This is a genomic window from Rhodococcus sp. MEB041 (assembly GCF_030208955.1).
Taxonomy (GTDB): domain Bacteria; phylum Actinomycetota; class Actinomycetes; order Mycobacteriales; family Mycobacteriaceae; genus Rhodococcoides.
In genome coordinates this window covers 1-40,915 of record NZ_JARVSZ010000012.1, presented here as the reverse complement: position 1 = coordinate 40,915, position 40,915 = coordinate 1, and the positions used below count along the sequence as shown (strand labels likewise).

General features: G+C 67.0%; 64 protein-coding genes. 8 read left to right on the top strand and 56 right to left on the bottom strand.

All coding sequences use genetic code 11. The features are described from left to right. The first annotated feature begins 207 nt into the window (after positions 1–207). Positions 208–606 carry a hypothetical protein gene (locus QRN16_RS21730; protein ID WP_285189986.1) on the top strand — a complete coding sequence of 133 codons (399 nt, stop codon included), beginning with the start codon at positions 208–210 and terminating at the stop codon, positions 604–606. 109 nt (positions 607–715) lie between these two features. On the opposite strand, the gene QRN16_RS21725 is transcribed toward QRN16_RS21730, so the two are convergent. Next, the gene (locus tag QRN16_RS21725; RefSeq protein WP_285189984.1) at positions 716–961 is read right to left on the bottom strand and encodes a hypothetical protein; all 246 of its coding nucleotides are present in this window, start codon (positions 959–961) and stop codon (positions 716–718) included. Positions 962–1,097: 136 nt separating this feature from the next. Here QRN16_RS21725 and QRN16_RS21720 point away from each other — a divergent pair, with 136 nt between their 5' ends. Further along, positions 1,098–1,295 (top strand): MerR family transcriptional regulator, encoded by a 198-nt coding sequence (locus QRN16_RS21720; RefSeq protein ID WP_285189982.1) that lies wholly within the window; start codon positions 1,098–1,100, stop codon positions 1,293–1,295. A 137-nt stretch (positions 1,296–1,432) separates the two neighbouring features. Here the strand turns inward: QRN16_RS21720 and QRN16_RS21715 are convergent, their stop codons facing one another. Further along, positions 1,433–1,654 (bottom strand): hypothetical protein, encoded by a 222-nt coding sequence (locus tag QRN16_RS21715; RefSeq protein WP_285189979.1) that lies wholly within the window; start codon positions 1,652–1,654, stop codon positions 1,433–1,435. Positions 1,655–1,744: 90 nt separating this feature from the next. On the opposite strand from QRN16_RS21715, the gene QRN16_RS21710 reads away from it, so the two are divergent. Next, positions 1,745–1,936, top strand: coding sequence for a hypothetical protein (locus tag QRN16_RS21710; protein WP_285189977.1), 192 nt, complete (start codon positions 1,745–1,747; stop codon positions 1,934–1,936). A 48-nt stretch (positions 1,937–1,984) separates the two neighbouring features. After that, entirely contained in the window at positions 1,985–3,232 is a 1,248-nt protein-coding gene (locus tag QRN16_RS21705; RefSeq protein WP_285189975.1) for an O-antigen ligase family protein, read from the top strand. On the opposite strand, the gene QRN16_RS21700 is transcribed toward QRN16_RS21705, so the two are convergent. From QRN16_RS21700 to QRN16_RS21435, 54 genes are all read right to left on the bottom strand, one after another. Next, positions 3,182–4,981, bottom strand: a complete 1,800-nt coding sequence (locus QRN16_RS21700) for a BNR repeat-containing protein (protein WP_285189974.1) — start codon at positions 4,979–4,981, stop codon at positions 3,182–3,184. The genes QRN16_RS21705 and QRN16_RS21700 overlap by 51 nt on opposite strands. Continuing rightward, complete coding sequence (locus tag QRN16_RS21695; RefSeq protein WP_285189971.1) at positions 4,981–5,565, bottom strand: hypothetical protein; 585 nt, start codon at positions 5,563–5,565, stop codon at positions 4,981–4,983. Before QRN16_RS21695 ends, QRN16_RS21700 begins: the two co-directional genes overlap by 1 nt. Next, a complete protein-coding gene (locus tag QRN16_RS21690) occupies positions 5,562–5,909 on the bottom strand; it encodes a hypothetical protein (protein ID WP_285189969.1) in 348 nt (115 codons plus the stop codon). Before QRN16_RS21690 ends, QRN16_RS21695 begins: the two co-directional genes overlap by 4 nt. Beyond that, positions 5,902–6,168, bottom strand: coding sequence for a hypothetical protein (locus QRN16_RS21685; protein ID WP_285189966.1), 267 nt, complete (start codon positions 6,166–6,168; stop codon positions 5,902–5,904). Before QRN16_RS21685 ends, QRN16_RS21690 begins: the two co-directional genes overlap by 8 nt. A 9-nt stretch (positions 6,169–6,177) precedes the next feature. Further along, on the bottom strand, positions 6,178–7,209 hold the full coding sequence (locus tag QRN16_RS21680; RefSeq protein WP_285189964.1) for a glycine-rich domain-containing protein: 1,032 nt from the start codon (positions 7,207–7,209) through the stop codon (positions 6,178–6,180). Beyond that, the gene (locus tag QRN16_RS21675; RefSeq protein ID WP_285189962.1) at positions 7,206–7,625 is read right to left on the bottom strand and encodes a hypothetical protein; all 420 of its coding nucleotides are present in this window, start codon (positions 7,623–7,625) and stop codon (positions 7,206–7,208) included. The genes QRN16_RS21680 and QRN16_RS21675 overlap by 4 nt, the downstream gene beginning before the upstream one ends. Continuing rightward, the gene (locus tag QRN16_RS21670) at positions 7,609–8,046 is read right to left on the bottom strand and encodes a hypothetical protein (protein ID WP_285189959.1); all 438 of its coding nucleotides are present in this window, start codon (positions 8,044–8,046) and stop codon (positions 7,609–7,611) included. The genes QRN16_RS21675 and QRN16_RS21670 overlap by 17 nt, the downstream gene beginning before the upstream one ends. Continuing rightward, positions 8,043–8,324: a hypothetical protein gene (locus QRN16_RS21665; protein WP_285189957.1), complete on the bottom strand. Its 282-nt coding sequence runs from the start codon at positions 8,322–8,324 to the stop codon at positions 8,043–8,045. The genes QRN16_RS21670 and QRN16_RS21665 overlap by 4 nt, the downstream gene beginning before the upstream one ends. 18 nt (positions 8,325–8,342) lie before the next feature. Next, entirely contained in the window at positions 8,343–9,869 is a 1,527-nt protein-coding gene (locus tag QRN16_RS21660; protein WP_285189956.1) for a hypothetical protein, read from the bottom strand. Next, positions 9,866–10,477 (bottom strand): translation initiation factor IF-2 N-terminal domain-containing protein, encoded by a 612-nt coding sequence (locus QRN16_RS21655; RefSeq protein WP_285189955.1) that lies wholly within the window; start codon positions 10,475–10,477, stop codon positions 9,866–9,868. Before QRN16_RS21655 ends, QRN16_RS21660 begins: the two co-directional genes overlap by 4 nt. A 19-nt stretch (positions 10,478–10,496) precedes the next feature. Beyond that, the gene (locus QRN16_RS21650) at positions 10,497–12,182 is read right to left on the bottom strand and encodes a Gp37-like protein (RefSeq protein ID WP_285189953.1); all 1,686 of its coding nucleotides are present in this window, start codon (positions 12,180–12,182) and stop codon (positions 10,497–10,499) included. Continuing rightward, entirely contained in the window at positions 12,179–13,150 is a 972-nt protein-coding gene (locus QRN16_RS21645) for a hypothetical protein (protein WP_285189951.1), read from the bottom strand. Before QRN16_RS21645 ends, QRN16_RS21650 begins: the two co-directional genes overlap by 4 nt. After that, the gene (locus QRN16_RS21640; RefSeq protein WP_285189949.1) at positions 13,150–17,313 is read right to left on the bottom strand and encodes a hypothetical protein; all 4,164 of its coding nucleotides are present in this window, start codon (positions 17,311–17,313) and stop codon (positions 13,150–13,152) included. Before QRN16_RS21640 ends, QRN16_RS21645 begins: the two co-directional genes overlap by 1 nt. A 9-nt stretch (positions 17,314–17,322) precedes the next feature. Beyond that, positions 17,323–17,667, bottom strand: a complete 345-nt coding sequence (locus QRN16_RS21635) for a hypothetical protein (RefSeq protein ID WP_502944037.1) — start codon at positions 17,665–17,667, stop codon at positions 17,323–17,325. Between the two features lie 137 nt (positions 17,668–17,804). Next, positions 17,805–18,299 carry a hypothetical protein gene (locus tag QRN16_RS21630; RefSeq protein WP_285189947.1) on the bottom strand — a complete coding sequence of 165 codons (495 nt, stop codon included), beginning with the start codon at positions 18,297–18,299 and terminating at the stop codon, positions 17,805–17,807. 96 nt (positions 18,300–18,395) lie between these two features. Next, positions 18,396–18,977: a phage tail tube protein gene (locus QRN16_RS21625; RefSeq protein ID WP_285189946.1), complete on the bottom strand. Its 582-nt coding sequence runs from the start codon at positions 18,975–18,977 to the stop codon at positions 18,396–18,398. Between the two features lie 78 nt (positions 18,978–19,055). Beyond that, positions 19,056–19,472, bottom strand: a complete 417-nt coding sequence (locus QRN16_RS21620; RefSeq protein WP_285189943.1) for a hypothetical protein — start codon at positions 19,470–19,472, stop codon at positions 19,056–19,058. After that, on the bottom strand, positions 19,469–19,717 hold the full coding sequence (locus tag QRN16_RS21615) for a hypothetical protein (protein ID WP_285189942.1): 249 nt from the start codon (positions 19,715–19,717) through the stop codon (positions 19,469–19,471). Before QRN16_RS21615 ends, QRN16_RS21620 begins: the two co-directional genes overlap by 4 nt. Then, positions 19,717–19,929 carry a hypothetical protein gene (locus tag QRN16_RS21610; protein WP_285189941.1) on the bottom strand — a complete coding sequence of 71 codons (213 nt, stop codon included), beginning with the start codon at positions 19,927–19,929 and terminating at the stop codon, positions 19,717–19,719. Before QRN16_RS21610 ends, QRN16_RS21615 begins: the two co-directional genes overlap by 1 nt. Further along, the gene (locus tag QRN16_RS21605) at positions 19,926–20,264 is read right to left on the bottom strand and encodes a hypothetical protein (RefSeq protein WP_285189940.1); all 339 of its coding nucleotides are present in this window, start codon (positions 20,262–20,264) and stop codon (positions 19,926–19,928) included. Before QRN16_RS21605 ends, QRN16_RS21610 begins: the two co-directional genes overlap by 4 nt. Then, on the bottom strand, positions 20,261–20,836 hold the full coding sequence (locus QRN16_RS21600; RefSeq protein ID WP_285189939.1) for a hypothetical protein: 576 nt from the start codon (positions 20,834–20,836) through the stop codon (positions 20,261–20,263). Before QRN16_RS21600 ends, QRN16_RS21605 begins: the two co-directional genes overlap by 4 nt. Continuing rightward, on the bottom strand, positions 20,837–21,004 hold the full coding sequence (locus QRN16_RS21595) for a hypothetical protein (protein WP_285189938.1): 168 nt from the start codon (positions 21,002–21,004) through the stop codon (positions 20,837–20,839). It lies immediately after the preceding gene. A gap of 72 nt (positions 21,005–21,076) precedes the next feature. Further along, positions 21,077–22,318, bottom strand: coding sequence for a phage major capsid protein (locus tag QRN16_RS21590; RefSeq protein ID WP_285189937.1), 1,242 nt, complete (start codon positions 22,316–22,318; stop codon positions 21,077–21,079). Further along, on the bottom strand, positions 22,315–23,112 hold the full coding sequence (locus tag QRN16_RS21585; RefSeq protein WP_285189936.1) for an HK97 family phage prohead protease: 798 nt from the start codon (positions 23,110–23,112) through the stop codon (positions 22,315–22,317). Before QRN16_RS21585 ends, QRN16_RS21590 begins: the two co-directional genes overlap by 4 nt. A gap of 18 nt (positions 23,113–23,130) precedes the next feature. Continuing rightward, positions 23,131–25,056, bottom strand: coding sequence for a phage portal protein (locus QRN16_RS21580; RefSeq protein WP_285189935.1), 1,926 nt, complete (start codon positions 25,054–25,056; stop codon positions 23,131–23,133). 13 nt (positions 25,057–25,069) lie between these two features. After that, positions 25,070–26,698: a terminase large subunit domain-containing protein gene (locus tag QRN16_RS21575; RefSeq protein WP_285189934.1), complete on the bottom strand. Its 1,629-nt coding sequence runs from the start codon at positions 26,696–26,698 to the stop codon at positions 25,070–25,072. 207 nt (positions 26,699–26,905) lie between these two features. Then, positions 26,906–27,343, bottom strand: coding sequence for a hypothetical protein (locus QRN16_RS21570; RefSeq protein ID WP_285189933.1), 438 nt, complete (start codon positions 27,341–27,343; stop codon positions 26,906–26,908). A gap of 121 nt (positions 27,344–27,464) precedes the next feature. Beyond that, complete coding sequence (locus tag QRN16_RS21565; protein WP_285189932.1) at positions 27,465–27,707, bottom strand: hypothetical protein; 243 nt, start codon at positions 27,705–27,707, stop codon at positions 27,465–27,467. Between the two features lie 2 nt (positions 27,708–27,709). Next, positions 27,710–27,979 carry an HNH endonuclease gene (locus QRN16_RS21560; protein WP_285189931.1) on the bottom strand — a complete coding sequence of 90 codons (270 nt, stop codon included), beginning with the start codon at positions 27,977–27,979 and terminating at the stop codon, positions 27,710–27,712. Between the two features lie 51 nt (positions 27,980–28,030). Then, on the bottom strand, positions 28,031–29,035 hold the full coding sequence (locus QRN16_RS21555) for a hypothetical protein (protein ID WP_285189930.1): 1,005 nt from the start codon (positions 29,033–29,035) through the stop codon (positions 28,031–28,033). Beyond that, complete coding sequence (locus QRN16_RS21550; protein WP_285189929.1) at positions 29,032–29,346, bottom strand: zinc finger domain-containing protein; 315 nt, start codon at positions 29,344–29,346, stop codon at positions 29,032–29,034. The genes QRN16_RS21555 and QRN16_RS21550 overlap by 4 nt, the downstream gene beginning before the upstream one ends. Before the next feature lie 193 nt (positions 29,347–29,539). Beyond that, on the bottom strand, positions 29,540–29,785 hold the full coding sequence (locus QRN16_RS21545; RefSeq protein WP_285189928.1) for a hypothetical protein: 246 nt from the start codon (positions 29,783–29,785) through the stop codon (positions 29,540–29,542). 107 nt (positions 29,786–29,892) lie between these two features. Beyond that, a complete protein-coding gene (locus QRN16_RS21540) occupies positions 29,893–30,039 on the bottom strand; it encodes a hypothetical protein (protein WP_285189925.1) in 147 nt (48 codons plus the stop codon). After that, positions 30,036–30,311, bottom strand: a complete 276-nt coding sequence (locus QRN16_RS21535; RefSeq protein ID WP_285189923.1) for a hypothetical protein — start codon at positions 30,309–30,311, stop codon at positions 30,036–30,038. Before QRN16_RS21535 ends, QRN16_RS21540 begins: the two co-directional genes overlap by 4 nt. Beyond that, positions 30,308–30,760, bottom strand: coding sequence for a hypothetical protein (locus QRN16_RS21530; RefSeq protein WP_285189921.1), 453 nt, complete (start codon positions 30,758–30,760; stop codon positions 30,308–30,310). The genes QRN16_RS21535 and QRN16_RS21530 overlap by 4 nt, the downstream gene beginning before the upstream one ends. Continuing rightward, complete coding sequence (locus tag QRN16_RS21525; RefSeq protein WP_285189919.1) at positions 30,757–31,032, bottom strand: hypothetical protein; 276 nt, start codon at positions 31,030–31,032, stop codon at positions 30,757–30,759. The genes QRN16_RS21530 and QRN16_RS21525 overlap by 4 nt, the downstream gene beginning before the upstream one ends. Beyond that, positions 31,029–31,325, bottom strand: coding sequence for a hypothetical protein (locus QRN16_RS21520; protein WP_285189918.1), 297 nt, complete (start codon positions 31,323–31,325; stop codon positions 31,029–31,031). Before QRN16_RS21520 ends, QRN16_RS21525 begins: the two co-directional genes overlap by 4 nt. Next, positions 31,322–32,101, bottom strand: coding sequence for an alpha/beta hydrolase family protein (locus QRN16_RS21515; protein ID WP_285189917.1), 780 nt, complete (start codon positions 32,099–32,101; stop codon positions 31,322–31,324). Before QRN16_RS21515 ends, QRN16_RS21520 begins: the two co-directional genes overlap by 4 nt. Further along, complete coding sequence (locus QRN16_RS21510) at positions 32,098–32,469, bottom strand: hypothetical protein (RefSeq protein ID WP_285189915.1); 372 nt, start codon at positions 32,467–32,469, stop codon at positions 32,098–32,100. Before QRN16_RS21510 ends, QRN16_RS21515 begins: the two co-directional genes overlap by 4 nt. Further along, positions 32,466–32,690, bottom strand: coding sequence for a hypothetical protein (locus tag QRN16_RS21505; RefSeq protein ID WP_285189913.1), 225 nt, complete (start codon positions 32,688–32,690; stop codon positions 32,466–32,468). Before QRN16_RS21505 ends, QRN16_RS21510 begins: the two co-directional genes overlap by 4 nt. Then, complete coding sequence (locus tag QRN16_RS21500; RefSeq protein WP_285189911.1) at positions 32,687–32,890, bottom strand: hypothetical protein; 204 nt, start codon at positions 32,888–32,890, stop codon at positions 32,687–32,689. The genes QRN16_RS21505 and QRN16_RS21500 overlap by 4 nt, the downstream gene beginning before the upstream one ends. Next, a complete protein-coding gene (locus tag QRN16_RS21495; RefSeq protein ID WP_285189909.1) occupies positions 32,887–33,441 on the bottom strand; it encodes a RuvC family protein in 555 nt (184 codons plus the stop codon). Before QRN16_RS21495 ends, QRN16_RS21500 begins: the two co-directional genes overlap by 4 nt. 5 nt (positions 33,442–33,446) lie before the next feature. Next, positions 33,447–33,755 carry a hypothetical protein gene (locus tag QRN16_RS21490; protein WP_285189906.1) on the bottom strand — a complete coding sequence of 103 codons (309 nt, stop codon included), beginning with the start codon at positions 33,753–33,755 and terminating at the stop codon, positions 33,447–33,449. Continuing rightward, a complete protein-coding gene (locus QRN16_RS21485) occupies positions 33,755–34,159 on the bottom strand; it encodes a WhiB family transcriptional regulator (RefSeq protein ID WP_285189902.1) in 405 nt (134 codons plus the stop codon). Before QRN16_RS21485 ends, QRN16_RS21490 begins: the two co-directional genes overlap by 1 nt. A gap of 3 nt (positions 34,160–34,162) precedes the next feature. After that, a complete protein-coding gene (locus QRN16_RS21480) occupies positions 34,163–34,606 on the bottom strand; it encodes a hypothetical protein (RefSeq protein ID WP_285189899.1) in 444 nt (147 codons plus the stop codon). 106 nt (positions 34,607–34,712) lie between these two features. Next, positions 34,713–35,000, bottom strand: coding sequence for a hypothetical protein (locus QRN16_RS21475; protein ID WP_285189897.1), 288 nt, complete (start codon positions 34,998–35,000; stop codon positions 34,713–34,715). Then, on the bottom strand, positions 34,997–35,623 hold the full coding sequence (locus QRN16_RS21470) for a hypothetical protein (protein WP_285189896.1): 627 nt from the start codon (positions 35,621–35,623) through the stop codon (positions 34,997–34,999). Before QRN16_RS21470 ends, QRN16_RS21475 begins: the two co-directional genes overlap by 4 nt. Before the next feature lies 1 nt (position 35,624). Beyond that, positions 35,625–36,314, bottom strand: a complete 690-nt coding sequence (locus tag QRN16_RS21465; RefSeq protein ID WP_285189894.1) for a lambda exonuclease family protein — start codon at positions 36,312–36,314, stop codon at positions 35,625–35,627. Next, positions 36,311–36,667: a hypothetical protein gene (locus QRN16_RS21460; protein ID WP_285189891.1), complete on the bottom strand. Its 357-nt coding sequence runs from the start codon at positions 36,665–36,667 to the stop codon at positions 36,311–36,313. The genes QRN16_RS21465 and QRN16_RS21460 overlap by 4 nt, the downstream gene beginning before the upstream one ends. Continuing rightward, positions 36,664–36,972, bottom strand: a complete 309-nt coding sequence (locus QRN16_RS21455) for a hypothetical protein (RefSeq protein WP_285189889.1) — start codon at positions 36,970–36,972, stop codon at positions 36,664–36,666. Before QRN16_RS21455 ends, QRN16_RS21460 begins: the two co-directional genes overlap by 4 nt. Then, on the bottom strand, positions 36,972–37,283 hold the full coding sequence (locus QRN16_RS21450) for a hypothetical protein (RefSeq protein WP_285189887.1): 312 nt from the start codon (positions 37,281–37,283) through the stop codon (positions 36,972–36,974). Before QRN16_RS21450 ends, QRN16_RS21455 begins: the two co-directional genes overlap by 1 nt. Before the next feature lie 63 nt (positions 37,284–37,346). Continuing rightward, on the bottom strand, positions 37,347–37,526 hold the full coding sequence (locus tag QRN16_RS21445; RefSeq protein WP_285189886.1) for a hypothetical protein: 180 nt from the start codon (positions 37,524–37,526) through the stop codon (positions 37,347–37,349). Between the two features lie 61 nt (positions 37,527–37,587). Beyond that, positions 37,588–37,824 carry a helix-turn-helix domain-containing protein gene (locus QRN16_RS21440; protein ID WP_285189883.1) on the bottom strand — a complete coding sequence of 79 codons (237 nt, stop codon included), beginning with the start codon at positions 37,822–37,824 and terminating at the stop codon, positions 37,588–37,590. After that, on the bottom strand, positions 37,821–38,129 hold the full coding sequence (locus tag QRN16_RS21435; protein WP_285189881.1) for a helix-turn-helix domain-containing protein: 309 nt from the start codon (positions 38,127–38,129) through the stop codon (positions 37,821–37,823). Before QRN16_RS21435 ends, QRN16_RS21440 begins: the two co-directional genes overlap by 4 nt. 167 nt (positions 38,130–38,296) lie before the next feature. Between QRN16_RS21435 and QRN16_RS21430 the strand changes: the two genes are divergently transcribed. From QRN16_RS21430 to QRN16_RS21415, 4 genes are all read left to right on the top strand, one after another. Further along, positions 38,297–38,962 carry a helix-turn-helix domain-containing protein gene (locus QRN16_RS21430; protein WP_285189879.1) on the top strand — a complete coding sequence of 222 codons (666 nt, stop codon included), beginning with the start codon at positions 38,297–38,299 and terminating at the stop codon, positions 38,960–38,962. 71 nt (positions 38,963–39,033) lie between these two features. Then, positions 39,034–39,462, top strand: a complete 429-nt coding sequence (locus tag QRN16_RS21425; protein ID WP_285189878.1) for a M78 family metallopeptidase domain-containing protein — start codon at positions 39,034–39,036, stop codon at positions 39,460–39,462. Further along, positions 39,459–39,695 carry a DUF3263 domain-containing protein gene (locus QRN16_RS21420; RefSeq protein ID WP_502944036.1) on the top strand — a complete coding sequence of 79 codons (237 nt, stop codon included), beginning with the start codon at positions 39,459–39,461 and terminating at the stop codon, positions 39,693–39,695. The genes QRN16_RS21425 and QRN16_RS21420 overlap by 4 nt, the downstream gene beginning before the upstream one ends. Continuing rightward, entirely contained in the window at positions 39,695–40,831 is a 1,137-nt protein-coding gene (locus QRN16_RS21415) for a tyrosine-type recombinase/integrase (RefSeq protein WP_285189876.1), read from the top strand. Before QRN16_RS21420 ends, QRN16_RS21415 begins: the two co-directional genes overlap by 1 nt. Positions 40,832–40,915 lie beyond the last annotated feature (84 nt).

The window sequence follows — 40,915 nt, the reverse complement described above, 5'->3', positions numbered from 1 at the left end:
GCGGAGGATAGGGGATTTGAACCCGAGTGCGGGCGCTGGTCCTTGTGATATTCCGGGGTTGAGCTGGTCATATACCGCTGACTGTTGCCGAGTATTGATGGGTATCGGTGGGTGGGTGTGGGCAGAATGTGGGCACGCCGGGCGTAGTGGCTCGCGCCCAACCGTTACGCCTGCTGAGCAGCCCACTGACGTGCTACACATCGAGGCATGAAACGGACAGTCATGACGGTCATTGCGGTGTCGGCCATGCTCGTTGGGTGTGGTGGCAGCGACGAGCCGGAGGTGTTCACGATCGCTGGCACGTTCTCGATCGACGAGTCGTCGGTGACCACATCGCAGACGAAGTGCGAGGGGCGCCGAGGGTACGACGACATACAAGAGGGCGCCGCCGTGACCGTGAAGAACCAGGACGGCACGACCGTCGGGACGGGCCGTCTCGGCGAAGGGAAGCGGGCCTCATCGACGAGCAGAGTGTGCGCGTTCCCGTTCACAGTCGAGAGTGTCCCGGCCGGCAATAAGTTCTACGAGGTCGAGGTGTCTCGCCGAGGCGGGCTGACCTACTCGGAGGAAGAGGCGCGGCAGCCGTTGACGCTGACACTTGGCTGATAAATGAATGAATTAGTGGGTTCGGTGAGAAACACGAAGCCTGGTTACCTATAGACGATACCCTATTGGGTGCAATACCGCAAGCCCAGAAGGGGAACTCCCCATCCCCTCAGGCTGCCAGGTGGAGGAGGTCGGGGGCGCCCTCCCGGTGGGCTGCCTCGTTCAGCCACTCCCAGACCGTCCCGGCGTCCGGGAGGCTGACCGGAGCGCCCTCCTGAGCCTCTCCCATCTCGATACTGTCCTGGTGGCTGGTGGTGATCCGGCTCGCGGTGGCTGCCAGGCTGTAGTCGTGGTAGTCGTAGCCGGCCTCGGTGATCGTCTCGATCAGGTGGCTGATGATCTCTGCTCTGTTCATATCTAAAGTGTAGCACCCAGTTGGGTGCAATGCAAGCCATAATCTATATTTTTTTTCTGCCCTACCGCTTGCACGTTTGCACCCTATCGGGTATCGTCTATAGGTAACCGGACCCGAACTTCTCACAGGAGCCCACGTGATCACCTACCTCTCGATCAGCGACATAGCCGACCGCACCGGCTACAACATCAACACGGTGAAGGGGTACGCCCGGCGCGGACAGTTGCCCGAGCCGGACGCGCAGATCGGGCTCGAGGGCCGCGTGTGGAACGGGTGGCTGCCCGAGACCATCGACCAGTGGGCGCCCAGCACGCGGGCGACCGCCGAGGCCTGAACGCACGAAAGCGCCCCCACCCGCGGAGGGTGGGGGCGTTCGTGTCGGTGGGTCGATCTATCGTCTGCGCGGTGCGGGGCTGATTGGCGTCACGGTTCCCCGGAGGCGCGGGAAGCTCTCAGCCCCGCACGTCTAGCTCAGGTTCGATTACGCACGTCGACAGTCGCGTAGACCGGAATCTCGATGCGGAGTTCCTGACCGTTGATGAGCACCCACACGGCGGTCTCGACTTCGCTGCTGACGAGGCCGTGCTGAACGGTCGTGATCGGAGCGGTGAAGCTCGCACCCTGCAGTCCCTCGACATGCAGGAGCTTCCCTATGTGCTCGTGGCCGAGTTCTTTCGCGTTGATGTTTGCCATGGTGACGACGGTAGCGAATCCGTGCATTCCTCGCGTTATGCGCGGCTGCTCGACACGCGCCGAGACTGCTCGGTACGGCAAGATGTCGGGATGACCGACGCGACTCTGTTGTTCATCGTTGTGTGCATCACCCTTGCCGCCATGGTGGCGATCTCACTCCACGAGCACCTGACGTCGCTGAACCGCTGTCATCTCTGCAATACCCCGCTTGGCGAGACCGCACAGCACGGCTTCTGCTCACCCGAGTGCCACGACGAGCACATCGAATCGAACCTCTACTGACCTTCTCGACACGCGCCGAGACCGACCGGTACGGCAAGATGCACTTCCATGAACCCACGCGGTAGCGCGCCGCTCACTCGCCGCGCAGGAATCCTGCTGGTCCTGATCCTCACCTGCGTACCGGTTCTTCGACTCGAACCGGCGGATGCGCGGTACCGCCTGGCCGTGCTCGCCGTCGTCGCCGTCACCACGCTCGCAGTGTTTCTGAAGGACGGGGGCCTTGCGCTGCAGCCGCGCATCCTCCCCCTCGGGGTCTCGCTGGTCGCCGTCGGAACCGCGGCGAATCTCCGCGCCAACGACGCCTATCAGTGGTTGGCGTTCGGAGCACTGGTCGGTATCGCGGGGGCCGGGTTCGTCGTCGGGTCGTCGATGGCGCGCCACGACGTCGTCCGTCCGGTGTTCCGGTGGCTGATTGCCATTGTCACCGCGCAGGCGGCCTACGCGGTGTACGAAGCTCGCGAGGGTATCGACCCTCTGTGGCGCGGCGCGACCGTCGACTCGGCCACCGGCAGATCGACACCGCTGCGCTCCGAGTTGATCGAGGGGTACTTCCGCGCCCAGGCCACCTACGGGCACCCTCTGGTGCTGGCGTCGGCGTGCCTGATGGCGGTCGTTCTCGTCGTCACCACCGACGCCGTCTTGAAGAACTCGCACCGGTTCCTTCTGGTGGGAGTGCTCAGCGCCGGGATCGTCGCCTCGGGAAGTCGGAATGCCGTCATCATCCTGGCCGGGGTCCTGCTGTTCGTGTGGGGCGCCCGCAACTGGCGGGTCACGGCCGCACGAGCGCTGTTCTTCGGAACACCGCTGGCCTTCATCGCCGTGATCCTGCTGTGGGACCGCATCCAGGAGTTCATCGGGACCGGGTCGTTCTACCACCGGGCGGGCGCCTTCGACGTCGTCACGAAACTGTTCGAGCGACGCGACCTCGTGCCCCTCATGGTCGGTGACGGCAGCGCCTCGACCCCGCGACTACAGCGGCAGGGGGTCTTGCAGTCCGCGACCTTCGTCGCCATCGACAATCAATTCATCCTGCTGTTCATCCAGTACGGACTGCTCGGGCTCGGCCTGGTCGCCGCGCTTATCCTCCTCGGGTTCCGATCCAAGGACCGAGGGCTCCGTCTGGTGATGGCGGTGTGGCTGGTGCAGTTCTTCGTCTTCGACGTGCTGGCGTGGCCGAGTGCCGCGATGCTGCTCTGGCTGGCGGTCGGCATCGGCGCGTACACCGCGCCGACCGCCGTGCCCGAGTCAGTAGAAGACCGGCCCGTCGAGCGCCCCTATGCGCAGCGACGACGCTGACACTGTCCCCACCGCACCACCGGTGATTTTCGCGAGCTGGTCGACGAAGATGTCGGCATTCGCTCCCGTCGCGAGCTGACTGATCGGCATCCACGGCGTCTGCGCGATGGACGTCGACGCGCCCGTGAAGGTGAGCGTCCCGAAGTTCCGAGACGACCCACCCTGCTTGACCTCGCGGACCATCACCACCAATGCGCGACCGGAACCGGCGGTGTCGATGCGAGCGCGCATCGACACCTGGGCGAACAGCCGCCTGCCGCGCGCATCCCGTGCTGTCACGAATGCCGGCGCGGACGTCGAGATGAGCGCGTCGGCGGTCTGCGTCGACGGAACCGAAAGGTTCTCCGGGAGCGACACCGTGCCGATGATCTCCAACGCCGGCAGCCGAACCTTGCGCTGGGCCAGTTCGCTGACCAGGTCGAGGTCGACGGACAGGACCGCAGCGAACTGCGTGTTCCAGTTGTTGATGTCGTTGTACTCGGGACCGACCGCCGTCACCTCACCGTTCGCCGCGGTGACGATCGTGCGGTAGATGTTCTTCTCCCGCAGGGCCCGTTCGTCGATGGACAGCTCGGCATCACGGCCGTCGAGCAGAGCGATCGGGAAGTCGACCGGTACCGACTCGGTGACGTCGATCATCCGGAACGTGCCGATGGTCGAGCCCCAGCGCGGCGACGAGTACGCGATGAGCGCGCGCCCGTTGTCCGAGCAGATCATCACCGGACGCGTGGGGATCTCGTTGTAGCCCATCCCATTGCCGAGGTTCGTGACCTGGTCGTTGACCCACGCCGCGCCGTTCCACCAGAGGTGGTGGACGTTGCGGTCCGGTGTCGTACCGTCCGCGAGGGTGAGTGCCATGTGCGGGCGGCCCTGGGTGTCGACGTCGAGTCCGAACTGGTTGATGATGCCCGAGTTCGTGGCCGCCGTGGCCAGGGCGCGGGCGCTGCTGTTGGCGTGCAGCAGGGGCAGTGCGACCGCTGTGCCGTTGACCGACTTCCACGTCGCGCCCTTGTCGTCCGAGCGGATGAAGTGGACGTCGGCGTTGGTGTTGTGGTCGCCGCCGTTCGGCCGCCAGGTGATGCCGATGTTCAGCCGGCCGAAACGGTCGACGACGAACCGGGTCTCGTACGGGTTCTCGCTCGTGGTCTTGCCGTCCGCGATCTTCCCGAGCTGAGTCCACGCCCCGCCGACGTTCTTCCGGTTCAGGTACAGGTCGCCCATTCCGGACGCGCCGTCGCGGTAGAGCAGGAACAGGGTGCCGTCCGGGTGCATCGCGAAGCGCGGGTAGGTGACCTGCGTTTCGACGCTGCCGGTGACGCCGGGTGCCGTCCACGCGGTGATGTCGCGGGGGTTGGTCGAGCGGACGTAGCGCATGACGTCGCCGTGCATGTTCGCCGCGACGTGGATGTAGCCCTGCGCGTCGACGAAGATCGACACCGTGTTGTGGGAGTCGGTGTCGACCGGCAGCACCAGTGGGTTCCCGGAGATCGTGCCGAGGTCGAACGTCGACCACGACCCGAGCGGGAGGGTTCGCTTGTGGATGATCAGAGCGCCGGTCGTGGAGTAGATCGCGAAGTACAGGTCGTTACCGTCCGATGCGACGGGCTGGCCGTACGAGGTGGCGTTGTACCGGGTCTGCCCGGACACCAGTGTCGGCGGGACGTCGAGGCGCACCGCGTGCGCCTTTTTGCCGAGCGTGAACTTCGCAGCAGCGTCGGCCGCCGCTTCGTCGATCGCGAGAATGTCCATCAGACTGCCGCCGTTCCCCAGGACGCGACCCGGCCGGCGGCGTCGCGTGCGTACGTGGTCTTGAGCCCGTTCTTCGTCTCGGACTCGATGCGCCCCTGCGCGTCACGGGTGTAGGTCACCGTGACGCCGTTCTCGACGGCCGAGGTGATGCGACCCGCGCCGTCACGGGTGAGCACGGCGTCCTTCACCTGCGGGGCATATGTCTGGTCAGCGACCGCTTTCGTCAGATCGCCGCCACCCTCGATCGGGTTCTCCTGCAGGTACAGCTCGACGGCCGTCTGCAGCAGCTCGACGGGCGAGTCGGGCGGGATCAGCAGCGCCGCGGTGATGAGCGACCGCAGCGTAACGGGCCCGCTCGCCGGGACGGTGATGCGAAGATCGCCAGCCAGCGAGCCGGCGAAGCGCACCTTGGCGGGGCCGGGGGTCAGGTCGGCGGTGATGTTGCCCTGCGCGTCTGGGCGAGCCTCGAACTGCTTCGACTCGACGATGCCTGTGGCAGTCGTGCGGAGGTCGGTCGAGAACCACACGGACGAGCCCGATGGCACCTGCGCGATGTTCTTGATGTTGTCGGATATGACCGTCACTTCGTAGCTCCTGTCCTGAGGCGGCGACGTCCTGGGAGTGCAGCGGCCACACGCTGGCTGAGGTAGGCCGCGAGGTTCTGGGTCGAGCCGCCGACGATCAGCGAGTCGATGATCTGGTTGACGAACGTCAGGGCGGGCACGTAGCCCTGGCCGAGGACGATGTTGTCGATGGAGCCGGACCGGGCGAGATATTTCGGCCATGTCGCTGGATTCTGGAACTCCTCGATGGGCTGGTCCGGTACGACAGTGATCGACCCGTCCTGCTCGAGCACCCAGATATCGGTCGGTCCGTCGTGCGCGAGGATCTCCTGCAGCTGCGCGACGGTGAGGTGGTAGTCAGACACCCTGCACCTCGTAGCCCAGCTCGGCGAGAGCCTGCGAGTGCTCGATGGGCGGATACCAGGTTCGGTGCGCCATGAGGCCGAAGCCGTTCGGGTCGGCGACGCTCGCGCCCGTCTCGGTGGCCGGGATGACCGAGGTGCCCGTGGGCACCTTCGTGATCGCGATGTGGTCATGGCCGTTGAACGGCTCGGACAGTGCGTAGAGGTTCGTGCCTGGTGCCCACCAGGACATGGATTCCTGGACGAGTGCAGCGGTAGCCATGCGTGCTCCTTAGTTGAAGTAGACGCGGACCCACGCGGCGCCGGGCGCCCCGTTGCCGCCGTTGCCGATCGTCCCCGCGAGGTTGTAGTTCGCTCCCGCGCCGCCGCCGCCGCCCGGGTATCCGCCACTGCCGCCGTTGCCGGACGCGCCGCCGACGAAGGCGCCGCCGCCGCCGCCCGATCCGGGCCCGACGAGATCGGCACCGGGAGAGACGCCGTTCTGGCCGTCCTTGCTGTTGCTCGAGCCTGGCGCACCACCCGCGGAGAACGGTCCGTTGCCGCCCGCCTGGCCGGGTGTGGTCGCATTCAGCGCGCCGTTGCCGCCGGAACCGTCGTAGTACAGCTCGGTCCCGTAGCCCGGCTGCGGTCCCGACGCCAGGCATCGCCCGCCGCCCGCGGTCAGCAGGTCGCCGAACTTCGTGTCGCCGCCCGGGTAGCCGAGTTGCCCGTCAGAGGTGCCGCCACCGGACCCGGCGCCGACAGTCACCGTGAGCGACGCGGGCACCTCGGACGCGAGGAACTCGTACCACTTCGTCCAGCCGCCGCAGCCGCCACCGGGCTGCGCCTGGCGCGTATAGCGCGACCCACCTGCGCCGCCGCCGACGAGCGTCACGACGATGCGAGTGGCACCCGCGGGTTTCGTGAACGTGCCGGTGGTGCCGAACGTGTACTGCTGCACGCCGCCGGCCAGCTCGTCGATCCGGTTGTCGAGGCGCGGCACCTCGACCTCGCGCACCTGCTGGACGTCGTTCTTGATACCGAGAAAGCCGCCTACGAGATCGAGGAACCCGCCCCCGCCCCCTCCGCCTCCACCGAACACCGCGCCGAAGAACTGCGAGATGAAGCCGAGGATCCCATTCAGGAAGCCGCCGAACATGTTCGAGATCATGTTCGCCCAGTAGTTACCCTCGAAGCTGTTCTTCACGCCACCGGTCTGCTCGGCCTTCCACTGCGCCTGCGTCTTCTGCGAGTGCGCCGAGAGCCCCGTGCCGCTGGGGTTCGTGATCGAGCCGGGCGGATACCCGCCGGATGGGAGTGTCACATTCCCTCCGATGCTCGACCGGGCTCGAGGCGCTGACGCAATGCCTTCACCTCGTCGGTCAGGTTGTCGAGCTGACGCTGCACCTCGGCGAGCTGGCGGGACAGTGCACGCGCCTCGTCGGAGTACTGCTGCTTCTCGGCGCGCTCTTCCTGCAGCTCCTCCTCGAGGAACTTGATCCGCTCCTCGGCCGAGCGCAGCCGGACGTCGTCGAGCTGACCCTGCGCGATCAGTTGCTTGCGCTTGCGTTCGGCGGCGCGCTCCTGGCGCGCGGAGATCCACTCGCCGACCGGGCCGAGCGCCTCGCGGACCTTCTTCACCACGAACACGAGCGCCGTGGCGATCGCGACCAGGAGGAGGAGATACAGGTAGATCGGGTGGTTCTGCACCCGCTCCGGCACATCACTCAAGGGGGGCATCGGCACTTCCTCTCTCTGCCAGCGACTGCACCCAGGCAGACCCGCACAACGCGGCCGCGACGACGCCCCCAGCCATCACGGAAATCGGTGTTCTGTAGCCATCGAGTTCGTCCTTCGACAGCACTGCGACCATCTGCCCCACGCCGATGGCGACGAGAGAAAGAGCGATCACGAAGTAGCCAGCGGCCACCGCCTTGCGCACCGTCGTCGCCCACCCGCCGACGGCGAGCACGGTCCCGATGATGAGCGCCCATCCCCACACAGGAAGCGGTGCTGCCTTCTCGACGTCACCGAGGATGGCCGAGCCAGTCTCAGTACCGATCGCGTAGTCCAGCCCGCGGAAGAACGCGCCGAACAGGACCGTCACCTGGATGACTGCGGACGCCACGAGGCCGACGTCGATCGACCTCTTGTGGATCATGCGGACTTCGGCTCCGCTGCCAGCCACGCGAGTGCGCCGGAACGCTGCAGCAGATCGTTCACGCCGGGGATCGCGAGCACGCGGGTCACGACGCCGGTCACGGCCAGCGCGCCGGCAGACGCACCAGCGGCACCGGGGATTCCGGCACTGTCAGCCGCGGCAACGATGGCGGGGAGCAGAGGCCCCACGCCGACGAGAAAGGCGAACAGCGTCCGAATGGTGGCTCGCCAGGGGTACTTCGACTGGGTGGAGTCTTCGGGCTTCGCGTGTCGTGCCATGAGAGTTCTCCTTCTCGATCAGTGGGTGGAGTCGGGGACGGAGACGTCGGGTTCGCCTGCGGACTGCAGGACAGTGACGCCGTCGGGCGACCAGAAGATCTGGCCGTGCTCGAAGGTCTGCAGGATCGAGCCGTCGGGCTGCGGCTGCTCGTCGGACGTGGGCCAGCCGAGCGGGCTTGTCTCGAAGCCGGAGCGGAACCAGCGGGCGCCGATTGCGCCGTGGACCCAGTGGCCCGGTTCGCCGCGCTTGCGGTACAGCGCGCCGTTCTCGAACGCCTGCACATCGCCCTCGGGCAGCACCGAGTGATAGTTCACCGGGTAGCCCAGCGTGTGTTCGTAGTTCAGCTCGGCGAACTTCTCGAACAGCGATGCCGGGATCGGGCGCGCGCCCGTGGTGGGCGTCCAGTAGATCGAGCCGTTCGCGAAGTGCGCGAGACGGCCGCGACCGTCGCCGGGGTCGATCTCGCCGACGGTGAGGCGCTCGCCGAGCCACGGCGCCGCGATGGCCATGAGGTCGATCTCGTTCGCGACGGGAGGTGCGACCACGACGGGCACTCCTGCGCCCGTGGCGTACTTCTGGACGGCGGCCGCGTAGACGTCCCACGGGAAGTTCGGGCCGCAGTCGGTGTGCGATCCGATGCCGATGCCCTTCGTGATGCCGAAGTGGTCGGTGCCGCCCGCCTTGCCGGCGCGGATCTCGTCGTGCCCGATGACGAGCGGGACGAGCGGGTCGTACTTCGCGGCGTCCTGGACGAACAGCTTCGCCGCGTAGTCGATCTCGGCGCCGTACCGATCGAGCCACACCTGCCGCGACTGGGCGGCCTTCGACCCGGCGAAGACGAGGTTGATGCAGTACGGGTTCGCATCGAGCACGGACCACGAGGCGCGGTCGGTGTTCACGGCGGCGACGCATATGCCGCCAGCGAGCACGTAGTGGTACGAGACGTTGTTGCGCTTCATCCACTCGTGGAGCTGCCAGGCACCCTGGTTGCCCTCCTCGGTGTGGAGCACGAACAGGCGCACCTTGGCGCCGAACCGAGAGCTGCTGTTGCCCTCGTTCGATCGGTCGAACTCTTCCACGGCGTGGCCTTCCTGGGCGGGTGCTGCGGGCTGCGGATCGTCGGCACTGACGAGGGCGTAAAGCGCGGTGGCGTGACCCATGCGCTCGTCGTAGCGAGTGGGGAACGAGGACCGCTGGACCGCCTGGGCGTAGCTGCCCGGGGAGCGGGAGGCGTTGTTGTAGTCCAGCTTCGCGAGTGCCTGGAAGAACATGCGCGCCGACGCAGTGGGGTCCATCCGTTCGGCCGCCGTGCCCCACCATGGCGGCTGCTGCTGAAACAGGCCGGACGACTTCGAGTCCGAGCCGATCCGCTCGTGCGGGTACTTCAGCGTCTCCGGGTCGGCGCGGTTGGCGTACATGACCAGGTCGCACTCGACGAGTGCCGTCGCAAGGCCGATGGTCAGACCGCGGACACTGATGCCCAGCCGACGCCCCTCCGCCACGATGGCGCGCGCGTAGCCCAGCTGCTTCTCGGTGTAGCTCATCGCTTCGCTCCCAGGCCCATGTGCTCCACGATGCGTTCGGCCACGACGCGATCGATGACGGAATCGACGGTGAGGTTCTCGATGCCGAACTCGGCCAGCACCATCACCAGGCGGTCGACGTTGACCTTGAGGCGCGTCGCCAGCTCGGCGACGGGCATGTTGATGGACTCCTGACCCGACGGGAAGCCCAGCTTCGACAGCGTGTGCTCGCGCAGTTCGGCGCGCTGCGACTCGGGGATCTGCGCCGCGGTGACGTCGGCGAGCGTGGTCGGCGCGGGGTCGGGCTCGGATGGATCGACCCACTCGCCCGCGGCCGTCGTCTTGTTCAGCATCGAGTCGGTCGACGGCCGGTACTTGATCTGCGGCACGGCGGCCAATCGGGCACCGCCGAGCACCTGATGGAAGCTCACCAGCTCCCAGTACTCGATCGGGAAGACGAGCGGTGCGCCGACGACGCCGGGCAGACCCACGTACTGCCAGAGGAACGTCTGGCGCGGGTTCTCGAGGTCGCAGTTGTCGCGAGTCGGGATGCCGAGCGACTGGTCGAACGGTTCCCACTCCTCGGGTGTGCCGAGGTCGACGCCTGCGAATGGATCTCTGAACTTCATGTGCAGCAGCCCTTTCGGATCAGAATGCGCCGACCTGCTGGAAGGCCGACACGAATGCCTCGATGCGCTCCCATGCGCGCTGCACGGGATCCTCGAGGGCGCGGTTGTCACCGAATGTGGGCTTCCACTCGACCGGGGACTCGTCATCCCACGCGAGCGTCAGCTTCGACATGCGGTTCATGTAGATACGGCCGGTCGGGTCGTTGCGGATCGTCGTCCCGCCCCGGTCGCCGAGGAAGATGTGGCCCTCGCCCTGGTCGCCGATGAGGAACGGTGACGCGTCGCCGACGTTGATCTCGACCGACTCGTACGAGCGCGTGGCCCAGAAGCCCGCGCGAAGCACCATCAGCGATGCGAGCGTGTACGCCTTGCCCGAGCCGTCCTGGAAGAACTCGAAGAACCGAACAAAGCCCGAGTTCTGCGCTCGCGCCAGGCTTTTGATCGAGATCCACGCCAGAATCGTGTCCTCGTAGAACGGCCGCAGGAGGGTGTCGACCGTGCCGCCGATGGACCCGATTTGCGCGAGGTTCCCGAGAATGTCGCCGATTGCCTGGATGCCGGCCGAGATCGCCTCGTTGACGCCCGGCATCGAGTGACCGCCCGTGAGGATCTGAATCCCCTTGGACGGCACCTGCTTGAACGCGTAGGTCTCGATGCCGGTCTCTTCGGCGTCGCGCCACACGCAGTAGGGCAGCCTCTTGCTGGTGCGCTTGTTCCCGGGCACGTAGTACTCGGCCGGGATCGCGGTGTCCGTCGCGAGCTGCAGCGTCGTGTCGATGAAGTCGGACGCGAACTGCTCGAAGGTACGGATCAGACCGTCGAACAGGGTGCCGCCGTGCGCGGTTCCGCTGTACGTGCCGGACTTGTCCTCGAAGCTGATGACCAGGGCGCCGTGACGGATATTCGCACCAGGCCACGGCGGCGGATCGCCCGCGAGGTAGCGACGGGTGACAAGCGAGATCTCGCCGTCCTCCATCATGGACTTCGCCATCTCGTGGAAGTTCTTCCAGCGCGAGATCGCCATGCCCCACACAGAGCCCATCTGCAGGCCCTCGGTGAAACTCATGGGCTTGACGACGACGGACCAAGTCGACTGGTCGAGGTTGAACCAGTTGCTCAGCTTCGTCGGGTCGTCAGGGATCGCCCACAGTGAAGACTGCTCGCGGAGCACCTGCAGGAACAGGCTGACGTTGAGCACCCAGGGCGATGGGCCAGGAAGCATGAAGACACGAGGTGCCTGAAATGCTGCTGGCAGGAACGGATTTGACCAGACGTGGTACCACTTGGTCTGCTCCGCGTCGGACGTGAAGGTCGCGACGACCACCTGGTCCCCGTTGTCGCGCAGTTCGAGCGTGACGTCGGACATCATGCCGCCGAGGCGTGCGCCCGTGTAGTCCGCGGTGATGACGACGTTGCGCTTCTCGCCGCGCTGCATGCGGCCCCAGGTGTCGACGAGCCACTGGCCGACCGGGTGGTCGTACGGGTGCTCGATCTGCATCGGGCCCGTGTCGCCGTCGATGACCTCGAAGCTGGCCGAGTACTCCATCTGCACGAGGTGCTGCAGCTTCATGTCGCCGTCCCACAGACGGACGGTCGGCGGCACCTCGCGGAGGTTGGTCTCGCGCTCCTTCTGCGCCTCGGTGGCGGCCCAGATCGCCTCGCACTGCTCCTCGAGGCTCAGCCCGAAGTCGATGGTGGCGCTCATGCCGCCAGCTCCATGCCCTGGCATCGCGTCCACAGCTGCGGCATGACGAGCTTGACCATGGCGCCGCCCGCGGGTGCGTTCGTCACGGAGACGGGCAGCTGAGTGCGCGGGGTGTACGGCGGGATGACGTACTGGAAGTAGCGGCCGGGCACCGGCATCTGGCCGAGCAGGTTCGTGTCATGGGCGTCGCGGACCATGAGCTGCTTCGGGTCCAGGTCGACGGTGAAGCCGCCCTGCGTCGTGCCGATCGGCGGCATGATGATCTTGCGCGCCGAGTCGTCGCGGCCACGGAGCTTGTCGGTGCCGGGAACACGGTGGCCCTTGCGGCCGGTCCACGAGAAGTCGGGCAGTACCCAGTTCCCGCGTGTGCCAATCCACTTGATCGCCATCGGCACGTCAGTTCGGTTCTCGACCTCGACGAAGCCCGACCCGGATGAGCCGGTCGTCGACCAGGTGCTCGTCTTCGGCTCCTCGTACCAGAACGGTTGGCCGGCACGGAGCGGGATGATCGGATTCGAGTAGCCCTGGACGTTCGGGTCGACGTCTGGATTGAAGTCGGGCTGCTCCCACAGCTGCACGTCGAGCATGCGGAGACCGGACTGCTCGCTGATGTAGTCGATGCGCGCTAGCGTCGAGTCGGGATCCCAGTCGTCCTCGCGGTAGTCGAAGCACTGACGGAACGCCGACTCGATCGCTCCCCACTTCGCCGACGTGCGGTCGTCGGAGATGTGGAAGCCGAGCGAGACGTCACGCACGAGACGCTTGCGGCGCTTCATCGCCCCGCCCGACTGATGCGCCGAGGAGACCCAGGTCGTCAAGGTGGGCGCGTCGTAGATGCCCTTGACCTGACCCTCGCCGAGATAGACGCCGCGCGAGCCCTGCCCGATGCCGTGGACGTGCCACGTACCGGAGCCGTCGCAGCCCTGGATCTCGATCTTCGCCGACTCGAACAGCGGTGAGGAGTACATCAGAACGGCCTGTTCGAGCTGCGCATGTGCTGGCGAGTCTGCAGCTGCGTGATCCGACGAATGATCTCGTCGGCGTTCGCGCCCTCGATCTTCGCGATGTTCAGCGAGTTGTCCACGCCCCCTGCGGGTGCGGGGTCAGCAGTGAGAAGTCCGGTCACGTTCGCCAAGGCCTCGTTCGCTCCCGTCTGGTTGTCGATGATGTTGATGCCCGGCCGGACGATGCCGCCGGAGTCGAAGACGGGCACCTTGCCGCCCTCTCGGCGGCGCATCCACTCGTCGTGCTCGGGCGTGCCCTTGGGCGGCTCGGGGTCGAACTCCTCGATGCGAATGTCCTTGCGGGCAAACGTGGGGTAGTCCGTGGTGAGCCAGCGAGACTGGCCGAGCCCGAACGGGATCTGCTCGGTGAGCGCGTCGAATGCCACGCCCGCCAGGTCGGAGCCGAGCTGCTGCACGCGGCCCTTGATCGAGAACGTCTCGGGCGTCGGTCCGGTCGACGATGCCGCGACGCTCGTGCTGTCGGCCGCGGGCGATGCCGGGTCGGCCGCCGACTCGGGGGTGCTGACGGGTGACGTCGTGGTGCGGGCATTCGCAGCGTCGATGAGCGCCTGGGCCTCATCGGCCTTCGCCTGATAGTTCGACCCGTCCGAGAATGCGGAACGCTGGACGGCCTGGGCCATCTGCGCCTCGGTCATCTTGTCGCGGTCGGCCACCTTGCCGAGGGCGTCGTAGTACTTCCCGGTCGCGTAGTCGATATCGCGGACCTGCTCGACAGTGCCCCAGCCCTGCGACGGGCGCTGCTGCAGGTATCCCTGGCTGTCGCGGTCGCCGTAGTCGAGGTTCTGCAGGTCCGACTCGGCGAGGCCGGCCATCACTGCCGACTTGATCTCACGATCGGTGAATCCGCGCGCGCGGCCGGTCGAGAGGATCGTGTCGACGATGCGGTCGCGCTCGGAGAGCTGGGTGCCGGCGGCGTTCTGCGCAGCGGCCGAATCGGGATCGGTGGGCGCGTTCAGCATCGCCCAGTGGAAGTGGTTCGTGTGGTTGCCGGCGCCCGCGTAGAAGCCGCGGTCGACGATCGAGCCGTCCTTGATCTGACGGTCGAAGCCGGGATCGTCGTAGATCAGCTCCGCGCTGTCCGGGAAGTTGTCGGCGACGAAGTTGGCGCCTGCCAACTGCTCGGCCGTGTTCCCCGACCCGTTGGAGAAGTCCGCAGCCTGGCCGGTGCCGTGGTAGCTGCCGGGCTCGTCGCGGTAACCGGACGTCAGCTGCAGCGCAGGGAAGCGCTTGGCGATGATGCCGCGCATAGCCTCGACCACACCGCCGTCGGCGAACTTCTCGAGCCGCATACCGAACCGCTGGGCGATCTCGGACAGGATCGTGACCGATCGCGCGCGCTTGGCCGGCGCGAGCGGGATGTAGCCCTCGCCGCCAGTCTCGGGCTCACCCCACACGCGCCACGAACCAGCCGGGGCGATCTGTGCGACGTGGTCCTCGCGAGTGCCACCGTTCGCGTAGAAGTCGAAGACCGCACCGTTCGCTGCGAACTCGCCGCGGTTGACACGTCGTCCGGTCGCCGCAGTCGCCGCGTCGATCTGCTCCGACACCTCGCGGGGATTGAGCACCTGCAGCGAGACCGGAACCGTCTTCGGCTTGATGATCTCGTTGATGGCATCCTGCGCGATCGCTGTGTTCGCGGTGATCTCGACCTTGCCGTCGGGCAGCGTCGTCACCGTGAAGCCCAGCGCCTCGAGACGGGCCTTCGCATCGGCGTCCAGCGTCTCGACGGTGATCGCCTTGTCGTTCGGGACCAGGTCGACCTTGCTCTTGAGAATGTCGAGCGCGAGCTGCTTCTCCGCCATGTTCGGCTGATCGATCAGCGTCGACACGACCGAGGGGATGCCGATGTACTTGTCTGCAAGCTTCTGCGCCGCGTCGCCCGTGATGCCGAGCTGACCGACCTGCTCGATGAACTTCTGCCGTGACTGCTCCACGACGGCCGTGGCGGCCTGCTGAGCGCCCGACAGGTCACCGTTCGCGATCGCCGCGTCCCGAGCTGCGCGCGCGGCATCGAGGGTGGCGTCTCGCTGCGCAACCGTGACGTCGAGGAAGCGGCGGCCGGCCTCGGTGGCGACGTCGATCGTGTTCGTATCGAGGTTCACCGATGGGGCGGCCTCGCCCTCCTTCGGCTTCACGGCCTCGCCGGTCGTCTGGAACGCGTCCTGCAGCTGCGAGTTGGCCTGCTCGAGGTCGAGCGGGTTGCCGTTCAGCGCGTCGAGAGCCTGCTTGAGGGCGTTCGTCCGGTCCTCAGCACTCGATGCGGAGTCGGAGAGCACGTCGATCTGCTCGGCGAAGGCGGACGCGGACTCACCGCCCTGATCCATCGCGAGCGCGGTGTCGCGCTGGATCGCCTCGGCCTCGGTCAGCTGGTCGTTCGTCGTGCCGATCGACGTACCGAGATCGAGAGCACCCTGGCCCGCCTGATCGAGCTGCTTGCGGAACTCGTCGAGCGTGGGGAAGCCCTCGTCGCCGGTGACTGTGAGTCGACTGATCGCCGAGTAGTAGGCGTCGATATCCGCCTGGTTGCCGCGCAGCGCACCAGCGATCTGCTGCGAGGACAGGCCGAGCGTCTTGCCGTAGCCCTGGTACGCGTTCGACGCTTCGACCGACTTGCGCACGTTGTCGTCGAGCACGCCGTTCACGCGCTCGAGTGCGCCCTCCTGGTTCAGGTGCGCCGCGACGATATCCCCGGCCTTGATGCCGTAGTTGCGCGCCGACTCGGTCATGCCGTTGTCGGCGAGGATCTTGGCCTGGGCCGCGATCGTCGCGTCGGTGACCGCGCCCGTCTGAGCGTCGAGCGTGTCTGAGATCGCCTTGATGGCAGCCTCATTCGCCTCGGCCGCCGCCTTGGCCTCCTGGTTCTTCTTCACCCAGAAGAACAGCGCCGCGCCGGCCGCGAGCACCGCGATACCGAACGGGCCTCCGAGAGCGGAGACGATGCCACCGCCAGCGATCTGCAGCGCCTTGCCTGCAGCGGCAGCCGCGCCCGCCGTCGTGGCGAAGCGAGTGGCGCCCGCCGAGGCCGTCGTGAAGGCGGTGCCTATGCGGCCGACGTTTCCGCCCTGCTGGCTCAGCACGAACATGGCCGCCGAGAGTCGCCCGACGCTGGCCTGAGTGCGACCGGCCGCGGTCTGTGCGTACGCGGTGGCGGTGGCGAACGCACCGACTCGTGCCGCTGCTCCTGTCAGGGCCGCGCTGGTCTGCGCGAGCAGAGGAGGGATGAACTTCCACGCGACGAACGCGCCCGCGACGGCGAGCACCTCGTCCGAGTGCTCGGCAAGGCCGTTGAAGGCCGCGGCCGTGGCGGTGCCGACGGCAGCGAGCGGAGGCAGCACCTGGGCGGTGACGGCCTCTCCGAAGGTGCCGAGGGCGTGTTTGGCCAGCTCGATCTTGCCCTCGGTGGTGTTCGCGTATGCCTCGGCCGAGCCGCCGAACTGTGACTCGAGCTCGCCGAGCACGATCTTCTGCGCCGACAGAATGTCATTGACCTCGACGAAGCCCTCGATCTGCTTCTTCTGGTCTGCAGAGAACGTGATGCCGACGCGGGCCAGCGCGGAGATGCCCTTGATGGGATCGTTCAGCGCCTTGCCCAGCTGCAGCGAGGCGGCCTTCATGTCGGTGCCGGTGGCCCTCGACAGATCGGTCATGACGCCGACGGTCTGATCGAAGATGTCGTTGCCGGCGCCGACCTCGTTGCGAATGTTCTTGAAGGTCAGCAGGAAGTTGGCGCCCTGCTGGATCGTCTCGGCCTCGGTGGCCGTCAGGTTCTCGAGCTCGCCCGCGAGATCCTCGACGTGGCCAGCCGAGACCTTCGCTGCGTTGCCCGTAGAGGCGATGACAGTCTCGGTCTGGGTATTGATGCGCTCGATGCGCTGCAGCGACTTGATCGACTCGTTGACGAAGCCGACGATCGCCGCGCCCGCCACGAGGCCGGACGCGGCGCCGATCAGCTTGCCCGCGGAGCCCGAGAACGCGTTGCCGTAGCGCTGACCCTGCTCGCGGCCACTGCGCTCGATACCCGGTCCGACCTGACGGTTGAACTCGGGCACGAGACGAGAGGTCTCGGGGAGGATCGACACGTACGCGACTGCGAGCTCTGACGCCACGCGAACCTCCTATGCAGAATCGGGAATGTCCGACCACGTCTCGCGCCGCACGATGCGGCCGATGGTGGACGGAGAGACCTCGTACGACAGCGCGATTTCCTCGCGCGTGAATTGGCCGGCCGCAGAGAGCGACCGGATCGCAACGACCTGATCGGCCGTGAGCTTCCCTCGACGCTCCTGCGGCTCGTCGGGGACCGCGTGCAGGTGTCCGTACTCGCGGGCGACCTTGGCGGCCATCTGGTCCATCGGGATCGCCTTGCCGCGGTAGTGCTTCGTCTCGTCGTCGGACACGACACCGGGGCGAGGCAACGGTTTCGGTCGACGGATGCGCTTGGCGCCGTCGGCCGAGATCATCCAGTTGTGCTCGGCGAGCTTGTCGTAGACCAGGGCGAGCAGGTGGTCGGTGTGCGACCAGATCGCCTCGGCGGGGTGCAGCTTCTTGAACAGCTCCGACGTTCTCGGCGAGTGCCGAATGATGACTGCCAGGTCGTCTAGCGAGAAGTCGATCTGACCGATGTAGCGGAGGCGGAGCCCTTGCGGGTGCGCGATGAGGTCCGCTTCGATGGCCCCTTCGTGTTCGTGGACGAACTCGAAGAGGCCGATGATTCCGGGAGCGACTGCTTCGCACCGGATTCGGTGATCCAGTAGTTCTCGATCCAGGCGATCTGGTCGTCGTCGAGCTTCGCGACGATCTTGCCGGCGGGCGTGTCGAGCAGTGCGATCACCTCGCGGATGAGCGCACCGAACTCGGACTCAACCGCGTTCGGGTCGAAGTTGCGCGCCTCGGCGAGCTTGCGTGCGGCCTTGCTCGTGGGATCGACGTAGCCGAGCTTGGGGAGCGAGAACTTCGTCAGCGACTTCTCGTCGCCGGGCTTCGTCTCGACCTCGAAGAACACGCGGTTCTCGGGCATGGCGGCGAAGTAGTTGATCGAGCGTGGCACCCGGTGGACGGGTATGTCGACGGTGTCGACGGCGGAGTCAGTCATGCAGCGACCCTTCGGATTCCGCAGCGGCCCGAAGGCCCCGCCTGGTGAAGGCGGGCCGCTGCATTGGTTACCTGCACCAGGCGGGGATCAGGGCGCTCAGGCGCCGGTCGTGATGCCGTTGTTCGCGTACTCGTAGAGCTTGTTGCCGAGCGAGTCCGCGAAGCACTCGACGGTGAGCTGACGGCTCAGCACGTTGGTGTGCACGAGCTGCGCGTCACCGACGGTCGTGATCTGACCGTCCGGCACCCACAGGCGCAGCTTCTTGGCGTCGTCGATGACGTCGATGAGCCACACCTTGTGCGGGAGCTTCTTGGCGTTCTTCACGGTCGCGATGCGGGTGCCGAGCGTGGAGGTCGCCGGGGTGACGGTCACGTTCGTGTCGCCGTTGACCGCCTTCGCGACTTCCTCGTTGAGGAACTCGAGCACGGTGAACTGCAGGGTGACGGTGTGATCCGTCTGGACGACGAGCACCGTGTCACCGCCGAAGGCCTTGATCTTCGTGGTGTCGCGACCCTCGGTGAGGGTCACGCCGTCCTCGCCGATGTAGCCGAGCGACTTGGCCGCGACGGGAACCGCGGTGGTCTCGTTGGTCGGGCCGACGGTTCCGAGTGGTCCCCAGAAGATGGGGCCGGAGACGGGCGGCAGTGCGTTGAATACGTTGGCGGCAGTCTGCGCCATGATCGGCCCCTTTCAGGCACGTATGCAGCGGCCCTGATGGGGAGGTGAAGCAGCCCCGCCTGGCTCGGCGGGGACGTGTCAGACGGCTCGGCCCGCGAGGGCGAACGAGACCGTGAACTGGTACCGAGGCAGGTCGGTACGCGGGTCGGGGAAGAAGGTGGGCTCGCCGACGGTCGTCACGTAGCGCACGAACGCATCACCGACAGCCCCCCGGGTGGCGCAGGCGATGGCATAGGCCATCTCCGCGAGGTCGGCCGCCCGGCCGCGGTCGTCGTCCCAGCACTCGAAGATCGCCGAGCGCAGTGCGGTGGTGAGGTTGGGCCGTGAGGTGGGCCCGCCCGCGGTGACCTTGACCATGCGTCCCGGTCGATCCGGTGAGGGGACGGTGTCGGAGACGTGCGCAGGATCGTTACGCGCGGCCAGGCCGTCGAACAACGCCGCGATGGCGACCGGCTCGACGGCCGGGAAGACGATCACTTCGGCAGTGGGAATCACGACGGACGCCCGGCGTCGAGGTTGTTGACGAGTGTGTTGTCGCGAGCGTTGCGCACCATCGCCTTCGGCGTCGTGGTGATCACGACGCCGCGGACGCGACTGCGGCCCTGGGTGACCTGAGCCTCGAACCCCTCACCACACGCGCTGGCGACCGCCTCCGTCATGCCGCGGATCAGCGCCTCGGTCTCGGGTGCCTTACGGATGCGCTGGAACTCGGCGATGTTCCAGACGAAGCGAGTAGCCATCACTCGCCGCCCGTCGTGTGCTTGCTCGTGGTGATGATGGTCGCGGCCGGGATGGTGATGCGCACCGCCGGGACGACGCCGGCACCCTTGCCGAGGCTGTGGAGCACGGGCTCGGCCTCGGTGAAGAACACGGGGAACTCGGCACCATCGATGCGGAGCTCGACGCCGTCCGACGTGTCGATCGAGATGCTGTCTGCGAGCGGCTTGCTCATCCGTTGACGCCTTTCAGTCGGACGACAACGCCGTGACGGTGGCGCGTGGTGGCGTTGACCCAGGGATCCGGCCGACCGTCCACGTCGTACTTCTGGCTGAGCACCTCGACCCGGTCGTACTCGTTGAGGTCGACGCTGGCGCCGCAGTAGAGCATCGGGGCGGTAATGATGGCGTTGCGGCCGGGCTCGGACGGCTCGACCTGGCCGACAGGTGCGAAGTTCCGCGCGCGGACGATGTGCGTCGGCGTCGTTGGGTAATCGCGAGTGCGTGTGTTCCGGTTGTTCAGCGGCCCCAGGGTCGGTCGGAACACCTTGACCTCGACGCCGCGCTTCACGGGCGCGCCAGTGCGTAGCGGTCGAGGATCTCCTTCTCGTGGGCGAAGAGGCCGAGGCCCCCGCCAGATCCAGAGGACAGCTGCGCAGCGGAGAACGTGAACGGGCCCGCGTTGTCGACAACGGCACCTTGCGGCGACGACGCCGCGCGTGCGGCCACCGAGTAGATGGTCGAGAGAAGGTCCTGAGCGGACGAGTGACCGTGCTCGACAGTCGCCACGATCGAGCGGTATCGATCGGTCCAGCAGCGCCGCTTGCGGAGTCGACCAGTCTGCGACCACTCGAAGTCGACGTCGGGCGTGAGGATCACGCCGTTCTCGGTCAGCGACTCGATAGCCACCAGTCGGCCAGTAGGGAGTTCGAGGAGTGTGCCGCCGGATCCATCGAGCACGAGCACCTCGCGACGGACCGGGAAGATGTGCCACTCGCAGTAGTTGCGCACGGCCTCCGTTGCCGCGCCGAGGAAGAGCTTCGTGAGCGGGTCCGTCTCCTCGAGGTCGGTTCCCTCGGCGAAGCGGGCGAGTTCAGCGAGATCACCGAGGTGATCCTCGGGCGCGGCAACGGGGCCGGTCATCTACGCGCCCTTGTCGGACGGCGCGGGTGCGGCCTTGTTGGCGGGAGCCTTCGCGACCTTCGTCGCGGCCGCCTTCGGCTCGCTCTTGAGTCCCCGGCGCTCCGCTTCCTCATCGGAGAGCTGGACGTTGTGCTCGATGCCGCCGATATCGACGGTGTACTCGCGCATGAGTTCTTCCTTCCTGTCCACGACCGGAGGACACCCGGCGGGGCCGCTGTGCACGGCCCCGCCGAGGAGTCATCAGGCAGCAGGCGTGAGCGTGACCTTCGCGAACGCGAGAGGCCGGCGAACGGCGAGCGCGGCACGCTCCTCCGCCCGAGTGGTCACCAGGTTGTTGGTGAAGTCGTCCGAGTGCGAGTTGGTCGACTCGACGCGGACACCGCCCTTCTTGTAGAAGGTGGCAGCCTGCGAGAAGTTCGCGACCAGCGCCGTGCCGGCGGCGACCGCCGGGGTGACGACGGTGCGCAGACCCCACACGGGCGGCTTCTCGAGAATGCCGCCCTGGCCGTACTGGCCGGTGAAGAAGCCACCGCCGAAGTACTGGTTGTTCGCGTCCTTCGCCAGGCGGAGTGCCTGGTAGTCGGCCGGGTTGATCACGATGCCGTCCGCGGGGAAGCCGCTGGCGGTCTCGATCGCGGTGGCCGCACGGAACAGGACGTCGGCGACCGACTCGCCCGACGCGACGTTGCCGCGCAGGACCGACTGGATTCCCGACCGGTTGAGCAGGCCGAGAAGGTTGGAGCCGGATCCGTTGCCGTTGAGGATCTGCGACTCCTCGACCATCGCCAGGTCGTAGAGCAGGCGCTGGTTGATCTCGGAGACGACGAAGTCCAGATCCTCGATCATCTCGTCGGTGAACTTGATGAAGCCGGCGATCTTCTTGAGAGCGTCGGTCACCACCGTCGGATCCACGTAGTGGATCTGCGGCTTCGCACCACCCTCGGCCACGGTGGCGAAGTTGCCCTCACGGACACCCTCGACGAAGTAGCTGATCGCGTTGCCCGAGATGGTGCCCGAGCCCAGCAGGTCGGCTACGACTGGCCGGGGGCGAAACCCCTGGATGATCGTTCGGTCGACCTCGGTGAGGACGGGACCGTAGACGCCGGCCGTGCTGGCCTGCGTGGTGGTCGCGGCCTTGAACTGGAACTCCGGCGCGGCGGCCGAAGCTCCCTTGATGCCGCGGTTCGAGCGGAGTCGCTCTCCCGCATGCTTGACGAAGTGCTCGCCGAGGGAGCTGGGGGCGTCGTCGTTGCCGCCGATGCCGTCCTTCTCCTGCTCGGGGGACAGCGTCGAGAAGCTGTCGAGCAGGTCGGCGCCCTTGCGGGCCCGTTCGATCTTCTCGTCGAGATCGGAGATCGTCGACTTGTACTCGGTGAGCTTGGCCTGCTCGTCGTCGGTCAGGTCGCGGTTCGCGGCCTTCACGCCGTCCACGATCGCGCGGGCGGCCTTGACGGCGGCATCACGCTGCTGCTTGAGATTCACAGCGAATTTCCTTCCAGTTGGATGATGTCGATTTCTGCCGCCCAGGTGTCGACGGACGGATCTCGGCTGGGCTCCTCACGCTTGGCCCGCTGGGGCTCCTCACGCTTGGCCGGACCGCTACCGCTGGCCTGCTCCTGGTCGTCTTGCTCCTCGTCATCGCTGCCGAGGGCAGCGGCGAGGACACTCTGGATATCGCGGGCAGCGCCGATGACCGTCTCCGCGGCCTCGCGCAACGCCTGCTCGTTCTTGGCCGAGAACACTCGGCCGGCCTTCGCGTTCTCCGAGATCGACGCGGCGAGAGCCTTGATGGCGACCACTGAGGTGTCCTGGTTCGCGCCGATCGGGACGAACGAGAACTCGTAGACCTTCAGCTTGCGCAGCTCGTTGGCCTTCGTTCCGTCCTCGAGCTCGACATTGCCCTCGTCGAGGGTGTCGAAGGCGAACGACAGCTGACTGAGCCGCTTGCCTTTGACGAGCCGGTAGACGTGAGCGCCCTTCGGCGAGTCCATGTCGAACACGCCCTTGACCCACCAGCCGTGCTCGTCTTCGCCCATGTCGATGGCGCCCGCGACGAAGTAATCGGGGTCGTCGAGTCGGTGGCCGTAGAGACCGGGCATCGTGTTGCCCGACGCCTTCCACTCCTCGATGGTGTCGAGGAACGCCCCGGGTGCGACCACATCGCCGTACGAGTCGGGCGTCTTGGTGAATGTGGACGGGTAGACGAGAAACTCGCCGTCGCCGAGTCCGTCGTCGGGACCTGCCTTGACCCGCAGGGGGACGTTCTTGATCTTCACGGTGCCTCCTGTGGGCGACTAGGTGAGGGTGATCTCGATCGAGCACTGGCAGCCGGCCACTTCGTCGGCGCCGCCGACCGGGTCACCCGGCCAGGTCATCCCGTTGCTGAAGACGTCATCGATCCCCACCGTCTCGCCGTCCATGTAGGCGTGCGAGCTGCGTGGGTTGCGGGAGTTGACGATCCAGGTCTTCTGCGACTGAGACGGCGCGAGTTGCTTGCCCGCCTCGGCCGCGCCGAACGCCGAGAATGTCGTGACGAGCGCGGTTGCGGACTGCAGCGCGCGCGACGTCTTCGCCTTCTCGAACACGGAGGACGGAGTGTGGCTCTCGTCGTTGGATGCGAGTGCCTCCGCGATCTGGTCGCGCGTGGTGGCGTTGATCGCCGAAGCGCGCGAGGCGGCCACTGCGCGAAGGAACTCGACGGTGGAATCCGGGTCGTACTCGTCAGGATCGAAGCCGAGCTTCTCGGCCTGCGCGGGTCCGACCTCGCCCGCCGTGAGCACGCCGATCTTGAGGAGGTCGTCGGAGAGCTCGCTGTTCCAGCGCTCCTCGTCCCACCACTCCTCGTTGGCCTTTGCGCCGAGGATTCCGACCACCTTCGCCTCCTGGCGACGGAAGAACGACACCAGAACCTCGGCCGCCTTCTCCTCGAAGGTCTCGGGTGCGCGCTCCTTGCGGCGAATGGAGCGCTGCTTCGGTGGTGCGGAGTCGCGCGGTGACGCCTGGCCGCCGACGAGGACGTTGAGCGGGGTGACGAGGCCGCCACCATCCTCGAGCGCGGCGAGATTGTCCTGCGCGCGAACCTCGTTGACGGTGAGCCACGGGCGGCCCACCGCGGTGGATCGAGCGGCAGCCTGCTCCTCGAACGAGCCCTGCAGCTTCTCTGCGACGTTGAACTCGACGTAGGCCTCGGTGGCTGCCGTCACGCGCGGGACGAGGAACGTGTTGATGCGGTCCTCGAGCTGCGCCATGGTGGGCCCGAGCGTGTCGCCGAGCAGCGCGCGCCGGAACTCCTTGACGTTCGAGTAGTTCGCGTTGTCGAGCAGACCGATCATGGTCGGGTTGACGTGGTACACCTGCGCGACGGTTGAGAGCGCGAGCTTGTTGCCCTCGACGTACTCGTCCTCCTTGGCCGAGAAGCCGACCCGAGTCAGGCTCATGCCATCCTCGAGGATCGGCACGCCGCCCGCCGCGGGAGCGTTGTCACCCGCGTACTTCGCTGCCCAGGCCTCGGAGAAGCGGTCCTTCTGCTCGCGCGTCCACTTCGGAGCCTCCGCGGGCCGGGTCATGACGGCGCCGACGCGACCGCCCTTCTTCCAGACCTGTTCGCGGTACTCCTGGGCGTGCATTTGCTCGGACAGGATCGACTTGAGGGCGTCGACCGGCGACGAGCCCTTGCGGGGGTCCGTCGGATTCCAGCCGTGGAACGCCAGCATGTTCTCGGCCGGGACGTTCTGTGCCGGCTTCCCCGAGTTGGGGATGGCGACCTTGTAGCCATCGACCGCGAACGCGCTCTGGCCGAACGTGCCCTGCACCCATGTCGGCGGGATCGGGTGAATGACCCAGCCGGACGGAGAGTCCTCGGATTCGCTGATGTACCAATACGCGACGTCGAAGAGGGCGAGATCGGCGACGAGCCCGAAGATCAGCTCGTATCCCGTCGTCTGCGCATTCGGCTGCTTCAGCAGCAAGGGCATCGGGTCATCGCGGAGTCGGATCCGGTCGCCGTCCTCGGTCCGCGCGAACGTGTGTAGTCCGAGCTGGGCGATGTTGCGCGCCACGAACGTCACGACCGTGCGAAGGTGCGGTTGCTCGCGCCACAGCTGCTCGGGAGACTTCCCCAGGACGTTGAGGTCGAAGATCGAGAGTGGGGGCTGAGAGGCGTACGTGACGGTCTCCGTCTCGCTCGCATTGCCGAAGCCGAACCAGGACGCTAGTCCCACGGTTGCACCTCCTTCACAGCACTGTGAGCTCCCAGTCGGGGTCCGCGTACGCAGACTCGGGCTCGGGCTCAGGTATCTGGTCGAGCGCCCAGTCGGCGCCGTTCGCGGCGACCAGCGGGGCGGCATCCATCGAGGACTTGCGGCGGTCGATCATCCACGCGTCACCGGCCTGCTTGATCGCCGCCGAGGTGGCAGCGACGTCGAGTACCGGCTGCGCGGTGTGGAAGAGCAGCGGTGCGAACGACGACGTCTCGTCGTCACCGACGGCGCGGTGCGACACCTTGTCGTAGAACGCACCCGACGCCCGGCCGAGCTCGGTGCCTTCCCACTTCACGATCGGGAAGAGCGGGCTGCCGTCGTCGTCCGTCTCGGCCATGAGCGCTTCGAGGAGCGACGACACCGGAGCGCCCGTCGCCTGCAGTGTCAGCACGTCGAAGACGTCGGCGCGCTCGCGCAGCCACGGGATGACCCAGTCGGTTCCGGCGCGCATGGCGACGATCTCGACGTGCCGCAGTCCGTCCGGCCGCTGACCACAGAACGCGACGTACGCCATCGAGCGGTCCCACGAGACGTCGACACACGCTGCGATCGGTGAGCCCTCGGCGATCGAGGAGGTGTTGTCGGTGCCGGCGGCCCACGCGTTCGGCGGGTAGGGCCCGCCGTCGATGGTCGAGAGCCAGCGGCACAGCACCTCGACCTCGAAGACATGCCTCGGGTCGGTGCGCATGGCCGCCGAGATGGCGCGTTCGGTGATGACGTCCTCGACGATGTCCGTGTGGTTCATCGAGGGGTTGGCCTGAGCCCATCCGTCTCGATCTCCACGCGGCTTCCCTGGTTCCATCGACCACTCGAAGATGCCGAGCGAATCGGCCTCGTCATCACCGAACACGTTCTCGTCGTCCTCGTCGTCGCCGACCTCGAGCGCAGTGGCGTCAGCGTCTCCGTCAGGCCAGCCGAGCGCCTGGTGAGCGAGGGCGCGCAGGTAGCGCAGCACGATCGCCATGGCGTCGCCAGCGTTCGAGAAGCACCAGACCTGCGACTTGGGACGGGCCAGCGTGGACTTCGTCGCGGCCGCCCACGACTCCCAGTTGTGATGCTCGCGCAGCTCGTCGAGCAGGACCAGGTCGCCGGACTTGCCACGGGCACCGCGGCGGTTCGACGCGACCGGCTCGTAGCGTTCCTTCGACACGAGCACGAGCGCCTTGTGGTTCATGCGCTGCACGACGTCGTCGATCTCGACCAGCAGCTCGGGGACGGACTCGGCCATCTCGACCGCTTCGCGCCACGCCTCCTCGGCCTTGCCGAGGTTCTGCGCGCTGGCGATGACCATCTTCGCGCCGCGCACGTAGAGGTTCCACAGAGCGAGGATCTTCATCACCAGCGTCTTGCCGTTCTGGCGAGCGACGAGCACGAGCACGGTGCGGAAGCGGTAGAGCCCGTTCTCGAGCAGTTCGAGCGCGTGGATCAGGAGCCACTTCTGCCAGGGCATCAGGCGCAGGCCGAGCATGTTCTCGGCGAACCGGATGCAGGCGAACCCGTGTGACGTCTGGGGCGTCAGCGGCCGGAGTGGCTGCGTGTAGATCCGCGGTGTCTCGCAACCGAGCCGGATCGTCTGGTGGTTCGCGAGCGACGAGCGCCTCATGCCGGATCGACGGCCACAGCGCGCGGGGTGCCATGAACGGTGACGCTGCCGCGCGTCGGTAGGTTGCCCGTCGCGTCTGGGCAGCGCGAAGGACCATCAATGACGCAACCACAGGCGTAAGTCGGAGCCGGGCTAGTTTCCCGATTGCGCCTCCGGAATAGTCCACCGAGTAGCGAGTGCACTGTTCAGCAGCTCCTTGTCACTGGACTACTTCACTGCCCGGAGATCGGCGCGCATCTCGTCGAGCTTGCTGACCTTCTTCACGCCGTACTTCGCGATGGTCGTCAGGAGGGCTTCGAGCTTCCCCACCGCGGCGGCGTGCTGCGGCAGGGCGGACGGTGTGTCGAGCACGCGGGCCAGCGTCAGCGCCATGGCCGCGAGCGCCGGCCGCGTGTCTGCACCGACGTACGTTTCCAGCTCCGCCTTCACGGCCGCCGTCACGGACTCCTTGTACGGGATCTTCGACTCGGTCTCGGTGGTCTTGAGCTTCGCGCCACCCTTGGCGGTGGTTGGCTGCGGTGCTGGCGTGACGCCTGCCGCCGCCTTGGCTGCTCGGCGCTCGCGGGCATAGGTCCGGTTGGCGTCCTTGCACATCTCGCAGCGGCATCCCTGCAGGTAGCGCGTCCGATTGTGTACGTCGGCCACGAGTTACACCTCCTGTGACATGTCACGCGGGGCCCTGGGAGGGAGAGGGAAGCCTGCCGGGGAAGGTCTCCGGCGGTGGGGGCTGCAGCGGTGGCGACGCCCCTACCCCTCTGACCTGCGGTTATGCGGTGGAGTCAGCGTCGGCCAGGGCTGCAAGGCTCTGACCTGCGGGTATGGCGTCGAGGCTGGCGGCCAGGTCGAGCACCGCGGCCTCGGCCAGGTCCAGGGCTCGATCGGGTGCGGCGACGAGGAGGTCGGTGACGAGGTCAGCGACGAGCAGCGCGGTGACGTAGGTGGCGGTCAGCACGGCGTCGCGGACCTCGTAGGGCCACGTCGCGGGTGTCGTGGGGTCGAAGAGTGCCATGGTCACCACTCCCTCGTGCGGATGCCCAGGCCGGGCTTGTAGTTCCGGTTGCCTCGGCGCTTGTTGCAGCTGGCGTGAGCGGCTCGACAGTTGGCCGGGTCGTTCTCGAGGTGCGGATGGGTGGAGCGCGGCAGCACGTGCTCGACGGTGAACGCTTCGAGGTCGTCGTGCGGGAGCGAGTAGTCGATCGGCTGGCCGCAGATGAAGCACGCTGCGCGCTGGGATCTCAGCTCGGATGCGATGCGGTCGAGGTGGACGTTACGGCTCGGCACGGTCGTCCTCGTGACAGACCTTCTCCGTTGGCATCAGAGTGTTGCAGCAGGTCACAGGCCTTGTCCAGTCAGGTTCGATTGACGGCGTGTCTCGACCAGATCGAGCACGTCACCGAGGCGATAGACAGGCGGATCGTTGCGGTGGATCCAGGTGCTCGTAATGCGTCCCCGGTGTTTCCATCCTCGCGGTGTCAGCTCTCGACGATGGGCCCAGGACCGCAGGGTGTTGCTCGGCAGTCGGTGACCCAGCTCGGTGAGCAGCGATGCCAGTTCCGTTGCGGTGTAGTTCATGTCGTGCATCCGCGCTTGGATCTGACGGTTCAGTTCTCGCACGTCGTAGTGTGCGCCGCACTTACCGCACCGTGCGAAGTCATCCCCTCGTTCGACGTACAGGTCTGCGCCGCAGGTGGTCTCGGTTCCGCCTGTCCATGCGGTGTAGTCGCAGGTGCCCTTGTAGCTCAGCTCGGGCAGTCGGTCGATGGCGATTCGTGCCATGGCGATGACGTCGGTGACCTCGTCGAACAGGGCCGCTGCGTCGGGGTAGGCGGTGAGCAGGCGCGGGTTGTGTGCGAGCCACACTGCGGCTTCCTCGACGTCGAGCACGGCCTCGGTGGTGAGCAGTGTGGGATCGGTGCGTGGTGGCAGCTCGGGATCGATGCGTCCGCCTCGCAGGTTGACCGCGAGCTGGTGCAGGCCGGCGCTTCCCAGGATCTCCTCGAGGTCGATCTTCGCGTGGTCTGCGATGAGCCTGGCCGTGAGCCCGAGCTGTGTGACCAGTGCGTCGAGTGGGCGTGTGACGGGCTGGACCTCGCCGTTGGGCTGCCCTGCGGGGGCGCTCTTGTCGATGCGTTCACGGATCGGGAGCATGGTCTCGCTGCTGCGGCCACCGCCGTTGGTGTTGCGGCTGACTCGGTCGAGTCGTCCTCGGGTGACGGTCATGTCGGCGATGAGGCCGGGCACTCCGAGCAGGTCGTTTCGCAGTGAGCCGATGCAGGTGGCGCAGATCGGTGAATCGTCGGGGGTGGGTCGGTCGCAGTTGTGGCAGGGGGTGGTCATGCGTTCCTCCACTCGACGAGTCCGCACTCGTCGCACTTCCACCGGAGCGGCATGCGGCCCAGCTCGGCGATAGGGCCTTCGTCGCCGGACCACGAGAGGTGTTCACACTCGGCCTGCGCCGTGAGTGTCTCGATCCGGTCGGCCCGCTTGAGACGCGAATGGTGGGCCGGAAAGTTCTCGACGGGTGTCCGTTCGCTGGTGCGGTAGTCGGTCCGGACGCAGGGCTCGCCGACCTTGGCGCCGCAGTGCTGGCAGGCGACTGTCTGGGCCTTGGCGCGATCGATGAGCTGATCCATCGTGAGATTTCGCATCGGCATCAGGCCACCACCGAGTCAGAATCGGGGTTCGTCTCGCACGCGTTTCTTAGGTGAGACGAGATGCTTTTTCCGGTGTTGGAAGTCTTACGTAAGTCCGTCCGTCCGTCCGTGCCATTTAGGCATCGGGCACTTTTGCATTGCTCAAGCATCATGCTTGTTGCATTGCTTCGGGCATCTGCTTGTTGCATCACTCCGCACCCCATCTCGCTTCGGCCCCTTTACGTCCGCGCTCGCTCAGCTTCTTGCGTCGGGCCTCGTTCTCCTCACTGCTGAACTGGTACTCCTTCCATCCGTTGATGTCCCATCCGCTCTCTGCTGCGATCCACAGGCCCGCCTCGACGAGCTTCTTGGCGTCCGTCGTGGTGCCACCGATGACGCGTAATGCGGTGGCAGGAATGAAGCCGTCGAGGCCGTGTTTTCCGCTGTACGTCATGCCTGCGAGGTGCACAACGATGGCCCGATGGTTCTTGGATTCGGACAGTTCGAGGAACTTCGGGTGGTCAAAAGTGCTCGTATCGAGCCTGATCCATGGCAATCCCACTACCGCTCTCCTCTCAACATTCGCGCTTCTGCGGAGTCGTGCGGGTAGCCGAAGGCCCGTTCTGCGCGAGTGGGCCAGCACGAGATCACCACTCCGACGACGCCCAGAACGAGCACCGTGACGGCGATCCAGCCGAAGACGTTCACGATGCGACCGCCGATGCGTGGTGCCTGCATTGCGGGTCGCGCGTGACGCAGCCGCACGGGTGAGCGGTGAGCGGGATGCTCCCGTCCGGCGCCAGCAGGTTCGGCTCGCACGTCGTGCTGTGCTCGGCCCAGCCACGCTCTTCGTCGGCCTGGGCGTGCCCACGGTGGCCGCGCTCCTGATCGCCGCAGCGCAGCATCGAGACGGTCTCGTGGCAGGCGTAACAGTGGATGGCGATCGGGGTGCGCCGGCCGTCGCAGGGTTCGTCGGTCACGACTGCCCCCATTCCACACCGCAGTGTCGGCACTCGCGCATGACGGCCGCCCCGCTCTCGTCTCTGGGCGGCATTGGAGGTGCGCCGAGGCCGGGCCGGTACACGCGGATGGTGTGGCCTGCGAACGCCTGGATCACGTGCTCCTCGTTGCCCGCTTCGAGCCACAGGGCACGCTTGCGCTCCCAGGTGGCGTACTGGGTCGCGTAGTGCCCGTGGTCCCACGACGAGGGAACGATGGGCGTCCGGATCCAGTGGTAGGCCCACAGCTCGCAAGCGGGGCACTCGCAGAACGCGGTGAACGCCTCGACGCCGAGGTTGCGCTCGGGCTTGGGCGACGGGAATTGCGCTGTGCGGGCAGCGAGACGTGCGGGCTGCCCGTCCCACCACTGAAGGTTCGCGGCCCGATCCTGAGCGGTCACAGAGCCGAACTTGGTCGGGGTGATCGTCATGTCGGCTCTCCTGCGTCCAGAATCTCGACGACCGAATGGGCGTCCACGACGGCGGCGGGTAGGCCACCCTGGGTGAAAGCCTCGCGCGCCACGTAGCGGCGCAGGCGGAAGACCGTGGCTTCCAGTTCGCGGACACGCTCGACGAGCGCGGGAACGTCGGTGTCGAGCAGGTTGCTCATGCCCCTGATGCGGTCCATTTCGTCTTTCTCGCGGAACCACTCGGCGACGTTGCGGGCGCGCTGCTCGATGCGGCTCAGATCGATGCCGGTCATGACGCACCGCCAACGGCGCGAGCCTGCAGGAGTAGTTCGCCGGCCATCTCGACACAGGCGGCCGAATCGAGCAGCGGCCCATCGGAGTCGCGCCGGTACGACGTGTGCAAGACCTCGGGCAATTCGACGACAGCCATCCCCGGCAGCCCCACGATCACCTCGGCCTGATGCTTCGAAATGCCGCCGCTTGTCACGGACACCGCAGCGCCGCAGTCACACTGCCAACCACTTCCCCAGTTCCAGGCGTTGTTGTGCTCGCGCAGCGCCTCAGCGATGCGCTTAGCCGCGGTCATCGCCGCGCCCCGATCATCAGCTGCGCGAGCCGCTTCGTGTAGGTGACGTCCGTGCCCGGGCAGATCTCCGATCCATACACGGTGTGCCGGCCACGCAGCGTGTAGTTCGCCAGCTGGTCGAGCGCACCGTTCCAGCTGCGCCAGTTCGCTGGATTCCACCACTGCTGCATGCGGCCCTCGCGGATCTTGCGGCCGAGGTCGTCGAGCCAGGGGCCCGTCGAGCCGGGGCGGGTGCTCATCAGCGCAGTCATGTCGGCGATCGACCTGAGCGGCGAGCCGATGGGCAGACGTGAGATCGGATCGCGCGGGGCGGCCATCGACCAAACCGGGAACAAGGCGGTGGACACCGGGCGTGCGCCGATGATGCCCGTGGTGCCGTCGTCGCCGAAGTGCGCGAGCTGCCCCTGCGCACGGCCGGGATCAGCGAGCAGCCCGGCACCTGCGCAGTCGATCTCGTCGAACAGGCCCGAGGTGATGCCGTTGGCGAGTCGAGCTGCGATATCGCCACCCTGCGAGTAGCCGAGCACCATGACCGGGTTCCAGCGCGACTCTTCGCGAGCGATATCGGCAGCGCGGGCCACTCCCTCGCGGACGCTCGCGCTGTAGTCGAGCCCGTTGCCGTACGTGCCCGGGTACGGCACCCAGCGCATGCGCCAGGTGGACGGGAGGTGCTTGGTGACCTCGTGGAGCATGCCGCGCACGGGTGTCATGGCGGTGTCGTCCGGGCGGGTCTCGAACGTGCCGCCGATGCAGACGACTGAGACGGGGATAGTCATGCGCCGTTCCCTTCTCGTATGACCGTGATGGGCACCTGGTGGCGGGCGATGTGCTCGGAGGTGACGGGGTTGGAGCGCCCGTCCTCGCGCCACACGTCGAAGCCCATCCCTGATGCGCGCTTGACGTAGACGAGGTCTTCGTCCTGCTCGTCGCAGGTGATGATCGAGCCGACAGGCAGGGCGTCCAGAGCGGCCGTGACGGACTCGAGGCCGATTTCGATGACACGGGCCGGGGGCCGCGCGCCCGCGTTCACGAATGCCTGCGCGTAGTGGCCGAGCAAGTTGCCGTTCCGGGGGTAGTCGAACCGGGCCGCGCCCAGAATGTCGAGGAAGCGGCTGTACGCCTGCGCTTCGGTGTCGGTGCTCATGCAGTCCTCCACTCGATCGATAGGACCCAGCGCCACGCGGTGACCTCGAGCCCGATTGCGGGCGGGTGCGGCTCTTCGTGAAGGAACAACCACGGATCGGGCGAAAGAATGGACTCGGACTGCGGCAGATTGCGATACAGCGAGACGCCGATATCGCGGGAGTCTTCGAGCTTCTCCGACTCGAGCACCAGGCGGCCGACCGTCAGAACCTTGTCGCTCATCGGATCACCCCGGCCTGAGCGAGCGCCTTGACCTCGTCGGGCGGCAGGATCTTGAACACCAGGCGCGTCTTGTCGGCGCTCTGGTCGTGCTCGGCGTCGAACACGCGGAAGTACTCGCCGAGCAGGTTCGGTCCCATGAGCTGACCGATAGCCTCGACTCGGTCGCCGGGATATGTTGCGGCGAAGCCTGTCTCTCTCATGCTGAAACCTCCTGTGAGATAGGGAGATCCGCAGGCCACGCCACAGCATCGAGTGCGAGCGTGTGGCGGGGGCGGATCGGGAAAGGGAGTGCGAGGCCGAGCTTCTGGAAGCCGATCGACGCGAGGATCAGAGCGTCGGCCTGGTCGTGATTGCGGATCGCGGCGTCGGGCCACATCGAGCGGACGGCGGCCAACACCTCGTCCTTCTTGGCGTTGCCGCTGCCCGTCGCGAACTTTGCGCGCGTCGTCGGCGAGACGACGGCGATCGGTGCGCGACGGGACAGCGACGACATGAGTCCCCAGAACAGGCCCGCCCGGTCGAAGTACGAAGGCATCAGCTTGCCGTGGTAGTACGGGCCCTCGATGACAATGAGGTCCGGGTTGCCGATGCGCTTGCCGATCGAGAACGCCTGCAGCTCGATTCGGTCGCGACGGTCCTCGTAGGTGTCTGTTCGCAGACCGGCCGCGCCGACCGTGCCCAGGCGAGGTAACTCACCGGGACGCAGTGCGGCGAGGCCGGCCGACGTCAACGAGGGATCGATGCCCGCCACGTAGGTCACAGTGGGCGCACCACAGGGATGATGTCCGTCAACACCGAGAAGCGCTCGCCGCAGATGTTGCAGGTCAGCACGCCCTCCGCACGGTCGCGCTCGAAGACGCGCTTCGCAACCTCCAGGCAATCGGCGCACATCAGCATCCGTCGCCAAGGGAGCTCGTAACTGATGCTGTAGCAGTGACCGTGGATATCCACGAGTGCAGACGCGCCACGAGTGCAGCGCTTCTTCGTGTTCCACAGCTTGATCTCGCAATGAGGTTCGAAGTCGAGCGCTGCGATCTCGTCCTCGATGCGCACGGGCTCGGTCATCACGACGCAGCCTTGTGTCGCAACACCGTCCGCTCGTCCACGCCGACGCACCGTGAGATATCGCGCGGGGCCCGACCATCGGCGAGCATGCGACCGATCGCCGCGTTGCGGGACTTGATGGCCTGGTTGACGCGCACCTTCGGCCACGTCAGTCCCGAGATCTCCTCGAGCTTGCGGCGGGCCGCATCGCGGTACGGACCCGCCTGGGGAATGTTGGTTCCCGCCCAGACGCCGGACTGCTCGGCGTTCTCCACCGCACGTGTCGCGCAGGCAACGAAGGCCGACATGGGGCAGTCCTGGCAAATGGCTTCCACTCTCGCGATGTACTCGCGAGGGCTGCCCTTGCCCGGGAAGAACGTCGTCGGGTCGGCGCCGATGCACGGGGCGCCCTGGAAGTCACCCACGACTCAGTCCTCGGCGTTGGAGAACATCGAGGCACGCTGGTCCGCGTCCTCGTCGTTCTGCTCGGGCTCGGTCGACTCCGGGCCAGCGTGGACGTGGTCGGCATGATCGCCGTCGTCGCTCGGGGACTCGGCCTCGCGCTCGGTGTCCGACTCGCCGAAGAGGGCGGGCTGCTCGTCGACGATCGGCACGTTGCCACGCTCGTAGATCGACAGGTGTTCCATCTGCACGATGAGGCGATCCTCGCCGTCGACCCGATCCGTCTCGTGCTTCTTGCAGCGCGCCTTGACGATGTAGGTCCGCTCCTCGCCGATGGCCGGCGGGTTGTCGAGGGCGTACTCGCTCATGCCTCCGACGATCTTGACCTTCGCGGCCTCGAACAGGGGCTCGGGTGTCGCCAGTGCGGTGCCCTTGGGTGCTTCACGATCGGTGACGAGTGCCATGGTCATGCCTTCCATGCGGGTTCGGGGATTGCGCGGGAGAGTGCTTCGAATACGAGGACGCCGACGGCGAATGCGCCTGCGACGGTGAGGGCGACAGCGGCGAGGGTGGCGATCACTTCGTGATCCCCAGCTCGTCGAGGAGGCAGTCGAGCAGGAACTCGAGGCGGCCTCCGGTGAGCACGGTGGGCGAGGAGTTCCACCACTCGCCCATGCGCAGGACCAGCTCGTCGCGCCGCTCGGGGCTCACGCGAGGAGCGGACGGGACGAGGGATGCCAGCGCCGAGCCGATCTTCTCCAGCGAGTCGGCGATGGCAACCGATGCGTGCGCCTGGGCCAGCGCCAGGTCGTAGGACCCGCCGCGGTCTGCGGCCTTCGATGCGGCGTCGAGGTGGTCGGTCATGACGCGGCCGCCTCGTCCGTGGGCAGCTCGCCCTGCTCGGGCTCGGACTTCGCTGCCTCCGTGGCGACTGCTGCGAGGCGCTCCTTCCAGAGTCCCTGCAGGTGGCCGCGGTGCTCGCCGAGGTCGAACGACTTGAGCTGAGCGGCGATCTCGTTCAACGCCGCACGGTCGGCAGCCTCGGCGATCTGCTGTGCGATCTCGTTGGCCTGCTCGGGCGTGATGAGCGGAGGCGCGTCAGGCATCGGTTCGACGATGAACGGTGCGCGTCGGCCGCGGGTGACAGTGAGAGCGAGCGTCATTCGCTTCTCGATGTGCGACATGTGCGAGATGCGAATGCCGCCGACGTTCTGCCCACCGAACACGATCTGCGGGTCGCGGTAGATCGTCAGGCGCCGACCGTTGTAGACGCCGCTGTCGGCGCCCCAGCCGTTGATGAGCACGCGGATCATCGACTTGCCCGGTCGGTACGGCCGCCCCGGTCCGAACTCGGCCGTGACGATCTCCACGGGCTGCTCGCTACTGCCCTTGCGGACCTCGGTGATGGTCACGACGCGCGGGCCGGACATGAGGTCGTCGGCGTTGATCTGGTCCGACTTCGGCGCTGCTGCCTCTGAAATGTCCATGTCAGAAGCTCATCTCGGTGATCTCGCGCTCGGTCGTGGGGAAGCCCTCGACCGACTCGCGATACAGGCGGATCATCTCGGCCGCGTTGCGCTCGAACGCAACGACTGCCGCGGTGATGGCGTCGAACCAGCGCTGGTCGGGCTTCACGCGGTGGACCCACATCGGCATGCCGCCGCAGTAGGACAGGTAGTCGATCCACTCGCGGCCCGAGACCAGGAGGCCGCACTGCAGCTGCGCCATGTTCTCGATCGGCGGGTGACCGGACAGGATCGTCTCGAGGTGAATCTTCGGCCGGCGCGACTTCGCCTCGATCAGTCCGTCGTCGCCGACCAGGCCGTCCGGTGAGTAGCCGAGCTTCATGCCGTCGAACTCGCGGACCATGAAGCCCGTCTCGACGACCGGGGCGTAGTGCTTCGAGTACTTGTCGCGAGCGCGGGGCTCGTCCTCGATACCGCGCATCATGTCGTCGTTCATGAAGGTCGGGTCGGTCCAGCCCGTGATCCGCTCTGCGACAAGCTGAGCGGTGAGGCCGCGGGACTCCTGGTTGCTCGCCACCTGCAGCGTCTTGGCGGTGACCAGCTTGCCGACCATGGACGCCGTGACGATGCCGCGACGCTGGGCGTGCCACTCGTCGGAGCCCTGCAGAATGTCCGGGTGGACGATGAGCCGAGGCTCGGTCGTGGTGCTCATTCGTAACCTCTCACGCAGTCGCGGCACGAGCTGGTGCCGTTGGTCGGATTGCCGCAGCCGCAGTGGGTCTGCGGTGTCAGCGGTTCGGGCTGTCGGACGAGGTGCAGGTGCCGCTCGGGCTTGGGCTGCTCCCCGGGGCACGCGACGGTGCCGGTGTCGTGATGGATCCAGTAGCCGAACTTCGACCACTCGAGGACGAGCGAGCAGTCGGGGCAGGTGTCCGCGACGTCGAAGTTGGGGTGGCAGTCGGCATGGACCACGTCGCCGACGTTCGTGTAAGCCACGGGGTCACCGACGTGAATCTCGCTGGCGCACTGGGCGCACCGCGGGAGGATGGCGGCGGCCGCGGTCATCGCTTCGCCTCCGCTGATACTGTCTGCGCCTGGTGATACACGCGTACGTGCACACGCCCGGCCGGCAGAACAGCTGCGCGGACTGCGAGCAAGCCAAACGCCTGCACGAACTTGACGCCCTCGGAGACCAGGAACGCCTGTGAGGCCAGCGCGTCGTCGATCTCCTGCGCATCCACGCCGTGTGCGTGCGGAAAGACTCGCAACTCCTGCAGGCTCGTCGAGAGAAGTTCGGCGAGAGCTGGATTGGCATCGACCAGATCTGCGAGGACGCGAAGGTCGGACGAGACGTCGGAAGCCGCGCTCATCAGATGACACCCGCCCGGATGGCCCACACGAATGCGAGCGACAGAGCCGCGGCGCACGCGGAGAGGGTGAGGCCGACGATCAGGCCGAGCAGGGGTTCACCCTCGCGCTCGTCCTCCGCCTCGTAGACGTCGGTGTCGGCCTCGGTCGGCCACTCGGCGCGCCGGGCCTGCAGCTGGTCGAGCGCCGTGACGGCGATCGTGCCGTCGGCGAGGACGACGAGCTGGCGTCGGGGCGGGGTCTTCTCGAGAGGGTGGAACTCGTCGACGGCGACACCGCCGACGGTGAGGGTGGAGTCGGTTACTCTGTGCATGTCAGGCTCTCCTGTGGAGTCGAGAGCGGGTCGCACTGTGCCGGTGCGGCCCGCTTTGTGTTGTCAGGCCTTGCGAGCAGTGCGACGAGCCGCACGGGCTCGCTTGTTGCGAGCGCGGCGATCTGCGACGACGCCGGGCGGGACGGTGCCGCCGTAGACGTGGGGCTGCCTCTGTAGGCCCGAGAGGATCGCCAGCTCGTACGAGCTGGGGTCCCGGTAGGCGGCCCGCGTGGGTGCAGTCATTCGTGTCCTCCTCGGTGTGCGGAATTGCGCGATGGGTCGATCAGCCCGCTGGGAGCGGGAGTCAGGGAGCGGACCGCAGGCGACGGACAGGGCGGGCAGCCATGGGCATGCCGTCCGAGATCCACTCGTCGATGCGGTCGCGGTGGACGATCCAGGTGCCCTTCGGGGCGTGCGTCTGGGTCGCGGTGAGCCCGCCTCCGCGGCAGGCGTCGTAGATCTTCGAGCGGCCGACCCGGCTGTAGGCCGCGGCCTCGGGGACCGTGAGCCAAGGGCTCGTGAAGGACACGGCCGCGGTCATGCCGGAACCGCCTCGGAGTCCGAAGCCCGGCGCGGTTCGTACTGCGTCGTGATCGATCCCTCGGGCAGCCCGTAGGCGCCTTCGAGTGCGCGGAGCAGCTCGACACTGGCGCCGCGGTGGCCGTTCTCGACGGCGCTGATGGCGCCGACGGTGTAGCGCTTCCCGGTGGCCTCTTCCATCCGCGAGATCAGTTCGTCGATCTTGATGCCGGCGACGAAGCGGATGAACTTCAGCGAGACGTGCGGCGGGGTTTTTGCTGCCCGCTGGCGGTCGTACCGCTGCTTTGCTGACGGCTTGGAAGGCATAGGCCAAACCTACGGCAAACTTGGCACTGACTCAAGCAAAAACGGTGGCAAACTTGCTCTACCTGCGAAACGACAAGCGTGTAAGTGAAGTCCCTGCGCAAACGACATGCGTGTCGTTTGCCAAACTGGGGTTTTGTTTGCCGAAGTTTTCGAGGACAGTGGTCGACATGGAGCGGAACTTGGCCAGACTGGGCCAAACGGTGAAGAAGCGGCGCGAGAGCCTGGGGCTCACGCAGGCCGAAGTCGCGGACCGCGGCGGCCCGTCGGACACGACACTGGGCGGCCTCGAGAGCGGCACGGCATCGGCGGTGTCGCTGGCCACTCTGCGCAAGCTCGACCGCGCGCTCGAGTGGAGTGAGGGGAGCGCGAAGACGGTCCTCGACGGCGGTGACGCGGTGGAGGGATCGGCGGTGCCGAGGCCTCTCGTGCGCAGCGGTCAGGCGGTCGAGACGGACGCCCTCATGAAGCTGTCGTTCGCGACCGATGCGCTCCTGCTCGCCGTCAGCAAGTTCTACGAGCGTCCGGCTGAGCAGATGAACGAGGACGCGCTGGGCGAGATCATCGACCGGGTGACGGACGCGGCGGACCAGACGATCACCGCGGCCCGGCTCGTTGTCGAGACTGGCGTCGGTGGTCCCGATCAGCTGCAACTCCTCAAGTCGAACTACCTCTCGCGGGTGCGGAACGCCGCGGCGCACGCCGGCCGCAGGATCACGCAGTCCGATTTCGAGCTGGCGCAGCGAGCGGGGGAGACGGAGTACGAGATCCGCCAGCGCACGGAACCGCAGCCCGAGGACGAGAACCAGGACACAGGCGGCATCGAGCCAGCATGACGCGGAATGACAGCGATGTAAGTCCTGTTCAGGGCAGTTTCGTGTCGGATGCAGACCGTACGGTCCCTCGCATGTCCAGATGGCACCCATGGCGTCACGCCCGTGAGCACCACCCTCGGACGCCGATCGCGTTCGTCGATGGCGGCCGCGGATGCGCCGGTCGGATCACGCTCAATGGGATCGAGATCAACCGGACGTCCACCCAGCGCGAGCGCCGCTGCACCCTCACTCACGAGCTGGTTCACCTCGAGCGAGGCCCGGTGCCGCGGGACGCGCGCGCTGTCGAGCGCGAGGAGAAGGCGGTCCATGCCATCGCGGCGTGCCGCCTCATCGAGATCGACCACCTGATCGACGTCCTGGTCTGGAACCGTCATCGGGTTGACGACGAGACGGCCGACGAGCTGTGGGTGGATCTCCCTACTCTCGTGACCCGCGTGCAGAACCTCACAGTGGCCGAGCGCCGCTACATCGATGCCGAGCTGGAGAGGCGAGAGCCATGACCGACGACCAGGCGCGCGTGCTCGCGTTCGAGCGACAGCGCTTCACTCACGCCGGGAACAAGGAAGCGGCGATCAGGGACGAGCTGGGCATCAGCCCGACGCGCTACTACCAGCTGCTCGCGCAGCTCCTCGATGACCGCGAGGCTCTGGCGGTGGATCCGTTGCTTGTGAACCGCCTGCGTCGCCTGCGGACGTCGAGGGTCGCTGCGCGCAACGCGAGGCGGGCTGGCTGATGGCGTCCATCACTTCGTACGCGACGGCGGCCGGGCGCCGGTACCGAGTGCGCTACCGCAAGCCTGATGGCCGACAGACCGACAAGCGCGGCTTCCCGACGAAGAAGGCGGCCGAGGCGTTCGCCGCGACAGTCGAGGTGTCGAAGCTGACGGGCACGTACGTCGACCCGACCGACTCGCGCACCACCGTGAGCGAGCTGGGACCGCTATGGCTCGAACGGCAGCGCGGGCACCTTAAGCCGTCGTCCTGGTCGCCGCTCGAAGTGGCATGGCGGCTGCGCGTCGAGCCACGGTGGGGCAGCAAGCAGATCGGGCAGATACGAACGAGCGACGTGCAGTCCTGGGTTTCGGACATGAGCGAGGGTGACCCTGTCCGAGGGGTCAAGCCTGCGGGCGCGTCCGTCGTGATCCGCACCTTCGGAGTCCTGGCGGCCGTGCTCGACGACGCCGCTCGGGATCGGCTGATCAACGTGTCCCCGGCGCGCGGGGTGAAGCTGCCGCGCAAGACGCGCTCGCCGAAGACGTACCTGACGCACCAGCAGGTGTGGGCCCTTGCCGAGGCGGCGGGGGAGTACCGGGCGATCGTGCTGGTGCTCGCGTACTCCGGGATGCGCTGGGGCGAGATGCGAGCGCTGCAGGGTTGCGACGTCGACCTCGTGTCTCGGCGGATCCAGATCCGGCGCAACGTCGTGAACGTGGACGGCCGCGACGTCGAGGGCACGCCGAAGAGCTGGAAGCCGCGCAGCGTCGTGGTGCCGGCCAAGGTCGCGATGGAGCTGCGGCGTCACAACCCGCGGTGTGCTCCGACGGCACTGTTCTTCCCGGGTGCCGACGGCGGATTCCTCGAGCGCACGCACAAGGGCTCGGGATGGTTCGACCGGGCGGTGGCCGAGTCGGGCATCCCGCGGATCACGCCGAAGGGCCTGCGGAGCACGGCGGCGTCGCTGGCGGTGTCGGCCGGCGCGAACGTGAAGGCGCTGCAGAAGATGTTCGGGCATGCCTCGGCGGCCATGACGCTCGACGTGTACGCGGACCTGTTCGACGACGACCTGCAGGCAGTGGCCTCGCGGCTCGAGATCGCGATGGATTCTGCGGGTGTGGGCACCATGTGGGCAGATGACGCGGCGACGGCCTGACGCAGACAGCAGAAAGGCCCCCGACCTGCGCACTGTGTGCGAGATCGAGGGCCTTCCCTGGCGGAGGATAGGGGATTTGAACCC

Excerpts from the sequence above, each read along its gene's own strand:
- QRN16_RS21730 (WP_285189986.1), top strand. The coding sequence starts at position 208 with ATGAAACGGACAGTCATGACGGTCATTGCGGTGTCGGCCATGCTCGTT.
- QRN16_RS21725 (WP_285189984.1), bottom strand. The coding sequence starts at position 961 with ATGAACAGAGCAGAGATCATCAGCCACCTGATCGAGACGATCACCGAG.
- QRN16_RS21715 (WP_285189979.1), bottom strand. The coding sequence starts at position 1,654 with ATGGCAAACATCAACGCGAAAGAACTCGGCCACGAGCACATAGGGAAG.
- QRN16_RS21710 (WP_285189977.1), top strand. The coding sequence starts at position 1,745 with ATGACCGACGCGACTCTGTTGTTCATCGTTGTGTGCATCACCCTTGCC.
- QRN16_RS21705 (WP_285189975.1), top strand. The coding sequence starts at position 1,985 with ATGAACCCACGCGGTAGCGCGCCGCTCACTCGCCGCGCAGGAATCCTG.
- QRN16_RS21700 (WP_285189974.1), bottom strand. The coding sequence starts at position 4,981 with ATGGACATTCTCGCGATCGACGAAGCGGCGGCCGACGCTGCTGCGAAG.
- QRN16_RS21685 (WP_285189966.1), bottom strand. The coding sequence starts at position 6,168 with ATGGCTACCGCTGCACTCGTCCAGGAATCCATGTCCTGGTGGGCACCA.
- QRN16_RS21675 (WP_285189962.1), bottom strand. The coding sequence starts at position 7,625 with ATGCCCCCCTTGAGTGATGTGCCGGAGCGGGTGCAGAACCACCCGATC.
- QRN16_RS21670 (WP_285189959.1), bottom strand. The coding sequence starts at position 8,046 with ATGATCCACAAGAGGTCGATCGACGTCGGCCTCGTGGCGTCCGCAGTC.
- QRN16_RS21665 (WP_285189957.1), bottom strand. The coding sequence starts at position 8,324 with ATGGCACGACACGCGAAGCCCGAAGACTCCACCCAGTCGAAGTACCCC.
- QRN16_RS21660 (WP_285189956.1), bottom strand. The coding sequence starts at position 9,869 with ATGAGCTACACCGAGAAGCAGCTGGGCTACGCGCGCGCCATCGTGGCG.
- QRN16_RS21655 (WP_285189955.1), bottom strand. The coding sequence starts at position 10,477 with ATGAAGTTCAGAGATCCATTCGCAGGCGTCGACCTCGGCACACCCGAG.
- QRN16_RS21650 (WP_285189953.1), bottom strand. The coding sequence starts at position 12,182 with ATGAGCGCCACCATCGACTTCGGGCTGAGCCTCGAGGAGCAGTGCGAG.
- QRN16_RS21645 (WP_285189951.1), bottom strand. The coding sequence starts at position 13,150 with ATGTACTCCTCACCGCTGTTCGAGTCGGCGAAGATCGAGATCCAGGGC.
- QRN16_RS21635 (WP_502944037.1), bottom strand. The coding sequence starts at position 17,667 with ATGATCTCGGCCGACGGCGCCAAGCGCATCCGTCGACCGAAACCGTTG.
- QRN16_RS21630 (WP_285189947.1), bottom strand. The coding sequence starts at position 18,299 with ATGACTGACTCCGCCGTCGACACCGTCGACATACCCGTCCACCGGGTG.
- QRN16_RS21625 (WP_285189946.1), bottom strand. The coding sequence starts at position 18,977 with ATGGCGCAGACTGCCGCCAACGTATTCAACGCACTGCCGCCCGTCTCC.
- QRN16_RS21615 (WP_285189942.1), bottom strand. The coding sequence starts at position 19,717 with ATGGCTACTCGCTTCGTCTGGAACATCGCCGAGTTCCAGCGCATCCGT.
- QRN16_RS21610 (WP_285189941.1), bottom strand. The coding sequence starts at position 19,929 with ATGAGCAAGCCGCTCGCAGACAGCATCTCGATCGACACGTCGGACGGC.
- QRN16_RS21600 (WP_285189939.1), bottom strand. The coding sequence starts at position 20,836 with ATGACCGGCCCCGTTGCCGCGCCCGAGGATCACCTCGGTGATCTCGCT.
- QRN16_RS21595 (WP_285189938.1), bottom strand. The coding sequence starts at position 21,004 with ATGCGCGAGTACACCGTCGATATCGGCGGCATCGAGCACAACGTCCAG.
- QRN16_RS21575 (WP_285189934.1), bottom strand. The coding sequence starts at position 26,698 with ATGAGGCGCTCGTCGCTCGCGAACCACCAGACGATCCGGCTCGGTTGC.
- QRN16_RS21565 (WP_285189932.1), bottom strand. The coding sequence starts at position 27,707 with ATGGCACTCTTCGACCCCACGACACCCGCGACGTGGCCCTACGAGGTC.
- QRN16_RS21555 (WP_285189930.1), bottom strand. The coding sequence starts at position 29,035 with ATGACCACCCCCTGCCACAACTGCGACCGACCCACCCCCGACGATTCA.
- QRN16_RS21550 (WP_285189929.1), bottom strand. The coding sequence starts at position 29,346 with ATGCGAAATCTCACGATGGATCAGCTCATCGATCGCGCCAAGGCCCAG.
- QRN16_RS21545 (WP_285189928.1), bottom strand. The coding sequence starts at position 29,785 with ATGACGTACAGCGGAAAACACGGCCTCGACGGCTTCATTCCTGCCACC.
- QRN16_RS21530 (WP_285189921.1), bottom strand. The coding sequence starts at position 30,760 with ATGACGATCACCCCGACCAAGTTCGGCTCTGTGACCGCTCAGGATCGG.
- QRN16_RS21525 (WP_285189919.1), bottom strand. The coding sequence starts at position 31,032 with ATGACCGGCATCGATCTGAGCCGCATCGAGCAGCGCGCCCGCAACGTC.
- QRN16_RS21520 (WP_285189918.1), bottom strand. The coding sequence starts at position 31,325 with ATGACCGCGGCTAAGCGCATCGCTGAGGCGCTGCGCGAGCACAACAAC.
- QRN16_RS21515 (WP_285189917.1), bottom strand. The coding sequence starts at position 32,101 with ATGACTATCCCCGTCTCAGTCGTCTGCATCGGCGGCACGTTCGAGACC.
- QRN16_RS21510 (WP_285189915.1), bottom strand. The coding sequence starts at position 32,469 with ATGAGCACCGACACCGAAGCGCAGGCGTACAGCCGCTTCCTCGACATT.
- QRN16_RS21505 (WP_285189913.1), bottom strand. The coding sequence starts at position 32,690 with ATGAGCGACAAGGTTCTGACGGTCGGCCGCCTGGTGCTCGAGTCGGAG.
- QRN16_RS21500 (WP_285189911.1), bottom strand. The coding sequence starts at position 32,890 with ATGAGAGAGACAGGCTTCGCCGCAACATATCCCGGCGACCGAGTCGAG.
- QRN16_RS21490 (WP_285189906.1), bottom strand. The coding sequence starts at position 33,755 with ATGACCGAGCCCGTGCGCATCGAGGACGAGATCGCAGCGCTCGACTTC.
- QRN16_RS21480 (WP_285189899.1), bottom strand. The coding sequence starts at position 34,606 with ATGACCATGGCACTCGTCACCGATCGTGAAGCACCCAAGGGCACCGCA.
- QRN16_RS21475 (WP_285189897.1), bottom strand. The coding sequence starts at position 35,000 with ATGACCGACCACCTCGACGCCGCATCGAAGGCCGCAGACCGCGGCGGG.
- QRN16_RS21470 (WP_285189896.1), bottom strand. The coding sequence starts at position 35,623 with ATGGACATTTCAGAGGCAGCAGCGCCGAAGTCGGACCAGATCAACGCC.
- QRN16_RS21465 (WP_285189894.1), bottom strand. The coding sequence starts at position 36,314 with ATGAGCACCACGACCGAGCCTCGGCTCATCGTCCACCCGGACATTCTG.
- QRN16_RS21460 (WP_285189891.1), bottom strand. The coding sequence starts at position 36,667 with ATGACCGCGGCCGCCGCCATCCTCCCGCGGTGCGCCCAGTGCGCCAGC.
- QRN16_RS21455 (WP_285189889.1), bottom strand. The coding sequence starts at position 36,972 with ATGAGCGCGGCTTCCGACGTCTCGTCCGACCTTCGCGTCCTCGCAGAT.
- QRN16_RS21450 (WP_285189887.1), bottom strand. The coding sequence starts at position 37,283 with ATGCACAGAGTAACCGACTCCACCCTCACCGTCGGCGGTGTCGCCGTC.
- QRN16_RS21445 (WP_285189886.1), bottom strand. The coding sequence starts at position 37,526 with ATGACTGCACCCACGCGGGCCGCCTACCGGGACCCCAGCTCGTACGAG.
- QRN16_RS21440 (WP_285189883.1), bottom strand. The coding sequence starts at position 37,824 with ATGACCGCGGCCGTGTCCTTCACGAGCCCTTGGCTCACGGTCCCCGAG.
- QRN16_RS21435 (WP_285189881.1), bottom strand. The coding sequence starts at position 38,129 with ATGCCTTCCAAGCCGTCAGCAAAGCAGCGGTACGACCGCCAGCGGGCA.
- QRN16_RS21430 (WP_285189879.1), top strand. The coding sequence starts at position 38,297 with ATGGAGCGGAACTTGGCCAGACTGGGCCAAACGGTGAAGAAGCGGCGC.
- QRN16_RS21425 (WP_285189878.1), top strand. The coding sequence starts at position 39,034 with ATGTCCAGATGGCACCCATGGCGTCACGCCCGTGAGCACCACCCTCGG.
- QRN16_RS21420 (WP_502944036.1), top strand. The coding sequence starts at position 39,459 with ATGACCGACGACCAGGCGCGCGTGCTCGCGTTCGAGCGACAGCGCTTC.
- QRN16_RS21415 (WP_285189876.1), top strand. The coding sequence starts at position 39,695 with ATGGCGTCCATCACTTCGTACGCGACGGCGGCCGGGCGCCGGTACCGA.